Origin of the sequence: Nonomuraea sp. NPDC050536, assembly GCF_044457685.1 — a bacterium.
Taxonomy (GTDB): Bacteria; Actinomycetota; Actinomycetes; order Streptosporangiales; family Streptosporangiaceae; genus Nonomuraea.
Window position 1 is genome coordinate 56065 of the sequence record NZ_JBITHD010000006.1, and the last position, 56010, is coordinate 112074.

Consider the following 56010-nt stretch of genomic DNA (forward strand, 5'->3'; position numbering starts at 1 on the left):
GCCGTTGCTCTTCCCCGACGGCCGCCTGCCCTCGCGCCGCTGGCGGTTCGTCCTGTACGGCCTGCTCGCTGTGATCGTGGTCCACACGGTGGAGATGGCGCTGATGCCCAACTCACAGAAGGAGACCGAGCTTCCTCTGGCCAACCCGTTCGGCGTCGAGGCGCTGGGAGGCTTCCCGTGGTGGATGGAGCAGAACCTCGGCTGGGTGTACCTCCCGCTCTGCCTGGCGGCCATCGCCTCGGTCGGGATCAGGTACTGGAAGGGCGACCGCGTCACCAGGCGGCAGATCGCCTGGTACGTCGCCACCATGGTCGGCTACGCGGTCGTCTGGGTGCTCAGGCAGCCCCTCGACTTCGGCACGGCCGCGGTCTTCGTGCACCTGATGGTCACGGCGGGTGTCCCCATCTCCGTGGTCGCGGCCGTGCTCCGGCACCGTTTCTACGGCATCCGCGTCATCCTCGACCGGGCCCTGGTGTACGGCGCGCTCGCCACCGTCCTGACCATCCTGTACGCCGTGCTCATCTGGGCCGGGGACCGGCTGGCCGGCGACCTCGGCCCGGCCGCCGGGCTGGTGGCCGCCCTGTCGGTGGGCGGGCTCTTCCATCCCGTGCGGCTGCGCCTGCAGCGCTCCGTCGACCAGCTCCTCGGCGTCGAACGCGACCCGTACCGGGCCGCCGACAAGCTCAGCAGGAGCGTGCAGCAGGCGGACGAGCCCTCCGAGGCGCTGGCCACCGCCACGTCCCTGCTGCGCTGGGCCGTCGGCGCGCGCGGGGCGGGCGTGGAGGTGGACGGCGAGCTGTACGCCGACGGGCGGCTCGGCCGCACCCCCGAGGTGGTCACGCTCGCCTGGCACGGCGAGCCGGTGGGCCGGCTGCTGCTCAGCCGGTCCCGGCTGGCGGGCGCCAGGCGGGAGCCGCTCGCGGTGATGGCCAAGCACCTGGCCGAGCTGGCGCACGCCGTCCATCTGGCGGCGGACCTGCGGCGCTCACGCGAGCGCATCGCGGCGGCGCGCGAGGAGGAGCGGCGCCGCCTGGGCAGGGAGCTGCACGACGGGCTCGGACCCGCGCTGACCAGCGTCACCATGACCCTCGACGCGGCCCGCCGATCGCTGCCCGGCGACCCCGCGCGGGCCGCAGACCTGCTGACGCTGGTGCACGACGGGATGGGTGCGACGCTGGTGTCGGTGCGGGAGCTGGTCGACGGGCTGCGCCCGCCCGCGTTGGACAACCTGGGGCTGGCGGGCTCGCTCGTCGAGTTCGCCAAGGCGCCGGGGCCGCGGGTGGAGGTCCAGGTGAGCGAGCGGCTGGGCGAGCTGCCGGCCGCCGTCGAGCTGGCGGCCTACCGGATCGTCCAGGAGGCGCTCACCAACGTCAGGCGGCACGCGGCGGCCGACTCGGCGCGCGTCCACCTGAGCAGGACCGCCGACGCCCTGCACATCTCGATCCACGACGACGGCGCGGGCCTGCCCGCCGCCCCGAGAACCGGCGTCGGCCTCACCTCGATGCGGGAACGTGCCACGGAGGTGGGCGGCTGGTGCGACATCGCCTCACGGGCCCGCGGCGGCACCAAGGTCACGGCCCGCCTCCCCCTGTGATTCCGCGCCCCGTACGGCGGGCCAGGGGGCCATGGTGCCCGGACAACGCAGGCCCCGCCGCGGAAAGATGCGGCGGGGCCTGTTCGGGCTGGGGATCAGGCGGCGACCGTGGTCGCGACCTCAGCCGGAGCCAGTGCGAGGTCAAGCACCTCGCGGACGTCGCTGACCGGGTGGATGGTCAGCTCGTTGCGGACCTCCTCGGGCACGTCGTCCAGGTCGGGCTCGTTGCGGGCCGGGATGAGCACCGTGGTGATGCCCGCCCGGTGCGCCGCCAGGAGCTTCTGCTTGACGCCGCCGATCGGCAGCACCCGCCCGGTGAGGGAGATCTCACCGGTCATCGCCACGTCGCCGCGGACCAGCCGGCCCGACAGCAGCGAGGCGAGCGCGGTCGTCAGCGTCACGCCCGCCGAGGGGCCGTCCTTGGGCACGGCTCCCGCGGGGAAGTGGACGTGCACCGACCGGTCCTTCAGCGCGGTGACCGGCAGCTCCAGCTCCGCGCCGTGCGAGCGCAGGTAGGACAGCGCGATCCGCGCCGACTCCTTCATGACGTCGCCGAGCTGACCGGTCAGGGTCAGGCCCGTCTCGCCGGTCTCCGGGTCGGCCAGGGACGCCTCGACGTAGAGGACGTCGCCACCCGCTCCCGTGACGGCCAGGCCGGTGGCCACGCCGGGCACCGAGGTGCGCTGCTTGGACTCCGGCAGCGACGACTCCGGCACGAACCTGGGCCTGCCCAGGTAGTCCACCAGCGACTCGGCGGTGACGGTGACCGGGGTCTCGTCCTTGGCCGCGACCTTGCGGATCACCCGGCCGACCGCCCGCTCCAGCGAGCGGACCCCGGCCTCGCGGGTGTACTCGGCCGCCAGGCGGCGCAGCGCGTCGTCCTCGAACGCGATCTCCTCGGGCTCGAAGCCGGCCTGCTTGAGCTGCTTGGGCAGCAGGTGGTCGCGGGCGATCGACAGCTTCTCGTCCTCGGTGTAGCCATCGAGCGAGACGATCTCCATCCGGTCGAGCAGCGGCCCGGGGATGGCCTCGAGCACGTTGGCCGTCGCCAGGAACAGCACGTCCGACAGGTCCAGCTCGACCTCGAGGTAGTGGTCGCGGAACGTGTGGTTCTGCGCCGGGTCCAGCACCTCGAGCAGGGCGGCCGTCGGGTCGCCCCGGTAGTCGGCGCCGACCTTGTCGACCTCGTCGAGCAGCACGACCGGGTTCATCGAGCCCGCCTCGCGGATCGCGCGGACCACGCGGCCCGGCAGCGCGCCGACGTAGGTGCGCCGGTGGCCGCGGATCTCCGCCTCGTCGCGGACGCCGCCCAGGGCGACGCGGACGAACTTGCGGCCCATCGCGCGCGCCACGGACTCGCCGAGCGAGGTCTTGCCCACTCCGGGAGGTCCGGCCAGGGCGAGTACGGCGCCGCTGCGCCTGCCGCCGACCACGCCCAGGCCCTTGTCCTGGCGGCGCTTGCGCACGGCCAGGTGCTCGAGGATGCGGTCCTTGACGTCGTCGAGACCGGTGTGGTCGGAGTCCAGCACCGCGCGGGCGCCGATGATGTCGTAGTTGTCCTCGGTCCTGGTGTTCCAGGGGATGTCCAGGACGGTGTCGAGCCAGGTGCGGATCCAGCCGGTCTCGGGAGACTGGTCGGAGGTCCGCTCCAGCTTGTCGACCTCCTTCAGCGCCGCCTCACGCACCTTCTCGGGCAGGTCGGCGGCCTCCACGCGGGCGCGGTAGTCCTCCTCCTCGCTCTCGGCGGAGTCGCCGTTGAGCTCCCTGAGCTCCTTCTGGACGGCGGCGAGCTGCTGGCGCAGCAGGAACTCCCGCTGCTGCTTCTCCATGCCCTCCTGGACGTCCTTGCGGATCGTCTCGGCCACGTCCAGCTCGGCCAAGTGCTCGCGTGACCACTCGACCAGCTTGGCCAGCCGGTCGGCCGGGTCGGCGGCCTCGAGCAGCTCGACCTTCTGCGCCGTGGTCAGCCACGGGGTGTAGCCGGAGCTGTCGGCCAGGACGGACGGGTCGTCGATCTGGTTGACCTGGTCCACGACCTGCCACGCGCCGCGCTTCTGCAGGATCGTGGTGGCCAGCGACTTGTACTCCTTGGCCAGTTCCTGCGCGCGCTCGCCGGACGGCACCTGGTCGATCGTGTCGACCTCCACCCACAGCGCGGCGCCGGGGCCGGTCGTGCCTGTGCCCACCCTGGCCCGGTTGACGCCGCGGACCACGGCCGCCGGCTCGCCGCCGGGAAGCCTTCCGACCTGCTCCACCACTGCCTGCACGCCGATGGCGCCGTAACGCCCGTCGATGCGGGGAACGAGCAGGACTCGCGGCTTGTTACGCCCAGTGGCCTGTGCCGCGTCTATGGCCGCCCGCACCTCGGAGTCAGACAGGTCCAACGGCACGACCATGCCGGGCAGCACGACCTCGTCGTCCAGCGGCAGGACCGGGAGGATCAAGTTCTCACTCATGCGAACTCCAATGGGTTGAGTTATACGGACTCAAGTCATTGGAGTCCCGCATTGTTCCCAACCTTGCCGATGTTCGCTCACGGCGATCGTAATTATGTAACTGATACTCCTGGGTTAGCTCCAGGGGGTGACGTACGGGGTGCAGATTCGCCCATAGGGTGGGCAGGGTGATTTCGGCAGTGGTGAGGCCCTTCCGGCTCGCCCTGTTCGACGGCGAGGCCGACCCTCCGCGCATGCGTTCCCGGCGCTACTTCGGTGTCGCCCAGGGCGTCGACCTCGTCCTGGCCGTCGTGGCCTATGCCATTACCGCTACGCAGTCCTCCGACGGCATCAGCGAGACCATGGCATCCATGCTCGCGATCCTGGTCGCGCTGCCGATCGCGCTGCGCGACCAGTGGCCGCTGGGCGCCTGGCGGGTGAGCCTGGCGCTGCTCCCCCTGGTCGCCGTGGCTTCCGCCCTGAGCGGTAACCAGGACCCCGACCTGTTGCCCGCCGCCGCCATGTACGGGCTGGTCATGTACTCCGTGGGAGCGCGATGCGACCGGCGGATCACTATCGCCGCGGGCGTCGTCACCATGGCGGGCACCCTGGCCGCCGCCTCGTCCAGCGCGCTGATCGGATCGGCCGTGGTGGCGGTGGCGGGGCTGCTCGGTCACGGCGTCCGCGCCATGCGCAAGGATCCCTATGTCCCTCCGCCACCGGTACCGACCCTCTGGAGGTGGCCGGGCCAGCTGAAGCGCGCGACGAAGGCGGCGATCCTGCCCTTCCGGCTGGCCCTGTTCGAGGGGGACGCCGACCCGCTCCCGCCGCGCCCGCGCTGGCGGCGCGTCCCGCTGCCACGCTGGGCACCCGTCAAATCCTTCGATCCCGTCCAGGCGATCGACCTCGTGATCATGTGGGTCTTCTTCGGCACGACGCTCAGCGAGACCCTGGATTGGAATGCCGGTTCTCCGTTCCGGCAGCCGCTCGGCCTTGTCTACTTCGTCGCCGCCGCGGCCGCGCTGCCCCTCGGGCTGCGCAACCGGTGGCCGCTGGCCGCCTGGCGAACCGCGCTGGTGTTGACGCCGCTGGCCGTGTACGTGCTGGCGCAGCTCGGCGGGCCGTACATCGCGCAGATGTCGATCATGTACCTGCTGGTGGCGTACTCGGCGGCGGTCCGGTGCGACAGGAAGATCTCGATCGCCATCTGGTTCGTGACCTTCGTGGTCGCCTGGATCATCGATCCGAACTCCATGCCGATCGCCATGGTCGTGGTCGGCATCGCCCTGCTGTTCGGCTACAACGTGCGCGCCCGCCGGCTGGCCGCCGCTCGCCTGAGCGAGGAGGAGCTGAAGACCCACCAGGCCGAGGAGGCGCAGGCCGTACTGGAGGAGCGCGCCCGCATCGCGCGCGAGCTGCACGACATCGTGGCGCACCACATGTCGGTGATCGCGATCCAGGCGGAGGCCGTGCCGCTGAAGGCCGCGGGCGACGCGGCGCAGCTGGAGGCGGGGCTGGCCGAGATCAGGGGCCTGTCGCTGGACGCGATCGCGCAGCTGCGGCAGGTGCTCGGCGTGCTGCGTGACCAGGATGGCCGCGTCGACACCGCGCCGCAGCCGGGCCTCGACCGCATCCAGGAGCTGGTGGCCAACGCCCGCGCCACCGGACTGACCGTGCGCGTGGAGCAGCCGGACTCGCCGGACGGCGTGCCGCCGGCGGTGGGGCTCTCGGCCTATCGGATCGTGCAGGAGTCCTTGAGCAACGCGATGCGGCACGCGCCAGGCGCCACGGTGACCCTGCGGATCGCCCACGAGCCGGGCGAAGTACGGCTGCGCGTCGCCAACGGCCCCGGCACGCGGCCCGGCGGCCCCGAGGGGGCGGGGCAGGGCGTGGTGGGCATGCGTGAACGGGCCGCGCTGCTCGGCGGCACACTTGAGGCGGCGCCGACGCGGGACGGCGGCTTCGAGGTCCTGGCCGTCCTGCCCGTGCCGGACCAGGACGCCGACAACGGCGATCAAGACGAGATGGAGGGTACGTGACGATCCGCGTGGTGATCGCCGACGATCAGGGGATGGTCAGGACCGGTTTCACCGTGTTCCTGGCCAGCCAGGGGGGCATCGAGGTGGTCGGCGAAGCGGCCGACGGCGCCGAGGCCGTCGCGCGGGCCCGCGAGCTCAAACCTGACGTGATCCTCATGGACGTGCGGATGCCGGTCATGGATGGGCTCGAGGCGACCCGGCAGATCACCGCTTCCCCCGACATCTCGGCCAAGGTGCTGATCCTGACGACCTTCGACCTGGACGACTACGTCTACCAGGCGCTCCGGGCGGGGGCCAGCGGCTTCCTGCTCAAGGACGCCTCGGCCGCCCAGCTGGCCGAGGCCGTCAGGATCGTGGCCGCCGGCGACGCCCTGATCTCCCCTGGGATCACCAAGCGCCTCATCCACGAGTTCGCCCGCCTGGGCGCGCCGCGCACGCCCACGAGCCGGCGCCTGGCCGACCTCACCGAGCGCGAGACCGAGGTCCTCGCGCTGGTCGCGCAGGCCCTGTCCAACCAGGAGATCGCCGAGAAGCTCGTGGTGGCCGAGCAGACGGTCAAGACGCACGTCGGCCGCGTGCTGATGAAGCTGGGCCTGCGCGACCGCGCCCAGGCCATCGTCTACGCCTACGAGACGGGCCTGGTCCGCCCCGGGGAATAGAGTCGACGGGTGGACCCCGTCGAGCTCTTCCACCACGTCGCGGCGACCGTGCCGGCGTATCAGGAGTTTCTCGCCGAGCACGCGATCAAGCCCTCAGACATCACGACATTTCAGGACTTCAAGCGGCTGCCCTTCACCACGAAGGACAACTACACGCGCCGCCACCCGCTCCCCCGGCTGTGCCGTGACGGTGTGATCGGGGACGTGATCGCCGTGTCGTCCGGGTCGACCGGCGTGCCGTCGTACTGGCCGCGCTCGGCCGCCGACGAGCGGGTCATCGCCGACCGGTTCGAGGAGGTGTTCCGCGACGCCTTCCGCGCCCGCGAGCGCACCACGCTGGCCGTCGTCTGCTTCGCGCTCGGCACCTGGGTGGGCGGGTTGTTCACGCTGAACTGCCTGCGCCACCTGGCCGGGCGCGGCTACCCGATCACCGCCGTCGCCCCCGGCAGCGATCGGCGCGAGATCGCGCGGGTCCTGCCCGACCTGGCGCCGCACTTCGACCAGGTGGTGCTGCTCGGCTACCCGCCCTTCCTCAAGGACGTGATCGACTCCTGCGACCTGCCGTGGGCCGAGTGGGACGTCAAGCTCGTCACCGCGGGCGAGGTCTTCAGCGAGGAGTGGCGAGCGCTGATGGCCGAGCGCACCGGCATGGCCGACCCCGTCCGCGGCACGGCCTCGCTGTACGGCACGGCCGACGCGGGCGTGCTGGGCAACGAGACGCCGCTGTCGATCGAGATTCGCAGGTTCCTGGCGGGCAGCCCCGGCACGGCGCGCGAACTGTTCGGCGAGTCCCGGCTGCCGACCCTGGTGCAGTACGACCCGGACGTGCGCTTCTTCGAGGAGCACCAGGGCACCCTGCTGTTCTCGGGCGACAACGGAGTCCCGCTGATCCGCTACCACATCGCCGACGAGGGCGGCCTGATCGAGCACGGCCGGATGCTGGAGTTCGTGCGCGGGCACGGCTTCGAGCCGGACTCGACCGGCCCCGAGCGGCCCTTCGCCTACGTCTTCGGCCGCAGCCACTTCACCGTGTCCTACTACGGCGCCAACGTGTATCCGGAGAACATCGCGATCGGCCTGGAGCAGCCCGAGGTGGCGGCCGCGGTGACCGGCAAGTTCGTGCTCGAGGTGGTGGAGGACGCCGAGCGCGCCCGGCACCTGACCGTCACGGTCGAGCTGCGGCCCGGCCTGGCAGGCGACGAGGACGACCTGCCGGCGGGCGTCCCGTCCGACAGCGGGCTCGCCGGTCTCATCGCCGGCGCGATCATGCTCCAGCTCCAGCGGATCAACAGCGAGTTCGCCGCCTACGTGCCGATCGAGCGGCAGCTCCCCGTCGTCAGGCTGCGCGCCGCGGGCGACCCCGGCTACTTCCCGCCCGGCGCCAAGCACCGCTACACGCGATCATCCTAAGGAGCTACCCGGCGAGATCACTCCTGCTGGTGACGCCGGATACGGGGCGCCGTTCGTAGCGTCGCCGCCATGCTCAGGAACTTCGTCATGACGGCGGCCACCCTCGCGTGCCTGACCTCGTCCATCCCCCAGCCGCCCGGTGAGCGGCTGGTGCGGGTGTACGGGGATCTAGCCACGGCGGACCACGTGGCGGTCTACGTGCCCGGGTCCGACACCACCGTCGCGACGTTCGACGACAGCTTCCGCCGTCCCGGCGGTGCCGCCCGCGCGCTGCTGGCGGAGGCGGCCCGGCTGGCGCCCGGGGCCCGCGTCGCGGTGGTGGCGTGGCTGGGCTACGACAGCCCGAAGATGCTGAGCCTGGCCGCCACGAATGACGGCGCGGCCGTGGACGGCGCCGCCGCGCTGCGCCGGACCGTGGCGGACCTGCGCGGGCGTACCCGGGCCCCGATCACCCTGCTGTGCCACAGCTACGGCTCGGTGGTGTGCGGCGAGGCGGCGCCCGGGTTACCGGTCAGCCAGGTGGCGGTGTTCGGCAGCCCCGGGCTGGGGGTGGCCGGCCGTACCGGGTTCTGGGTAGGGCGGGGGGCGCAGGACCTGGTGAAGTACGTCCCCCACGTCAAGCTCGGACCCTTCGGGTTCGGCGCGGACCCGATGGAGACGGAGTCGCGGATCTTCGACGCGGGACCCGGCGGCCACAGCGACTACTTCAGGCCGGGCGGCGTTTCGCTGCGCAACCTGACACTGATCACGCTGGGCAGGACGGACGAGGTGACCCGTGGCTGAGCTCGGGTTCGCCCAGCGGATCGACGCGGCCACGCCGGCCGGGCGCGACCGCGGGATCGACGCGCTGCGCGCGGTGGCCATCGTGTGCATCGTGCTGGGCCACTGGCTGGGCACCGCCTGGGAGCTGAACCCGTATTTGGTGATCTCCAGCCCGCTCGCCTACCTGCCCGGCCTGGCGCCGGCCACCTGGGTCTTCCAGCTTCTGGCAGTGTTCTTCCTGGTCGGCGGTTACGTGGCCGCCAGGAAGGCGCGGCCGCTGACGGCCCGGCTGCGCAAGCTGCTGCTGCCCGTCGTGCCGCTGCTGCTGGCCTGGGCGGTGCTGGCCGTGCTGCTGGTCGAGCTGAACGGCCAGCCGCTGCGGGCCGTGCGGGTCGTGGCGATGCCCGCGCTCGGTCCGCTGTGGTTCCTCGCGGTCTACGCGGCGCTCACCGTGGCGACGCCGCTGCTGGTCAGGGCCGGGTACGGGCTGGTGATCGCGGCCCTGTGCACGGTGGCCGCCGTCGACGCGGGCAGGTTCTGGCTCGGCGGGCCGCAGTGGCTGGGCTGGGTCAACGTGCTGGCCGCGTGGGCCGTGCCGTACCAGCTGGGGGTGATCTGGGGGCGCGGCGGGCTGCGCGGGCGCGGGACGGCGTTCGCGCTGCTGGGGGGCGGCTTCTGCGCGGCGGTGGCGCTGGTCGTCTGGGCGGGCTATCCGGCGAGCATGGTCGGCGTGACCGGCGCGCCGGTGTCGAACCTGTCGCCGCCCACGCTGGCCGCGACCTGCTTCGCGGTCGGCCAGGTGGGGCTGGCGCTGCTGCTGAAGGATCCGCTGGCCCGGCTGATGCGGCGACCGCGGCTGTGGGCGGCCACGGCGCTGGTCAACCTGGAGGCCATGTGGATCTTCCTGTGGCACCAGACGGCGCTCGTGCTGGTCGTGGTGGTGGCCTTCCAGCAGTTCGGCAGGCCGGACTCGGCCGGATGGATCCTGCAGCGGCTGGGATTGATTCCCGTGTTCGCGGGCACGCTAGGTTTGATGACATGGTGTCGTCATCGGTTTGACGAGAGGGCCCTGGTTTGTGACACTGTGTCATGAAAGGGGTGTGTGGTGACGTCGTTCTCTGAGACCTTGAAGAGTGCCACCTGGGGTGACCACGAGTCGGCCGAGTCCGAGAGCTATCTCACGGAGCTGATGGCCGGACGGCTGGCGCCGCAGGAGTACGGCGAGATGGTGGCCCAGCACTACTTCGCCTACGTGGCCCTCGACGGCGCCGCCAGGGGGCTGGCCGGTCACCCGATGGCGGGCCGGTTCGTCTTCCCCGAGCTCTATCGCGAACAGGCCCTGGAGCGGGATCTGCACGCCGTCTACGGGCCCGCGTGGCGCGACCGGATCGCCCCGTCTCCCGCCACGCGGACGCTGGTGGCCAGGATCGACCAGGTGGCGAACTGGCCGGGCGGTTACATCGCCCACCACTACACGCGCTACATGGGCGACCTGTCGGGCGGCCAGTTCATCCGGCAGGAGCTGCAGAAGATCTACGGTTACACCAAGGGCGGCGGAGGCGTCGACTTCTACGTCTTCGACGAGGTCGGCAGCCTGCCCCGCTTCAAGAACGAGTACCGCGCCCGCCTGGACGCCCTCGACCTGGACGAGCGCGAGCGGCAGCGGATCATCCGCGAGGTGCGTCTGGCCTACCAGCTCAACACCGAGGTGCTGGCCGAGCTACTGGACGTGGTCAAGGCCGCGGCGTAGCCGCTGCGGCTCTCCGCAGGCCAGCAGGTCGAGCAGGAGCCCGCGCAGCAGCGCCAGCGTGCGCGTCGCCCGGGCCTCGGCGACGTCTGGGGCCTCGGCGGGCTGCGCCTCGCGCAGCAGGCGCAGCCAGTCGCGCACCGACTGGTGGGCGAAGTCCCGCCAGGGTCCTGGATCATCCGACAGCGAGGCCACGTACGCCTCGAAGAACAGCTTGACCGTGCCACGCCGCTCGGCGGCCGAGATGTGCTCCCACAGCCGCTCGACCACCTCGTCGAAGGGCGCGCCGCGCAGCGAGTCGAGCAGCGTGAGCTGGTCCTGCCGCCCGCGCGCCAGGATCTCGCCCACCAGCTCGTCCTTGGAGCCGAACAGGTAGAGCAGCACCCGTGGGCTGGTGCCCGTGGCCCTGGCCAGCGGCCGCAGCGACATGCCCGCCAGGCCGTGCTCGAGCGCGTAGGCGTAGGCCGCGTCGAGCAGCTCCGATCGACGGGTCATCGTCACGGATCCGTATCCCTCCGTCACAGAAACGAGTGCGAGTGGAGGTTATACCGAACCGCCCTGGTCAGGGGTGCAGGACGGCGAGGCAGGGGTGGATGGCGACCTTGTGAAATACCATGGGGCCTATGCCCCGGATCTCCGCCGCCACGATCGGCGAGCACCGCGCCCAGACCCAGGACAAGATCCTGCAGGCCGTCGCGCGGTTGTCGCGCGTGCAGGGGATCGACGGCATCTCGATGACCGACGTGGCCAACGAGGCGGGCATCACCCGTACCGTCCTGTACAACTACTACCCGGACAAGGCCGCGCTGCTGCTGGCCTTCACCGAGCGGGTCACGCACTACTTCATCGACAGCTACGAGCGCGACCTGCGGGAGGGCGCCTCCCCCGCCGAGCGGCTGCGCGCTTTCGTCCGCCTGCAGCTGGCAGGGCTGCTGGCGCACCCGCACCCCGGCGCCGCCGACCTCAGCGCGGCCCTGGGGCCCGACGCCTACCAGCAGCTGGCCGAGCACGTCGCCCCGATGCAGCGGATCCTGGTGGACATCCTCGACAGCGGCGTCGAGTCGGGTGACTTCCAGGTGGCGGAGGTGGCGGCGACCGCCCGGATGATCCTCGCGGTGATCGGCGCGGAGCGGCTGCCGCTCATCAGCGGCGCCGTGACCGTCGAGTCCGCTGCCGAACTGGTGTCCGGATTCGTGCTCCGAGCACTGGGCTCCGCCTGACAAGATTGCCCTTATGGACAACGGCCACATCGTGCTCAAATCCGCCCAAGGGCGGTGGATCCTCGGTGCGACCGTGCTCGGCTCGGGGCTCACCATGCTCGACAGCACGGTGGTGAACGTCGCCCTGCCCTTCCTCGGCAAGGACCTGGACGCCGGCATGGCCGGCCTGCAGTGGACGATCAACGCCTACACGCTGACCCTCGCCGGGCTGATCCTGCTGGGCGGCTCGCTGGGCGACCGGTACGGCAGGCGCAAGGTCTTCCTCATCGGCACGGTCTGGTTCGCGCTGGCCTCGGCCATGTGCGGCCTGTCACCGAACATCGAATTCCTGGTCGCGGCCCGCGCGTTGCAGGGCATCGGCGGCGCGCTGCTCACTCCGGGCTCGCTGGCGATCATCCAGGCGTCCTTCGCCAAGGCCGACCGGCCGCGCGCCGTCGGCGCCTGGTCAGGGCTGGGCGGCGTGTCGGCCGCCATCGGCCCGCTGCTCGGCGGCTTGATGGTGCAGACGGTGGGCTGGCGCTGGGCGTTCCTGATCAATCTGCCGTTCGCGGCGATCGTGGTGCTCGTCACGCTGCGGCACGTGCCGGAGACCCGGGACGAGCAGGCGGCGGGCAAGTTCGACGTGCTCGGCTCGGTGCTGGCCGCGCTGGCGCTGGCCGGGATCACCTACGGCCTGACCGAGAAGGGCGCCGCCATCCCGCTGATCGCGGGCCTGGTGCTGGGCGCGGTGTTCGTCGTGGTCGAGATCCGCAGGTCGCCGGACGCGCTGGTGCCCGTGGCGATGTTCCGCAACCACGTCTTCGCCGCGGTGAACGTGGTCACGCTGATCATGTACGCGGCCATGGGCGTGGTGTTCTTCCTGCTGGTGGTGCAGTTGCAGGTGGTCTCGGGCTTCAGCCCGACCCAGGCGGGGCTGGCGATGCTGCCGACCACGATCCTGATGCTGCTGCTGTCGGCCAGGGCGGGCGAGATCGCCAAGCGGATCGGGCCGCGCCTGCCGATGACGGGCGGGATCCTGGTGGCCGGGCTCGGCTTCGTCTGGATGAGCACGATCGGCCCAGATGCCAGCTATCTGCTGCAGGTCATGCCGGCCGTGACGGTTTTCGGCCTGGGCCTGTCGTTCGCGGTCGCCCCGCTCACGGCCACCGTCCTGGCCACGGCCGACGAGCGCTACGCCGGTACGGCCAGCGGCGTGAACAACGCGTTGGCCCGCACCGGCAGTCTGCTGGCCGTGGCCGCGATCCCGCCGTTCGTCGGCTTGGTGGGCGACGCGTTCCAGGACCCGGCCCAGTTCAACGCCGGCTTCCACCGCGCGATGGTGATCAGCGCGGTGATGATGGCCGTGGCGTCACTGATCACGTTCTTCACGATCAGGACGAACGTCCTCGACCCTCAGAACGTGAAGGCCTGACTGCGGACGCTGTTGTCGAAGTTCGACAGCAGCAGCTCCGGCTCGCCGACCGAGCGGATGCCGGGCAGGCGAGTCAGCAGCTCCCTGAACATCGTCCGCATCTCCTGCCTGGCCAGGTTGGCGCCCAGGCAGAAGTGCGGGCCCGGGCCGCCGAAGCCGACGTGCGGCTTGGTCTCGCGGGTGATGTCGAAGCTGTCGGGGTCGGGGAAGACGCTCTCGTCGCGGTTGGCCGAGCCGTAGAAGAGCACGACCTTGTCGCCCTCCTTCAGCTCCAGCCCGCGCAGCGAGTAGTCCTGGGTCAGCGTCCGGCGGAACTGCATGATCGGGGAGACGTAGCGGACCATCTCCTCGATCGCGTTGTTGATCCGGCCGTCGAAGTCCTCCATCAGCAGCTCGCGCTGGGCCGGGTTCTCCGTCAGCAGCCTGATGCCGTGCGCCATCGTGTTGCGCGCGGTCTCGTTGCCCGCCACCAGCAGCAGCGCGAAGAACGAGCCGAGCTCCTTGTCGGTGAGCTTCTCCCCGTCGGGGTTGGCGTTGACCAGCAGCGAGACCAGGTCTCCTGTGGGCTCGGCGATCCGCTCGTGGCCCAGCCTGATGACCATGCGCTGCAGGGCGAGCAGCGCGAGCATGTTCTGCCCGGCCATCTGCACACTGCGCGCCAGGCTCGGCCGCACGCCGGTGTAGGCGGTGGAGATGTCGACATGCTGGTGGACCTTCTCCCGCATCTCCTGGGGGATGCCCATCATGTCGCAGATGACGTGGATGGGCAGGCGGGCGGCGACCTGGGACACGAAGTCGCGCGGGCCCTGGGCGACGACGTCGTCGACGATCGCGGCGCAGGCCTGCTCGATGTCGTTCTGCAGCCCGGCCAGCAGCTTCGGGCTGAAGGAGCGGGTCACGATGCGGCGCAGCTTGGCGTGGCGAGGGTCGTCCATGTTGACCATGGACTCGCCGAACACCTGCTTCACCCAGCCGGGCGGCTCGGGGTTGGTGACGGCGGGCTCGCTGGAGAACACCTTCGCGTTACGGCTGGCCTCGACGACATCGGCGTGCCGGACCAGGGCGTAGAAGCCCTTGCCGGAGCGCAGCAGCGGCACCTTCTTCTCGGGGAAGAACACCGGGTGCTCCAGCTGGCGGAGCCGGGCGAACGCCTCGTGCCGTCCCTTGAGGGGTTTGCGCCAGAAGTCCAGGTCCGCGAGGTCGATGTGCACCCGTCTATCCTGGCACGTTCCCGCGCCGTTAAGGCCGGGTTGGCATGCGTTGGACATCAATGCAGCATGAAGGTTCTGCTGGCCGCCTGCCTGGTCATCCCGCTGGCCGCCACCCCCTCGCACGCCGCCGCCCGCTCCTGTGGCGGCTTCCCCTCCGACTTCGACGGCGACGGGCGCGCCGACCTCGCGGTGGCCGCCCCCTACGACAACGCGCGGGCCGGATCGGTGACCGTCATGTACGGCGACGGGCGCTCGGACAAGCTGGCGCAGGGCTCCCCTGGCGACTCGTTCGGGTCCGCGCTGGCGGTGGGCGACTTCGACGGTGACGGATGCGCCGACCTGGCCGTGGGCGTCTCGGAGGAGGTCGCGGGCAAGCGGCAGCCGGGCGCCGACGGGCACGGCGCGGTGCGGATCTACCACGGCTCGGTGGGCGGGCTGCGTCCCGGTTCGCGGCTGGCGCTGCCCGGGGTCCACGGTGACCGGTTCGGCGCGGCGCTGGCCGCCGGAGACTTCGACGGCGATCACCGGGATGAGCTGGCCGTGGGCGCGCCGGGTCTCGCTCGCGGCGGCGGTGTCACGATTTATTGGCTTAAGGGGCGCAAGCCGTACACGATCACTCAGAAGACCCGCTGGGTGGGGCAGCACGCGAACGTCACCGACCAGTGGGGCGCGACGCTCGCGACCGGCGACTTCGACGGCGACGGGTTCGACGAGCTCGCGGTCGGGGCGCCCACCGACACCGTCACGCTGGACGGGCAGGGCTCGGTCACGCTGCTCGACCCGCATCGCCGGAAGGCCAGGCAGCTGACGCAGAGCACGCCCGGCATCACGGGCAAGTCCGAGAAGTGGGACTCCTTCGGTGCGGCGCTCACCAGCGGCGACTTCAACGGCGACGGCCGCGCCGACCTGGCCGTCGGCGTGCCCGGCGAGGGGCTCAGCGCCAACCAGCGGGAGATGGACTACGGCGACGGCACGGTCGACGTGCTGTACGGCACGCGGCACGGGCTGAGCGCCGCCCGCAGCGAGGCGTGGTCGCAGCGGACGCTGAAGGGCGTGCCCCGCTACTACGACCGGTTCGGCGCGGCGCTGGCGGCGGCGGACCTCAACGGCGACGGGTTCGACGAGCTGGCCGCGGGCGTGCCCGGCGAGCGTGGCGTCCAGGTGCTGGCGGGTGCGAAGTCGGGCGGCCTGACCCGGGCGGGCAACCTGCTGATCAAGGGCAAGGGGCGGGACTTCGGCGCGTCCCTGGGCACGCTGCCGGCCACGGGCGGCCGCTACCGACTGCTCTCCACGGGACCTTCGGTGTACGGGCTGGTGGTGGCGGCGCCGGACAACGGCATGGTCTCCTACCTGCCGCTTCGGCGCTCCCCTGGGTTGCGCGTGGGCAAGCTGCGGCCGCTGGGCACCGGGCTCGGGCTGTTCGGCTACGCGCTCAGCTGATCCGCTCAGGCTTGATCACGAAGATCACGCGTTGCTGGTCCCGCCCGCCGTACCAGGGGTAGGGCTTGCCCAGGTACTTGCGGGACAGCCGCTCGATGTGGTCGGCCGCGCCTTCGGTGGTGATCTCGACCACCACGCCGCGCACCTGGAAGTAGCGCGAGGGCCTGTCGGGATCGGAGATCGCCAGCGCCACGCGCGGGTCCCGCTCCAGGTTGCGGGTCTTGACGTGGGTGCGGACGCTGTTGATCAGCACGTGCTCGCCGTCGGTGTCGACCCACGTCTGCGTCACCTGGGGCGAACCGTCCGGCATCGACGTGGCCAGGAAACAGAGGCTGGGCTGGTGCAGCAGCGCGAGCTGCTCTTCACTGAATCTCACAACGGTTCCCACCTTACTCAGGAGCATCGGTATGGCCGGAGTCAGGGACGATTTCCTCGCCACGGCCCGGGCGGCCGTATGCCTGCTGCGCGATCCCGCGGTCACGGCCGCGTGGGACAGGCCGAGCGCGCTGCCGGAGTTCAGCGTGCGCGGGCTGGCCGGGCACCTGGCCTACCAGGTCCTGGCGGTCTCCCAGGCGCTGGCCGGGCCCGTGCCCGCCGAGCCGGTCGTCCCGCTGCTCGAGCACTACGCGCGGGTGGCGTGGATCGGGGCCGACCTCTCCGACGACATCAACGTCCGCATCCGCGACGGCGGCGAGGCGCTCGCGGCCGACGGCCCCTCCGCCCTGGCCGCGCGGGTGGACTCCGTCGTCTCCGAGCTGGCGTACGGCCTGGCCGACGCGGGCGGCGGGCCGGTGCGGATCCCGCTGTGGGGGCCGTGGTCGCTCACGCTGGACGATCTGCTGGTCACGCGGATGATGGAGCTCGTCGTCCACGCCGACGATTTGGCGGTCTCGGTGGGCGTCCCCGCGCCCGCGGTGCCGACTTCGGCCATGGAGACGGTGATCGACCTGCTGACCCGGCTCGCCGTACGCCGCCACGGGGCGACCGGGGTCCTGCGCGCGCTCAGCCGCGCCGAACGCGCCCCGGCCACGATCGCCGCCTTCTGAGCCTTGCCCCGCCGGGCGTCGTGCGGGTGGTGTGCGAGGCTGGTGCGCGTGATGTTCGAATCGCTTACCACCGCGCACCTGGCTGACGCGTGCATCCGCGCCCAGGTGCCCGTCCGCACCTTCTCGCTGCGGGCCGTGACGCCGGGCGACCGGGTGGCGGGCCGCGTACGGCCTGCCAGGCACGTCGGCAGCGTCGACGTCTTCCTGGAGGCCTACGAGCTGGCCGAGCCGGGAGACGTGCTGGTGGTCGACAACGGCGGGCGGCTGGACGAGGCCTGCGTCGGCGACCTGGCGGTCCTGGAGGCCAAGGGTGCCGGGCTGGCCGGCGTGGTGATCTGGGGCCTGCACCGCGACACGGCCGACATCCGCGCCATCGGCCTGCCGGTGTTCAGCCTCGGCTCGATCCCGACCGGGCCGCTGAGCCTCGGCGAGCGCCCGAAGGACGCCCTCGAGTCAGCCATCGTCGGCCCCTGGACCGTCACGTCCGACGACCTGGTCGTGGCCGACGACGACGGCGTCGTCTTCCTCCCCGCCTCCCGCGCCGAAGAGCTGCGGACCCTGGCGGAATCGATCCGCGACACCGAATGCCACCAGGCGGACCGCATCCGGTCCGGGGAGTCCCTGCGCAACCAGGTCCGCTTCACCGACTTCCTCGCAGCCAGAGAACACAACCCATCCCTCACCTTCCGCCACCACCTCCGCACCATCGGCGGCGCCATCGAGGAATAGCCCCCGGTCGTGTGGCTGGGGTCGGTTAGGCGGTGGGGAGGGTTATGCGGAAGAGGGCGCCGTGGCCGGGGGTGGTGGCGGCGGTGATGGTGCCGGCGTGGGCTTCTATGAGGGTGGCGGCGATCGACAGGCCGAGGCCTGAGCCGCCGGGGCTGCGGGCGGGGTCGGCGCGGTAGAAGCGTTCGAAGACCCGCTCCGCTACCTCTCCCGAGAAGCCGGGGCCTTCGTCGGCGACTTCCACGACTGCCTGGCCGTCGAAGATGCCGACGCCGACCGTGAAAGGCGTGCCGGGCGGGGTGTGGGTGAGGGCGTTGGTGACGAGGTTGTTGAGGACCTGGGCCAGGCGCGGCTCGTCGCCCGTGACCACGACGGGGCCTTCGCCGCCGTCCAGGCGCAGCAGGTCGATCGTGCGGTCGGGCGCCAGCGTCTGTGCGTCGATGACCGCGCTCGCGGCCAGGCTCAGCAGGTCCACGGGCTGTGGGGCGTGGGGACGCCGCTGGTCGAGGCGGGCCAGCAGGAGCATGTCCTCCACCAGCAGGCCCATCCGCGCCGCCTGGTCCTCGATGCGCCGCAGCAGCCGTACCGCCTCCGCCAGGTCCTGCTCGCCGCTCAGCCGGTAGAGCTCGGCGAAACCACGGATCGAGGTGAGCGGCGTGCGCAGCTCGTGCGAGGCGTCGGCCATGAAGCGCCGCATCAGCTCCTCGGAGCGCCGCGCCTGGGTGGCCGACTCACGCGCCGACACGGCCGCCGCCTCGCGCTCGCGGACGGCCTCCTCGATGCGGCCCAGCATGTGGTTGAGGGTACGGCCGAGCCGCCCCACCTCCGTGGTCGCCGGCCACAGCGGGACCCGGCGGGTCAGGTCGCCGTCGGAGATGTGGCGGGCGGTGCGCTCGATGGTGCCCAGGGGGCGCAGGCTCCGCCGTACCAGCCAGAAGCAGGCGAAACCCAGCACGGCGAGTGTCGTGCCGCCGCCCACCGCCACGATGAGGCCGAGCTGGGAGACCGTGGCGTCGACCTCGCCCAGGCTGACCGCGATGACCCGGGTGCCCTCGGGCACGGAGAAGGCGATGACCCGCCAGCCTGGCCCGCTCTGGGAGTCGACGGTGAACGGCCGCTCGGCGCGGCGGGCGACGTCGGCGGCGGTCAGCCTGGGCAGGCGCGGGGTGCTCTCCTCGGTCGACTCGGCGTCGGTCCTGATCAGGGAGCCGTCGGGGGCCAGCACCGAGGAGTGGAACAGCCCGGGGAACCTTCGCGGCTTGGGATCGGGGCGGAGTTCGAGCTTGGGCGGTCGCGGCGAGTGCCACGGGATCGTGGCGGCGTGCAGTTGCTGGTCGACCCGCTCGACCAGGTATCCGCGCAGCAGCCGGACGGCGAACAGCCCGGTCAGCGTGATCGCCAGCGTCACCAGCAGCAGGGTCGCGGTCACCAGCCGCAGCCAGATGGGCGCCCGCGCCAGATACCTGCGGACCCCGGCCAGCCGCCTCACGACACCCGCCACCCCAGCCCGCCGGCCTCCACGCCCACCGGACAAGACCACGACCCCACCAGAGGCCGCCCCGGAAAGCGAGGTGAGGGCGCCCGAAGGCGAGCACGTAGCACCGGAACGAGGGACGGGCCCGCCGGGCGACGCAGTAAGCGCGCCGGAAGACGCCGTGGGGGTGCCGGAGAGCGTGGTGGAAGAAGGGGGTGGCAGAGCGCTGGGAGGGGTGGCGGGCTCGGAGAATGGCGAAGTGGTCGCGATGGAAGGCGGGGGCACGGCAGAGGGTGGGGTGGTTGGCGCGGTCGGATGGGAGACGGACTCGCCGGGCGACGTAGTGAGCTCGCTGGGGTGTGGGTGTGGGTGTGGGGGCGCGGTGGGGGGCCGCCGGGCGGCGCGGGGCGCGGCGGGGGTGGGCGGGTGGCCGTTGGGGGGTGGGGCGGCGGGGTCGGGGGACGGGGCCGCGGGGTGGGTGGAGTTGGTGGTCATTCGCGTGGGGGACGGAGGATGTAGCCCACGCCGCGAAGGGTGTGGAGGATGCGAGGCTCCTCAGTGTCGATCTTGCGGCGCAGGTAGGACACGTACGATTCGACCAGTCCGACGTCCGTCCGGTCGTCCGCGTTCCACACGTGCTCGAGGATCTGCGTTTTCGACAGCACCCGCCCGGCGTTGAGCATGAAGTAGTGGAGCAGCCTGAACTCCGTGGGCGACAGCCTGACCTGCGCTCCTGCCCGCCACACCTCGTGGGTCTCCTCGTCCAGCTCAAGATCGGCCAGGCGCAGACGGTTGGGCGGCGGCGCGCCGCGGCGGGTCCTGCGCAGCACGGCGCGGATCCTGGCGATGACCTCCTCCAGGCTGAACGGCTTGGTCACGTAGTCCTCGCCGAGCCCGAGCCCGGCGATGCGGTCCTCGGGCAGGTCCTTGGCGGTCACGAAGAGCACGGGGACGCGCCGCCCGCCCGAACGGAGGCGCCCGGCGACGGCCAGGCCGTCCAGGTCCGGCAGCATGATGTCGAGCATGACCAGGTCGGGCGCGCTCTGCTCGGCCACCCGCAGCGCCTGCCTGCCGTCGGCGGCCGTCAGCACATCGAACCCGGCCATCCGCAGGCTGGCGGAGAACAGCTCCCTGATGTTGGGCTCGTCGTCCACGACCAGCAGCCTGGCCTCGGGTACGGTCACCTCCCGCCTCCTCCCTGGCTGATCGACACGGCCGAGACGGAGCCGTCGGCCGCCTTCTGCCCGCGGACCACGACGGTGCCGCCGGTCTTCAGGTCGGACAGCTTGCCGGGCCGGGCGATCTCGATCGTGGTCGCGCCGGTGGTGGTGACCTTGACCGTGGAGCCGTCCATGGTCCTCAGGTATACCTGTTCGCCCGATATCTTCTCGACCGTTCCCACGGTGCCCCCGCCGAAGCCCTGCCGCAGGCCGCCGGAAGACTGCCCGCCGAAAGACCGGCCGGCGTAACCGGAGGGCTGCCCGCCGTACCCGGGAAAGCCCTGACCGCCGAAACGCTGAGCGCCGGTGGAGGGAAGGGCGGACGAGCCGAAGGCCTTCTGCGCCTGGATGCCGATCAGCACCCCGGCCACCAGCACCACCGCCGCGGCCAGGGCGAGCGTCAGCTTGGACGGCCCGCGGCGCGGCGGCGCGACGGGCAGGTCGTCGGGGAAGGGCGAGGCGTCCAGCTGGGCCATGGGTGGGTCTCCTTATTCGTGGCGCAGGGCCTGGATGGGCCGGAGCTTGGCGGCCCGGTTGGCGGGGTAGCTGCCGAAGAACAGCCCGATGGCCACCGACACGCCCAGTGCCAGCGCGACCGACGAGGGGACGAGCACCGGCTGGATGCCCGCGACGGTGAACCGGGTGCCGGCGAAGGCGACCAGCACGCCTGACAGCCCGCCGACCAGGCTCAGCAGCGTGGCCTCGAGCAGGAACTGCCCGAGGATCGCGGCGCGCGGCGCCCCGATGGCCTTGCGGATGCCGATCTCCCTGGTCCGCTCGGTGACGGTGACGAGCATGATGTTGGTGATCCCGATGCCGCCCACCAGCAGCGAGATGGCCGCGACCGCGGCGAGCAGCACGGTGAACGTGCCGGTGGCGGCGCTGACGGTCTCCTGCAGCGTGGCCTGGTTGAGTATCCGGTAGTCGGCGGTGGAGTCGGCGGTGATCCCGTGCCGCTGGTCCAGGATCGCGGTGACCTCCGACTGCGCCGAGGTGGTCGCGCCGGACCCGGTGGCCTGCACGACGATCGAGTTCAGCGAGGAGAACCCGGTCAGGCTCTGCTGTACGGCGGGCAGCGGCGCGATGGCGACGTCGTCGGCGTCCTGCATGCCGCTGGACCCGGCCTCCTTCAGCACGCCGACGACCGTGAACGGCACGCCGGAGATCGTGACCTGCCTGCCGACCGGGTCGAGCGTGCCGAACAGGTCCTCGACCACGGTCTGCCCGAGCACGACGACCTTGCGGGCGGCCGTCACGTCGTCGTTGAAGAAGTACGTGCCGCGGGTGACGGGCTTGTTGGTGGCCTCGAAGTAGCTGGGGTAGGTGCCGACGAGCTGGGCGATCGTGTGCGAGGCGCCCTGGTAGGCGGCGGCCGCCGAGGAGTCGTTCACCACCGGGGAGACGGTCCTGACCGACGGCGCCAGCGTCCTGTCAGTCATCGCCCTGGCGTCGGCCAGGGTCAGCTGCCTGGCCTGGGAGCGGGGACCGGTGTTCTCGCCGCCGCCCTGCCTGCCGCCTCCGCCGTTGAACGACGGCGAGATCGTCAGCGTGTTCGCGCCGAGGCGCTGGATGTTCTGCTGGATGCTCCGGGAGGAGCCCTCGCCGACGGCCACCAGCATGATGACCGCGGCCACGCCGATGAGGATGCCCAGGGTGGTCAGGGCGCTGCGCAGCTTGTTGGCGGCCAGGCCGCGCAGCGCGAAGCGCAGGACGTCGATCGGGTTCACCGGCCCGCCTCCGCCAGCCGCGGCGGCGGGCCGTCGACCGGCGCCTGCCTGTGGTCTTCGACGATCTCGCCGTCCACGAGCCGGATGACGCGCTTGGCGTGCGCGGCCACGTCGTGCTCGTGGGTGATCAGCACGATCGTGCGTCCTGAGTCGCTCAGCCTGTCCATGATCTCCAGCACGTCGGCGGTCGAGGCGGTGTCGAGGTTGCCCGTGGGCTCGTCGGCCAGCAGCAGCGCGGGCGCCGTCACCAGAGCCCTGGCCACGGCGACGCGTTGCTGCTGGCCGCCGGACAGCTGGTTGGGCTCGTGGTGGGTCCTGTCGCCCAGTCCCACCTGCTCCAGCGCCTCCAGTGCCCGCCTGCGGCGCTCGGCGACGCCCAGCCCGCCGTACACGAGCGGGAGCTCCACGTTGGCCAGGGCCGTCATCCGCGGGATGAGGTTGAAGGACTGGAAGACGAACCCGACGCGGCGGTTGCGCAGCACCGCCAGCTGGTGCTCGTCGAGGCTGCCGACGTCGGCGCCGTCGATCAGGTAGCGGCCCGAGGTGGGCACGTCGAGGCAGCCGAGGATGTTCATCAGCGTGGACTTGCCGGAGCCGGAGGCGCCCATGATGGCCAGGTAGTCGCCGCGCTCGACGTCCAGGTCGATGCCGCGCAGGGCCTGGACCTTGGCGTCGCCCTCGCCGTACTCCTTGACCAGCTCGCGCACGCGCAGGACGGGGCCGCTCATCGCCCGCCTCCCGGGCCGGGCCCGCCGCCGCCGGGGAAGAAGCGGAACCCGTTGCCGCCGGTGGTCGTGGTGGCGGGCGGGACGAGCTGGTCGCCCTCCTGCACGCCGGACTTGATCTCGGTCAGTGACGTGCCCTTGACGCCCACCTCCACCGGGGTCCGCACCTGCTGGCCGCCCCGCAGCAGAGTGACCGTAGTCTGGCCGCCGGTGGTGCTGACCGCGGTGGAGGGGACTGCGATGACGTTCTCCGCCCGGCCCGTTTCCACCTCGACGGTGGCGGTCTGGCCGAGGCGCACCTGGTTGGGCACCTTGGTGAAGGAGATCGTCACCGGGTACTGGACGACGTTGTTGCTCGTCGACGCCGTCGGGTCGATCTGGGTGATCCTGCCGGTGGCGGTGACGCCGGGCAGCGCGTCGAAGGTGACGGTGGCCTGCCTGCCGACCTTGAGCCCGGCCACGTCGGATTCGGTGAAGGAGCCGACGAGCTGCAGCCTGCGGGTGTCGGCCAGGTCGATGAAGCCCGACGCCTGTGCGGACTGGCTCGAGGCCTGGTTCGAAGACTGGCCCGAAGACTGGCCGGAGGACTGGCCCGAAGACTGCGCGGACTGTCCGGACGAGGACCCGCCGACGCTGCCGTTGACCGCGGTGACCGTGCCGCTGAAGGGCGCCCGCAGCACCGTGCCCGCGACCGCGCGCTCGGCCTCCCTGTAGCCGTTGCGGGCCTTGACGAAGGCCGCGTACAGCTGGGCGGTCGAGGTCCCGTCGTCCTGCGCGCTCTGATAGGAGGCCTGGGCGGCCGACAGGTTCTCCCTGGTCGCGGCGTCGTCCACGGTGGCCAGGATGTCGCCCTTGGAGACGGTGTCCCCGGCCTTGACGTAGATCTTCTCGACGGTCCCCGACGTGGCGAAGTTCAGCGAGCGGCTGCGGGAGCTCGCGATCGCGCCCGACGCGGACACCGCGGCCACGACCGTGCCGCGGGTGGCGGTCACGGTCCGCACGTTCGTCTGGCCGGCCGCGCCTCCCGTGCCGAGCTGGGCGTAGGCGAGCGCGAGGCCGCCCAGCAGGAGCACGCCCAGCGCCCCGTTGGTCATCAGCGCTCTGCGCCTGGTCGACACCTTCACAGGCGGTGACCCTGGCACACCAGACTGGTGCGCAGCCGGGAGTCGGCTGAAGGTTCGCTGACAACGCCGCCCGCCCCGCGCCGCCCACAGGCAACTCTGAGGTCGCTCGCAGCCCGCCTCGATGCCGGCCCGGCATGCTGGACGCCCATGAAGCTGATTACGGGCGGGCTCGCGCTGGCGGTCCTGGCGGCCGGGTCGGGCCTGGCGTTCGCGATGCGTGACGACTCGCCGCCGCCCGTCCAGGTACGGCTGGCCGCCGCGCAGCGCGGCACGGTCACCTCCACGGTCACCGCCGCGGGGAACACGGTCGACGGGTCCCGCCGCGACCTGGCCTTCGGCACGCCCGGCACGGTCACCAAGGTCTACGTCAAGGTGGGCGGGCACGTGCGCAAGGGCCAGCTGCTCGCCCGTACCGACAGCCGCGCGGCCCGCGAGTCCTACACGGCCGCGCAGGCCGACGTCAGCGCCGCCCAGGAGGCGCTCGACAACGCCTCCACCACCTCCTGCGCCGCGAGCTCCGGTACGGCCGGCGGCGCCCTGGGCCCGTCGTACCCGCCGCCGACGGAGTCCCCCACTGCTGCCCCCACTGTCGCCCCCACTGGCGAGCCGGAGCCGGAACCGCAGCCCACGGTCACCGTCACCGTGACCGCCACGGAAACCGTCACCGCGACCGTCACAGCCACCCCGAAGCCCACGTCGAAACCCTCCGGAACAGCTCGCCCCTCGGGGAGGCCGACCCCATCGGGCAAGCCCACTCCCTCGGCGAAGCCGAGCGCCCGCCCCTCAAGCCGGCCCAGCGGATGCGCCAAGGGCGCTCTCACCCAGGACCAGGCCCAGGCCAACCTCGACCGCGCCCAGTCCGTTCTGAAGCAGGCCGCCGACCAGGTCCGCGGCGCCAGGATCGTGGCTCCCGCGTCAGGCACGGTCCTGTCGCTGGCCGCCGCCGCGGGCGACGCCTCGGGCAACGGCACCTTCGTCAGCCTCGGCAACCTCAACGAGCTGCAGGTCGATGCCATGGTCACCGAGTCGGACGTGAACCGGCTCAAGCTCGGCCAGCGCGCCCAGGTCACCCTGGCCACCAGCCCGGCGGACGGCCACCGGGCCACGGTCACCCGGATCGCCCCGACCGCCACGGTCGCCGACCAGCTCGTCCGCTACGCGGTGACGCTCTCCTTCGACGCGCCGCCGAAGGGCCTGATGCTGGGCCAGACCGCCTCGGTGTCGATCACCACGGGCACCGCCGAGGGCGCGATCTACGTGCCTGCCCAGGCCGTCCGCCCCCGCCAGGACGGCACGTCGGTCGTCACCGTGCGGGCCGCCGGGCGTGACACGGCCAAGGCGGTGCGCACCGGGGTCCGCTCCGACCAGTACGTGCAGATCACCGACGGGCTCGCCGACGGCGACCAGGTCGTGCTGCAGAGCGGCACGTCAGGGGAGTTCCCCGACGGCTCCTGGCCGGATTGAGCGGATCTTCAGTGACCTCACAGGCGGCTCTCAGACTTGTTCCGCCGGGATCACCACGGTCTTGGCGGTCCTGGCGGGCGCGCCGCGGCGCGAGATGTAGTCCAGGGTCCTGAAGTCCACCGAGACCTCGGACGCGGTGAGCCTGCCGTACAGGTAGCCGCGCCGCTGGTCGATGAAGGAGATGTGCGGGTTCTCCGCCAGCGCCTCGGCGATCCACGTCCTGTCCCGGTAGCCGTCGCCGTCGCTGGCGATCGACGTGGTGACCAGCTCCTTGGCCACCACGGGCGAGTCGGGGTCGTCGAAGTCGGTCTTCAGGTCGGCCAGGTGGTGCATGTGCGCGTCACCGGTCAGCACGATCGGGTTGGACGTGGCCGCCAGGTGGCCGAGCACCCGGGTCCGCTCGGCGGCGTACCCGTCCCACGAGTCGAGGTTGACCTCGCGGCCGGGTCCCACCTTGTAGTCGCGCTGCGCCATGAGGATCTGCTGGCCCAGCAGGTTCCACCGGGCGTCGGACCCGCGCAGCCCCTGCTCCAGCCAGCGCCACTGGTCGGCGCCGAGCAGCGTCCGCTTGGCCGACAGCCGGTCGTCGCACCCGGCCCGCACCCCGTCCATGCAGGCCTGGTCGTCGCGGAACTGCCGGGTGTCTAGCAGGTGGAAACGCGCCAGCGTCCCCCACGAGATCCGCCTGTTCACCCTGAGCACCGCTCCCTGCAGCGCGGTACGGCGCAGCGGCATGTTCTCGTAGTAGGCGCGGAACGCCTCGGCCCTGCGCTGCTTGAAGTCGGGGGCGAAGGTGCTGGAGTGGCTACCGGCCCAGTTGTTCTCCACCTCGTGGTCGTCGAAGGCGACCAGCCAGGGCGCGACGGCGTGGGCGTGCTGCAGGTCGTGGTCGCTCTTGTACTGCGCGTGCCGCAGCCGGTAGTCGGCCAGCGTCATGCACTTGCCGGGTGTGTGGGTGCGCACCCGCCCGGCCAGCGCGGTGTAGCCGCTCGGCCCGTACTCGTACATGTAGTCGCCGAGGAAGACGACCAGGTCGGGCTCCTGCTCGGCCAGACGCCGGTAGGCGGTGTAGTAGCCGTGCTCGTAGTGCGCGCACGCCGCCACGGCGAACGCCAGCGGCGAGGCCCCGCTCGGCGCCGTCCTGGTACGGCCGGCGGGCGAGAGCCGTCCCTCGGTCTTGAACCGGTAGAAGTAGTCGCGCCCCGGCTGCAGCCCCGCCACCTCGACGTGCACGCTGTGCGCGTCGGCCGCCCTGGCGGTGGCCGTGCCGGACTTGACGATCGTGGCGAAGCGCTCGTCGGCGGCGACCTGCCAGTCGACGTCGAGGTCGCGCGCGGGCATGCCGCCGCGGCCGTCGCCGGCCAGCGGCTGGAGGGCCAGGCGGGTCCACAGCACGAACCCGTCGGTGGACGGGTCGCCCGAGGCGACGCCGAGCGTGAACGGGTCCGCGCTCAGCGCCCTGGTCTTGGGGGTCGGCAGGAGGAGGAGGGACGCGGCTGCGAGGAAGGATCTGCGGTCCACGCTCCAGGTATGTCCGTCTCCGCTGACACGGTCATGACCCCCGAGTCAAAGATGGATGAACAACGCCAGTCGGGTCATCTGACGTCAGCCTTCCTGCCGCTCGATCCACTCCCTGGCCACCTGCTCGTCGTGGGCCAGCGCGGCGAGGTCCTCCTCGGCGGCCTGCTCTCCGGCGGCGGCCAGCGCGGCCCTGGCCCGGTCGTAGGCCGCCATGATCTCCTGGCCGTCGTCGGTGGCGTAGTAGACCGACTTGGCGTGCCTGGCCAGCGCCCGCGCGGCGGCGAGCGGGTCGCCCTCGGCGTCGAACAGCCGCGCGGCCCGGTCGAAGGCCTCGGCCGCCTCCTCGTCGCGATCCAGATCGCTGAGCAGCTCGGCCGCCTCCAGCAGCGCGCCGCCCTCCGCCAGCTCGGTGTAGACGGCGACCGCGCCGTCGTGGTCCCCGATCTCGCGCAGCGCCCTGGCCTGGCGCCAGGGTTCCTCCGGATCGCCGCCGGGGTCGCGGCGGGCGCGGGGCACCAGCGGCAGGTACTCGGCCAGCGGCTCGGCGGCCAGCGTCCGCTCCAGCCTGGCGGTGTGCACCACGCCGTTGTTGCGGGCGTCGAACCTGGCGGCGATGGCGCGCGCCCCGGACTCCAGCTCCGCGCGCAGCTCGGGCACGGGCACGTCGCGGTCGGCCCGCCGTACGGTCAGGTCCGCGTGGCCCGTCTCCTCCAGGCGGCGCAGCACCAGCGCGGCGCCCGACATGAAGCGGAGCGCCGCCGCCGGCGACGGCGCGCGCTCGAGCAGCGGCAGCTCGCGCTGCAGCAGTTCAAGGCCGCGCGCGTGGTTGCCGGTCAGCGCGAGGAACTCCAGGTGATCGCCGAAGTCGTCGAGGTAGCCGGCCTTGCCCTGCACGAGCCGGTAGGCCCTGCGGTGCCCGGCCGCGGCCTCCTCCAGGCGGCCCGCGCGGACGTAGGGCAGGAGCAGCGTGCACAGCACACCCTGCGGCTGGGAGCTGCAGGTGATCTCGCCGGCCAGGACGGGCCCCGCGGCCTCGACCGCCTCGGCGTCCCTGCCCAGACCCGACAGCACGTAGGCGCGCCCGCTCAGGTCGCACGCCTCGCAGTCGGACAGGTCGTCGCGCGGCGTCGTCTCCCAGCGGCGCAGCCACGCCCGGGTCTCGTCCTCCTCGCCCAGGTGCCAGGCGATCAGGCAGCGCTGGGCGTGCACGGCGTGCAGGGTGCCGCCCGCGATCCGGTAGCGGCGTTCCATGTCGTCGAGGGCGTCCAGGGCTCGCCGCAGCGGGATCTCCGGGAACTTCCGCATGTCGCTCATGATCCACTTGAACTGCCAGAGCAGTCGCCAGGCGTGCCACTCGCTGAACCAGCCGGGGTTCGAATCGTGGGCGGCCACGTTACGGGAGAACGTGGCGAACGACTTACCCGGCTCCCCGCCGTGCTGGTAGGCGGCCGTCAGGTCGAACCGCGCCTGGATGATCAGCTTCGGGTCGCGCCCGGCCTCCGCCTCCTTCAGCGCCCGCTCCACCAGGATCGTCCTGGCCTCCCCATACGGCATGCTCCCCGCCCGGGCGAGCAGCGCCTCGACGTCCTCAGCCACGCGTCTCACCCCCGACCGCCCAGTCGAGCAGGCCCAGGAAGGACCTGTTGAGCGCCGCCGAGTCGGCGGGACGCAGCGGATGGTGCCCGTGCAGCAGCGCCATCCCATACAGCGCCTGCACGGCCGTGGCGGCCAGCGACAGCTCCGGCAGGCCTGTGACCCGGCGGACCAGCGGGTTGCGGTGGTTGAGCACCAGGCGGGGCCTGTCGGCGGCCATGGTGCGCTCCAGCGCGCCGAGCACGTCCGCCCACAGCTCGTCGCCGGCGTCCCTGGCCTCGCGCAGCTCCGCGTGGTGCTCGGCGGCGCGGCTGGTCAGGTAGAGGGCGGGCAGCGAGGCGGGATCGAAGTCGCGCAGCACCACCTCGCACCCGAGCGGGTCGAGCGCCCTGGCCGCCGCCTCGAGGAACGGCCGGGCGGCCAGCTCCTCGCGCGGGTCCACCGGGCCCAGGTGGGTGGCCAGGTCGGCCGGGTCGAGGGGTTCGAGCCGGGCGTCGGGATCGATCCTGGTCAGGCGCTGCAGGATCTCGCTGTCGTAGACGTAGCCGCCGTTGACCAGGCCGACGCCCTGCGCGCCGGACACCGCGGAGAGTTGGCGGAACTCGTCGACGCTCGCGGTGTAGCGGCCGCCGGGGTGGCTGGTGCGGAACTGGGCCAGCGTCATCGGGCCCGCGCTGGTCTCGAACTCCAGCCAGCGGTCCACCAGCCTGAGCATGTCGTCGTCGTGCAGGGCCAGCGCCTTGACGCCCAGGTGGTGCAGGCGCAGGAAGTCGCGCAGGCCGTCGGGGTCGGTCTCGGCCAGCCGTACCAGCCACAGCCGCAGCGCGCGGCCCAGCTCCTCGCGGGTGTGGTCGAGCAGGTCGTCCTCGTAGAGTGCCTCGCGGCTGGCGGTGGGGCGCAGCTCGGCGGCGTCGACCACGCAGCGGGCGAAGAACGCCCAGTCGGGCAGCAGGCCGTCGGCGCGCTCGGTGAGCAGCATGCGCTTGAGGTAGACGCGGTGGGCGCCGCGCACGGCCGGGTTGGCCGGGCTCGGCAGGATGAACGCGACGCCGGTCAGTCCCGACTCCTTGACGTGCAGGTCCACGAAGTCGAGCGGGCGGAAGCCGAACAGCCGCTCGCCGTACTCCAGCAGGGCGTCCCGCCTGGCGTCGGGCGTGGCGTGCCGCTCCGTCCACGGCAGCGCGTCGAGGGTGGTGCGGCGGCCGTTCACCGTGACGTCGATGGGCAGCAAAGAGCCATACAGCCCCGCCAGCTCGGTGACCGTCCGCGCGGACACCCACTCGCCGGCGTCCTCCCTGGCCCGCAGCGTGACCGTGGTGCCCGGCTCGTCGCGCTCCGCCCGTCCGACCTCGTAGCGGCCGTCGGAGCGGCCGGTCCACAGGACGGCGGGGCCTCCCTTGGCCGAGCGGGTCTCCACCTGGAGCTCGTCGGCCACCAGGAATCCGGACAGCAGGCCAATGCCGAACTGCCCGAGGAACTCGTGGCGGGCGAAGCCCAGCTCGTCGCGCTTGGAGGAGCGGCCGATCGTGGCCAGCAGCGTGTGCACCTCGTCCTCGGTCAGGCCGATCCCGGTATCGCGCACCTGGATCTCGCCGTCGCCGACGCGGATCTCCACCCTGGCCTCGGCGCCGGGCTCCTGGTTGCGCCTGGCCGTGATCGCGTCGGCGGCGTTCTGCAGGAGCTCTCGGACGTAGACGCGGGGGCTCGAGTACAGGTGCCTGCTCAGCAGGTCGACGACGCCGCGTAGGTCGACTTGGAACGCATTCTCCACCTGCGTCACCATAAATCACATAACCGACACTCTGCCCCTGGTTTCCCCCGTGCCACGTCGATCGGGCGCCGTTGCGGCGGGTGAGCGTCCTCGACTCGCCGCGAGCGCCGGTCGCGGGCCCTCAGCCGGAGTACGGCGGGCGGCCGGTTGCGCGGCCCGCCGTACAGCCGCCTAGAGGGAGAGCGCCGCGCGGAGAGAGGCGGCGTCGGTGAAGTGGTGGGTGGTGAGGCCGGCGCGCTCGGCGCCCTCGATGTTGTCCTTGCGGTCGTCGATGAAGACGATGTCGCCGGGGGCGGCGCCGAGGCCCTCGGCGAGGGCGGCGTAGATCTCGAGGTCGGGCTTCACCATGCCCATGCGCGCGCTGTAGAAGCGGTGCTCGATGGCGGCGATCCAGGGCAGGCGGTCCAAGCCGTCGGCGACACTCGCGGGGGCGTTGGACAGCAGGGCCACGTCCGCGCCGCGGGCGAGCAGCGCGTCGAGGATCGCCAGCGTGCCCTGGTCGGGGTGCGACCAGCTGGCGACGTCCATCTCGTCGAGCCTGGCCACCTCGGCGGCGGTCGCGGGCCTGCCGAGCACCGTGCTCCAGTACGTCTCGGGCGTCAGCGTGGCACGGTCGAAGTCGAGGCGATGATCCCAGTAGCCGCGCTTGAACGTCTCCGGGTCGGCGCCCACGGCCTCGGCCATCGCGTCGGCGTCGGACTCGGGCTGCGGCAGCGACAGGACACCGCCGTAGTCGAACACGGTCCAGGTCATGCAGGCTCCCCTTCGCATCTGTAGGGCCCAGGCGGCGCTCGCTTCGGCCGAGTGGACCCAGAGGCCCATGATCTCATCGACGCTACGCGCTCCTGGGGTGGGATTAGACGAGGAAGGGTTGGAGGTGGGGGGTCAGGGCGGGGCAGCCGAGGTACTTCTCGGCCGTGTGGAAGTCGATCCAGTCGAGGTTGACGAGTTCCTCGACGTCGATGCCGTCGAAGCTGTCCCGCAGGTCCGCCGGGATGGCGGCGATGTCGTCCTTGTCGGCGATGTTGACCCAGCGGGCCACGCCCTTGGGACGCTCCCCCCGGCCGTTGATGGGGGCCGGCAGGAGGTGCTCGAAGACGACGTTGCGCATGCCGAGCGGGCTGCCCAGGGTGATGAGGAGGTCGACCTGGATGTCCGGATTCGCCCAGAGGGTCTCGTAAGTGACGACGCTGCCGAGTGAGTGGGCTATGACGACCCTGGGCTGGTTCCGCCGGATCACCTCGGCCACGACTTTCTGGGACTTCTCGCGCTTTGCCTGGTTGGTCAGGTAGGCGGCCACCTCGGGCGCGAAGAGCTTGGCGAACGCGGCCGACCTGGTGTCGAGCTTGGTCAGCAGCCAGCCGGTGAACGCCTTGAGCGACCGCGTCAGGTCCTCGCCGAGGCCCAGGTGCTTGGCCCAGTCGATGAGGACCTGGTGGGCGGGCGCGTCCATGGCCGCGAACCCCAGGGCCTGTCCGCCCTCGGGGCCGTCGTGCAGGACGTGGGCATAGTAGGCGACCTCGCTGAAGTAGTCCTTGACCTCGCCCCCCACGGAGACGTGGAGATAGTGGTTCCACTTCTGGCGCATCGCCTCCGCGGCGCCTGGAACCGATTTACCCGCTGCCTCGTAGTACTTGTACTTGCCGATCCCGTGCACGCCGACGATCCCCGCCATTACGGCCTCCCCACCTCGCTCCGTAATTTCACGCGATAGTGACATACGCCACTTGCATCCCGGCGTCAACCCGCCTGCGGAGCTTTAGGCTTGCCTAAAGGTTTAGATAGAGCTAAAGTCGAGGCATCGAGAGCTGACCGGCGAGAGCGAGCCCGCTATGGCCTTCCGTCGTACCACCCAGGATGTCGACACGGGCAGGCCCGGAGGCCTCGCCACGGACGTGGTCGACGAGATCACCTGGTACATGCGCGAACACAAGATCACGCGCGCGGATCTGGCGGCGTCGATGCGCGTGTCGCCGGGGCGGGTCAGCCAAATACTCTCGGGGGACGAAAACCTCACCCTCAAGACGCTCAACGCCGTCATCACCGCCCTCGGCGCCCGCCTCGACCTCACCCTCACCACCGCCGAGCCCCCCGACCTCGCATAACCGACCGCCGCCTCGCGCAGCTTCGGGCACCACCACCGGCACGAGCACCATCACGAGCACGGCGACACACACGGGTTGAGCAAGCCTGCCATGCGAGAGACCACGAAGAAGCCCGGGACGGACCGGGAACGCAGAACCATGGCACCCCGCCACCGAAACCCCGGGGCCGACCCGGGAAACACGAGACCGCAGCACCCGCCCACCGCAACCCCAAGGCGGACCGGGAAGCGCAGAACCGCGGCACCCGGCGACCGAAACGCCGTGGCGAACCGGGGAACGCGAGACCGTGCCCGGCCACCGAAACCCCGTAGCAGACCCGGGAACGCGAGACCGGGGTGCCCGGCTATCGGAGCGCCGTGGCGGCGGGCAAGGGTCCCCGACTCGCCGGAAGCGCCGGTCGCGGGTCCTCAGCCGAAGTACGGACGGCGGCCGGTGGCGGCGGCTCGCCGTACAAGAGCAATCTCCCAACCCCAGAGAACTCGCCGTACAAGAGCAACCTGGCAACACCAGAGAACTCGCCCTACAAGAGCAACCCCAGGCCCGTACAGGAGCAACCTCGCAACACGACAGAACTCGCCGCACAAGAGGCGCGCAAGACATGAAGCCGCTACGGGTGGGGGCGGTCGGTGGTGAGGGTGGCTCGGGCTGGGGGGACGAAGACGGGGAGGGAGCGGTAGCCGGCGCGGAAGGCGATCGCGAGTAGGCGCAGGAGCTCGTTCTCCGCGTCGTGGCGGAGGATGCCGTGCATGCGCGTCAGGTCGTTGAGGTAGCGCTCGTAGCGGGGCGTCTTGGTGTGGCGCGACCCGCGCAGGGCCGTGACGACCTTGGATCTGGGCGCGCCGTCCTCGATGAGGGCGGCAACGTCGAGGCGGCGTTCGATGGCGTCGAGCCGGGCGTGGACGCGGGCACGGCGGCGTTCCTCGGGCGTGAGGCGCTCCCTGATGCGCTCGTGGTAGCGGAAGGCGGCCAGGCTGAGCTCGTAGATGCTCCAGGAGTCGTCGACCCGCCGCTCGCACCACACCAGCTGGTCCTCCGCCATCGCCTGGTCCAGCCGGGCCAGCAGCGTCACCAGCCAGAACGTGGCCGCCTCCCTGGCCAGCGACCGCCGGTCCTCCTCCCGCGCCCGTACCTGGCTCAGCCAGAGCCCGCTGGGCGCGATCACCCCCAGGGCCGTGGACAGGTACTGGTTGAGCAGGAACCCGCCGGCCAGCGCCACGACCGCCGATGCGCACCCCGTCAGCAGGACCACGGCTAAGGCCAGCCACCGAGCCTGGGGTCCGAACGGCCGGCCACGACTCTGGCACCTCAGCAGCAGGAACGCCACGGCCGACAGGATCGCCAGCCCCACGGTCAACCCGACCTGCCCCGGAGTGACCTGCATGGAATCCGCCTCTCCCCCGGGGTGTTGCCTCCATAGTCGCAGCGGCGACGGATGTTGAAAATCCCGTTGCCGTCGGCATATGTCCCCCAGATACGGTGAAACCCTTCACTAAGGAGTTCATGCCATGCCTGGCCCGCTGATCGTCAACGACTCGGTCGTCATCCCCGACGCCGAGCTCGTCTGGCGTTTCTCGCGTTCGTCGGGCCCCGGCGGCCAGGGCGTCAACACGACCGACAGCCGGGTCGAGCTCACCTTCGACGTGGCGGCGACGACGGCGCTGCCCGACGATCTCAAGGCCCGCGCCCTGTCGCGCCTGCCTGGCCCCATGATCACGATCGCCGCCTCGGAGTACCGTTCGCAGCTGCGCAATCGCGAGGCCGCCGCGCAGCGTCTGGCGCAGCGCCTGCGCGAGGCGATCGCCCCGCCGCCCAAGCGCCGCCGCGCCACCAAGCCCACCCGCGGCTCGGTCGAACGCCGCATCGCCACCAAGAAGCAGCGCTCCGACGTCAAGCGCCTCCGCCGCGCCCCCTAGCCGCCGCTCCCGCCCCGCCTTCACTGGAAGCACGCCGCACCAGATCTGACCCGCCGCCTTCACTGGAAGCACGCCGCACCGGGTCTGTCCCGTCGCCTTCACTGGGGCGCGCCGCGGTGCTGTCGCCGCGTCGGGTCTCCCCAGCAGCCATGCCGTACGGCTGCCGCCGCCCCCACCCGCCACCCGCCGCCGTGCGCGGGCGCCTGTCCTTCACGCCACTCCGGTGAGGACGCGTCCCGCCATTACGCCGTCACCGAAACCACCTCCTGGGACCGCCGCGGACTCGTGGCACCGCAATACAATCCACAACTGTGTTGTATTGAAACAACCTGAGAGGAAGGTGGCCCCACGTGGCGACCGATGACGAGGACCGGCCCAGGGTGGCCGTGTGCCTGGCGGGCTCCTTGGACGGCCGTATCTGGCATCCCGCCCAGCAGGTGCTGGGCAGCCGCCGCGACCGCCTGGTCCTCGAGCGGCTGCGGTCCCAGGCCGACCTGCTGCTCTACGGCGCGGGGACCGCCCGCGCCGACCGCCGGGAGATCCGCTTCACGTATCCGGGCCTGCGGGCGGAGGTGCCCCCGATCGCCGTCGTGGCCACGCGGGCGGACTTCGACTGGCAGAACCCGTTCTGGTCCACCAAATCCCGAAAAATCCTGGTACTGCCGAAGAAGGCCGAGGTCCCACCCGGCATCGAGGTGCTCGAGGTGGACGACACCCAGGACCTGGCGGGCGTGATCGAGCGGCTCGGGTTCCGCCGGGTGCTGTGTGAGGGCGGCGGGCGGATGTTCGCGTCGCTGGCCCGCCAGGACCTGGTGGACGAGCTCTTCTACACCGTCACCCCGTGGCTGCTCGGCGGCGAGGCCACCCCCGCCGCCGCGACAGGCCTCGCGCCCCATCGCTACACCCTGGTCGAGGCGACCGTCGCCGACCAGGAGATCTTTCTCCGCTACCGAAGCCCCCACGGCCGTGCCTGGCCGATCGAGGAGGACCCCCTGTCATGACCGTGACCACTCAGCCCTACACCGACGACTTCTACGACGTGCCCGCCCAGCTGCCCGCCGTGGGCATCGCGATCGACCGGGTGGGCGTGCACGGCCAGCGCGCCAGGGTGAACGCGGCCGACGAGCTGTTCGGCGGCCCGCTCGACCTGCTGTGTGACGTGAACGCCGAGGTCAGCCTGGGTTCCGACCAGCGAGGCATCCACATGTCCCGCATCGAGCGCGCCATCGCCGGCGCCCCGGCCGGCCTGTCGCTGCCCGCCGCGGCGCTGGCCATCGCCCGCGAGGTGCGCGACGGCCAGGCGCAGGACTCGGCCCGCGTCACGCTCGCGGCCACGGTCCCGCTGTCCACCCGCACGCCGGTCACCGGCCAGCTCTCCCCCGACACGGCCGACGTCTCGGCGCTGGCCGTCGCGGGCCCCGACCCGCTGGTGGAGCTGGCCTTGTCGGCGACCAACATCACCGCCTGCCCCTGCATGCAGGGCTACGCCCTCACCGAGCTCGTCACCGAGCTCGGCCTCTCACCCGAGGACGGCCGCGCGCTGCTCGGCCGCGTCCCGATCGCCACCCACAGCCAGAAGGGCCGGGTACGGCTGGCCGTCCGCGCCCGGGTGCCGGAGCTGCTCCCCGGCTACGCCCTCCTCTACCGGACACTGGCGGAGGCCACGGCGCTGACGCAGGAGCTGCTGAAGCGCCCCGACGAGTACGAGCTGGTCAGGCGCTCCCACCTGCGGCCCCAGTTCGTCGAGGACGTGGTCCGCACCGCCACGCTCACCCTGGCCCGCGCCCTGGCGGACGCCCCCGTGCACAGCGTGGAGCTCGACGTCTCGGCCGAAAGCCACGAATCCATCCACGGCCACGACATCCACGCCACCCTCCGCCTCCCCCTGTCCACGGCCCTCACCCACCTGAACCCCACCACTTAGGACGAAGCGGTATCCACGCCGGGGTCAACACGAAGCCCCAAAGACGGGCACCAGTCCCGAGCCGGGGTCGGCGAGACGTGGTGCGGCGGAGGTCCGGCGCCTCGTACGGCGGGCCAGGGGGACCGTGGCGCCCGGGCATGAAGCGCCGTGGCGGCGGGCGACCGTCGCCGACTCGCCAGTAGCGCCGGTCACGGGCCGCCCGCCAAAGTACGGCGGGCGGCGGGTCCCCACGGCCTGCCGTACAGGAAGGAGAATCAGCGACCGTAAGCCGCGATGACGGCCCCAGCAGGCGTGGTGTAGGACTCGGTCCCTCCTCCCCTATCGGCACAAAGGCGTAGAAGATCGGCCGCGGGCTGTGGTGAGGTGGACGGCATGACGAGCGTTGTGGTGATCGGAGCGGGTGTCAGCGGGCTGACGACGGCGATCTGCCTGGCCGAGGCCGGGGCCGAGGTGCGGGTGTGGGCCGAGCGCCCGCCGCTCGAGACGACGTCGGCGCTGGCCGGCGCGATGTGGGGACCGTCGTTCCAGCAGCCGATGGACAAGACGCTGGCCTGGACCGAGCAGTCGCTGCGCGACTTCCGCGCGCTGGCCGAGGTGCCGGGCAGCGGCGTGCGGATGGCGCCGGTGCTGACCGTCGGCGAGCTGCCCCCGGTCGAGCACCTGCCACCGCAGGCGACCATGATCCCCGACCTGCAGGCCTGTACGGCGGGCGAGCTGCCCGACGGCTACCCGGCGGGCTTCCGCGGCACGATGCCGGTGATCGACATGCCCGTCTACCTGCGCTACCTGACCGGCAGGCTGGCGGAGGCCGGCGTGGAGATCGAGATCAGGCGGGCGTCCACGCCGGCGGAGGCGGGGCCCGTCGTGGTCAACTGCGCCGGGCTGGGCTCCAGGGAGCTGGCGGGCGACGACAGCGTCCGTCCCATGCTCGGGCAGCTGGTCGCCGTGGCGAACCCGGGGCTCGACGAGGTGTTCCTCGAGCTGGCCGCCTCCGCGGAGACCACCCACTACGTGCCGCACCACGACCGCGTGCTGTGCGGCGGCATCGCGGTGGCGGACATGTGGGACACCACTCCAGACCCCGGCGTGACCGAGCGCATCCTGGAGCGCTGCGGCCGGGTCGAGCCGCTGCTGCGCGAGGCGAAGGTGCTCGATGTCTGGGTGGGCCTGCGTCCCGACCGGCCCGCCGTGAGGGTGGAGGCCGAGGGCGGCGTGGTGCACAACTACGGGCACGGCGGCAACGGCGTCAGCCTGTCGTGGGGCTGCGCGCGGGAGGCGGCGGCGCTGGCCCTGCGAGGGTGATCACATGAGATACCCACGACCGGCTCGGGTTGTCAATACCTCTCAGGTCAGATCTCGTCTGGACCTGGCGGAGACGCGGCCCGCGGATCGGGGCCGGAATCGTTGGCGTCATGCGACTCCAACGAATGCAGATCTCGGCGCTGGTCGTTCTCGCGCTCGTCGCGGTACTCGCGCTCGTACCGCTGCCGACGCTCCCTTACACCACGGGCTTCGCCCCGGACTGGGTAACCGTCGTGGCCGCCCTGGTGGGCGCGGTCTTCGTGGTGCGGCCGAACCCTGCGGGGTTGCTGCCCGCCGTGCTGCTGCTGTGGTCGGCGGGCGGCATCGTGCTCGACGTGTTTCGCGCGTTCTTCGCCGTCACAGGGATCCCCGCGGGAGAGTTCGCGCGGGTCGACTGGCCGGGGATGGCGCTGCGCGGGCTCAGCCTGGCGGGCTGCGCGCTGCTGGGAGCGCTGCTGCTGCGTCACATCCGGGTGCCGGAAGGGGCGTGGCTGGGATACAGCGCGTTCGCCCTCGGGTTCATCTATCCGATGGCCAAGCTGTACTGGTCTCTCGGCGGCACGCTGCTGCGTCCCGTGGGCTATGACGAGGGCCTGCCGTACGGTGAGCTGATCATGCTGCTCATCGGGGCGGTGGGCTCGCTGGCGCTGGTCCAGCGGTGGGGGCGGTGGCTGCCGCGGCGGCTGGTGCTGGCAGGCGGTTGGACGGGCGCCGCCATGTTGACCACTATGGGGACCATGTCCGTTTTCGGCACGCTGTCGCAGCTGGTCGGCCTCACCCGGGGGCCCGTGCCGCTGTCCGATCCCGCGGCGGTGGTGACGGTCGGGCTGGTGTACGGGAGCTGGCTGCTGTTCGGGCTGGCGGTCGGCGGGGCCACACTGGCATACCAGCGGGCGACGGCGCGGTGATGCCGCGGCGCGCGGACGTGGTGCTGGCCTTCGTCGTCGGGGTGCCGCTGTTCGCGCTGTCTGTGGTGGTGGCGGTGCTGTCGGTGCCGGGAGTCCGTGCGGGGCTGCTCGTGGGCGCCTGCCTGGTGGCGCACGCGGCCGTCGCGTACCGGCGGGACGGCTGGGCGTTCTTCGTAGTCGCCGCTGCCTTCGCCGTGCAGGTCGCCGTGACCGGGCTGTTCCTTGTGCTGCCGTCGGCTGCGCTGTTCCCGCTGGCGGTCTACTCCTGTGCCGCGTACGGCCGGCGGTACCCTCCGCTGGTCGTGGGCCTGGCGGGAGCCGGGGTGGCGGCGGCCAGGTTCGCGACCGACTCCAGCGTGGCCGCCGCGGACCTGGGGCCGAACCCGTGGCTGCTGTTCGGGCTGCTGGCCGCGGTGGCGGTCGCGGCGTGGGTGTTCGGCCTGTACCGGCGGACCCAGCTCGCCTACATCGAGCTGCTGCGGGAGCGGGCCCGCGACGCCGCCGCGCAGGCGACCGCGGCGGAGCGTGCCAGGATCGCCAGGGAGATGCACGACGTGGTCGCGCACGCGCTGGCGGTCATCGTCGCCCAGGCAAGAGGGGGCCGGTTCGCCCCGGCGCGCGCGGAGGAGATCCTGGCCACGATCGAGGACACCGGGCGCACGGCGCTCACGGACATGCGGGCCGCCGTCGGCGTGCTGCGCGCCGGCCCCGACGGGGTGGAGCCGTTGCCCGGCCTGGCCGACCTTCCGGGACTGCTGGAGCGGACCAGGAGCGCGGGGCTTCCCGTGGCGGAGATCGTGCGGGGTACGGCCCGCCCCCTCGGGCCGGGCACGGAGCTCGTCGCCTATCGGGTGGTGCAGGAGGCGCTCACCAACACGCTCAAGCACGCGGGCCCCGGTGCCGGCGGCACGGTCCTGCTGGAGTGGGCGGAGGATGCCCTGCACCTCACCGTCAGCGACGACGGCAAGGCCACGAGCGTGCCGGGAACGGGGAATGGATTGGCGGGAATGCGGGAGCGGGTGGGCGCCGTGGGCGGGGCCGTGGAGGTTCGGATGGAGGATGCGGGCGGGTTCGTCGTGGAGGCGCGCCTGCCGTACCGGACATGATGATTCGGGTCTATGTCGTCGACGATCAGGATCTGGTGCGTACCGGCACGGCGATGGTGATCGACGCGCAGGACGACATGCGCGTGGTGGGCCAGGCGCGCGACGGGGTGGAGGCGCTGGCCGAGCTGCGCACGGTGGCGGCGGACGTGGTGCTCATGGACGTGCGGATGCCGCGCATGGACGGGGTCGAGGCGATCAGGCGGCTCCTCATGGCGGGTAACGGGCCGAAGGTGATCGTTCTGACCACCTTCGACCTGGACGAGTACGCCTTCGCGGCGCTGCGGGCGGGGGCGTCGGGGTTCCTGCTCAAGGACGCCCCCGCCGACGAGCTGCTGTCCGCGGTGCGGACCGTACACCGCGGGGACGCGGTGATCGCGCCGTCCACGACGCGGCGCCTGCTCGACCACATCGCGCCGCGCCTGCCGCACGTCGCTCCGGATCCGCTGACCGAGCGTGAGCGTGAGGTGCTGCGGCACATCGCCTGGGGCGAGACGAACGCCGAGATAGCGCGATCGCTTTTTCTGTCCGAGGGGACCGTCAAGACTCATGTCGGCCGCATCCTGGGCAAGCTCGGGCTGCGTGACCGAGTCCAGGCGGTCATCTGGGCCTACGAACACGGCCTGAACGACCGCCGCAAGTGAGGGTGGGCTACGTCCTGGGACGGCGGAAGATGACGACCAGGACGCGCAGCACCAGGATGGCGGCGATGACCAGCAGGTTGTAGCCGATCAGCTGGAAGAGGGTCGTGCCCGCGGTCGTGAGGACGGGGCCGCCCTGGATGCCGAGCAGGAGTACGCCCATCAGGCCGGAGGTCGCGCCGAGCACCGTCAGCAGCACCTGGTGCACCAGTCCGGTGACGTATCCGCGGTCCCGCTCGTCGGCCAGCAGGCGGACGTTCATGGAGAAGCGGCCGTGCTCCGCCGCGCTGGCGATGCGCTCGACCCGGCGCGGCAGGCGGCGCAGCATCGGCAGCAGCGCCGCCACCTCCTGCGACATCGCCTCCTTGACCCCGCCGGCGGCCGTGAGCTGCTCGGTCAGTGCCCGCTCGCCGAACGCCCTGGCCTCGCCGATCAGGTTGAAGCCGGGCGAGAGCGTCACCAGCGTGCCCTCCAGCGTGGCCAGCGCCCGGAAGACGGCCGCGACCTCGGGCGGGATCGACAGCCCGTACTCCGAGACGATCCTGAACAGGTCGGTGAACGTCTGCACGCTGTCGGTGCCCGGCGCCAGGTGCTTGGCCATGAACTGTCCCAGGGCCCGTTCCAGCGCAGCCTCGTCGATCTCCTCGGGCCTGGGCACGACCTCGAGCAGCGCGTCCGTCACGGCGAGCGGATCCTGGCGGTTCATCGCCATCAGGAAGCGCTGCAGCGCCGAGCGGACCGAGGCGTCCAGGCGCCCGACCGAGCCGAAGTCGAGCAGTCCGAGCGTGCCGTCATGAAGCAGCAGCAGGTTGCCCGGGTGCGGGTCGGCGTGGAAGACGCCCTCGAGCAGGATCTGCCGCAGCAGGCAGTCGAGCAGGTCGCGGGCCAGGCCAGGCCCCTGCTCGCGGGAGGCGTTGGTGACCGGCGTGCCCGACAGCCGGGTCATCACCAGCACGCGTTCGGTGCACAGGGCGGCGACCGGCGAGGGGTAGGTGACGGCGCCCGCGCCCGAGGCGGAGACAGCCGCCATGTTGCCCGACTCCACCCGGAAGTCCAGCTCCTCCCTGATGGCCACCGCGAAGCCCTCGGCCAGGTCGCGCATGCCCAGCGTGCTGCCCCAGCGGGTGCGCGCCTCCAGGGTCGCCGCCAGGCGGCGCACGATGTCGAGGTCCTTGGCCACGACCCGGCCGATGCCGGGCCGCTGGACCTTGACGACGACCTCCTCGCCCGAGTGCAGCCGGGCCGTGTGCACCTGCGCGATCGAGGCGGCCGCCAGCGGCGTGCGGTCGACGGAGGCGAAGGCGTCGGCGCCCAGCTCCCGCTGCAGCACCGCCTCGATCTCCTGCCACGGCACGGGCGCCACCTGGTCCTGCAGCTTGCCGAGTTCCTCCACGAACTCCTGCGGCAGCAGGTCGCGCCGGGTGGACAGCACCTGGCCGAGCTTGACGAAGGTCACGCCGCCGTCGTCCAGCGCCTCACGCAGGGATGCGGCCAGCCGTACCTTGCCTGAGCGGTCGTCGACCCGGTCGCCGCGGCCGCGCAGGTAGGGGCCGAGGCCGTGGCGGAAGGCGATCCTGGTGATCTGCGAGTAGCGCCTGGCCCGGGAGATCCGGCCGCGCAGCGACCGAAGGAACTCCACGGGCCCGGGGATGGAGCCGGGCGGGATCAGCGCCTCGGCGATCACCAGGATGATCATCGGGATCAGCACCACGCACATGACCCCGAGCACCAGCACCCACATGGCGCCGATGCCCGGCGCCTCGGTGGTGTCCGGCTCGCCGAACAGGGAGAAGATCGGCGTCAGCACCGGCTGGGAGATCGAGAACGCCAGCAGCGCGGCCAGGAAGGTCCTGATCGCGCCGAAGCGCACTCCGAGCAGGCGCTGCGCCGCGACGGCCAGCGCGATAATCGTGAGGAGTGCGAAGAAAGAGACGATCAGACCCATGGGTCCGAATCATCCCATGCGGGCGCGGCGCTCTTCCCTTCGTGCGACGAACCGGGCGGCCGTCGTCTCGGTCTTCTCCAGGAACGCGGCCAGTTCCTCGCGGGCCTGCTCCCCCTCGGCGTCCAGGCCGGTCTTGTCGAACACCGACCACTGCCGCAGCACCGGCATGAGCACGTCGTCCAGGTGCAGGCGCAGGTCGTAGATGCCCTCGTTGGCGATGATCATGGCCTTGCGGGTGAAGCCCTCGATGGTGGAGCCCGGCATCTGGAACGTCTTGACCACGTCGGTCACCGCCCGCATGGTCTGGTTGGGCTCGAGCTCGAAGGCCGCCTTGAGCAGGTTGCGGTAGAAGAGCATGTGCAGGTTCTCGTCGGCGGCGATCCTGGCCAGCAGCCGCTCGCAGCCCTCCTCGCCGGAGGCCCGGCCGGTGTTGCGGTGGGCGATACGGGTGGCCAGCTCCTGGAAGGAGACGTAGGCCAGCTGCCCCAGCATCGTGGTGTAGTCGCTCTGGAAGCCGCCCTCCATGTGGACCATGCGGGCGCGCTCGAGGGCGACGGGGTCCACCGCGCGGGTCACGGTGAGGTAGTCGCGGATGGCCACGCCGTGCCGGTTCTCCTCCGCCGTCCAGCGGTGCACCCAGGTGCCCCACGCGCCGTCGCGGCCGAACGTGGTGGCGATCTCGTGGTGGTAGCTGGGCAGGTTGTCCTCGGTCAGCAGGTTCACGATGAGCGAGATGCGGGCGGCCTCGGGGAGCTTGGAATCGCCCTCCTCCCAGGCCTTGCCGCCGTAGGGGCCGTCGAAGTCGCGGCCCTCGCTCCAGGGGACGTACTCGTGCGGGAACCACTCCTTGGCCACCCGGTGATGGCGATCGAGCTCGCCGGCCACGACCGGCTCGAGCTCGTGCAGCAGTTCCGTCTGAGTCATCGCCATGAAGATCGTCTCCCTGTGAGGTTACGGCGCCGTAGGTTAGGGTACCCTACGGACATTATGCGACCCAGTGTCCGAGGTGTCCTACTTGATCGTGACGAGCAGCTGATCATCTTCAGGCGCCTCGTCCCCGGCCGCGAGATCTATTGGTCGATTCCCGGCGGCCACGTCGAACCCGGTGACGACTCGCTGGAGCATACTTTGCGCCGCGAGCTGCTGGAGGAGCTCGGCGCCACCGTCACCGGCGTGACCCCGCTGACCACGCTCACCTACCCCTGGGACGGCGGGGTAAAGACCCAGCACGTGTACGGCTGCCGCCTGGCCACCCTGGATCCGGCGCTGCGCCACGGCCCCGAGTTCGAGGACCCCGCGCGCGGCGTCTACGAGGTCGTCCGTATCCCGCTGCGACCGGCGGAGATCACCTCGCGCCACCTGATCCCCGAGCCGGTCGCGGCCTACCTGGCGGGCGCCATCGCGTCGTTACCGCAGCTGATCGGGGCCTAGACCGACTTGTCCTCGATCTCCCACAGATGGTCGATGACGTGCCAGGCGGTACGGCGCAGCGCGTAGGGCACCGGCCAGCCGATCTCGCCGGGCGGGCTCAGGAAGGCCCGCACGAGCTCGGCCCGCATGGCGTCGCGGTCGGCGACCGACTTGTACGGCTTGTAGCGGACGCCGAGCTTGCGGGCGTAGGCGCGCTCCGCCTCCGTGACGTGGTCGACGATCTTGTCGCGGTCGCGCCCGCCGCCCCGCGGCCCCTTGCGCAGCTCGGCCGGAGCCGCGGCGGCCACCTCGTCGAACAGTTCCCAGGCCGCGCGCAGCAGGGCGACCCCCTGCTCGGCGGCCTGCGGCGACAGCGGCTCTCGGTCGAGGTCGGGCACCGCGAAGGGGGCGCCGAAGTCGGTCATCTGGCTGCCGGGCACGCGCTCGACCACGACCGGGTCGCCGGGCTCGAAGGGCACCCCGGCGCGGGCGGCGATCAGCGCGTAGCGGGGCACGTAGTCCATGAGCGTGTCGAGCGCCGGCTCCTCGGCCTTGTCGATCCTGCACCAGCCGGGCCAGTCCACCGAGCAGGCGAACACCTTCTTGGGGCCGAGTTCCAGGTACACGCGGTTCATGGGCTCAGCCTGCCAGCCATACCTGTCAGGGAGTGTCAGATCAGGTCGATGAGATCGGCCACCGACTCCACCACCAGCGACGGCCGGTAGGGGAAGCGGTCGACCTGGTCGCGCTGGGTGACGCCCGACAGCACCAGGATCGTGTAGAGGCCGGCCTCCATGCCGGACACGATGTCGGTGTCCATCCGGTCGCCGATCATCGCGGTCGTCTCGCTGTGGCCCTCGATGGCGTTGAGCGCGGAGCGCATCATGCGCGGGTTCGGCTTACCGACGAAGTACGGCTCGACCCCGGACGCCTTGGTGATCATGGCGGCGACGGCGCCGCAGGCCGGCAGGGAGCCCTCGGTCGAGGGGCCCACCGGGTCGGGGTTGGTGGCGATGAAGCGGGCGCCGCCCTCGATGAGCCGGATGGCGCGGGTGATCTGGGTGAAGCTGTAGGTCCTGGTCTCGCCGAGCACGACGTAGTCGGGGTCGAGGTCGGTCAGTACGTAGCCGACCTCGTGCAGCGCGGTCGTCAGCCCGGCCTCTCCGATCACGTAGGCCGAGCCGCCCGGCCGCTGGTCGTCCAGGAACTGGGCGGTGGCCAGGGCGGAGGTCCAGATCGACTCGGGCGGGACCTCCAGGCCCGCCTGGCCCAGCCGCACCGACAGGTCGCGCGGGGTGTAGATCGAGTTGTTGGTCAGCACGCGGAACTTCTTGCCCGACTCGCTGAGCCGCTTGATGAACTCCTCGGCGCCGGGCACCGGCCGCCCCTCGTGTACCAGGACGCCGTCCATGTCGGACAGCCAGGAGTCGATCCGCTTACGCTCGGTCACCCGCCCATCGTAGCGAGGATCACATATCGACATTACGACCGGCACATGAAGAATGTCCTTCATGTCGTTCACTGAATCCGCGCAGGACCTGCGGGACGAGCTCGTCCAGCTGCGCCACTCGCTGCACACCACACCGGAACTCGGGCTGCAGCTCCCGCTGACCCAGGAGAAGGTGCTCGCGGCGCTCGACGGGCTCCCGCTGGAGATCACCACGGGCACGGCGCTGAGCTCGGTCACGGCGGTGCTCCGGGGCGGTGGGAAGGGGCCCGCCGTACTCCTGCGTGGCGACATGGACGCGCTGCCGGTCACCGAACGTAACGACCTGTCCTTCATCTCCCGGCACGAGGGGCGGATGCACGCCTGCGGGCACGACCTGCACACCGCGATGCTGGTCGGCGCGGCCAAGCTGCTCAGCGCGCGGCGCGCGGAGCTGGCCGGGGACGTGGTGTTCATGTTCCAGCCGGGCGAGGAGGGCCACGAGGGCGCCAGGCACATGATCGAGGAGGGCGTGCTCGACGCCGCCGGCGAGCGGGTCGTCGCGGCGTACGGCATGCACGTGGTGTCCTCGATGCTGCCGCCGAGCCTGTTCGCCACCCGGCCGGGGCCGGTCATGGCGGCGGCCGACGTGTTCGAGGTCACGGTGAAGGGACGCGGCGGCCACGGTTCGAGCCCGCACCGGGCGCTGGACCCGATCCAGGCGGGCTGCGAGATGGTGGGCGCGCTGCAGACGATGGTGACCAGGACGTTCGACGCGTTCGACCCGGTCGTGGTGACGGTCGGCAGCTTCCACGGCGGCACCGCCGACAACGTCATCCCCGACGAGGCCCGCTTCGAGGCGACCGTGCGCACCTTCTCCAAGGAGAACCGGGCCCTGGTCAAGCGGCGCCTGGTGGAGGTCGTGGAGGGCATCGCGGCCGCGCACGGGCTGGGCGTGGAGGCCTCGTTCGGCATGGGCTACCCGGTGACGGTGAACGACGCAGGGGAGGCCGGCTTCGTGGCCAACACGGTCGGCGAGCTGTTCGGTCCCGGCCGGTTCCTCGTCACGCCGAACCCGGTGATGGGTTCGGAGGACTTCTCGTACGTGCTGGAGAACGTGCCGGGGGCCTTCCTGTTCCTGGGCGCGTGCCCGCCCGACAGGGACCCGGCGACGGCCCCCTACAACCACTCCCCCGAGGCCAGGTTCGACGACGGCGTGCTGCCCGACGGCGCCGCGCTGTACGCCGCACTGGCGGCGGGCAGGCTGGGCAGGGGCTGAGTACCCCCTACTCATGACGGTGGCCCGGCCTGCGCCGACCATCGGGGCATGGCATTCGAAGACGAGTACGCCTCTAGGCTGGCGGACGCCGGGATCAGCGTGGACCCGGCGTCGCTGCCCGAAGAGGAGACGGTGAGGCAGTCGCTCGACGCCTGCTTCACCTGGTTCTTCGCACTGGATCCCGCGCTGCGGGAGGGGTTCGACGAGGGCACGGTGGAGTTCGCACTGTGCCACGTGCTCGCCGAGCCGGACCTGAACGTCGCGCCGGCCCTGGCGGGCCTGTTCGACGCCTTCGACCAGGTCTCCGGCAAGTCGCTGTCGGAACTGCTGCAGATCGCGAACGACGCGATCCCGTCCGGGGTGGGGTGAGGACGTGGCCGTCCAGGAATTCGGCGAGTGCTACGCCATGCGCGTCGGCACCACCGTCGACGCGATCATCGACGACCTCAACCGGGCGGGCGCCGACGGCATCAAGCGCTTCCTGGCGTGGTGGCGCGGCCTCAGCGACGCCGATCGCGCGCTGGTCACGCTCCTGGCGGGGATCGCGACGAGCGTGCTGCTGAAGGTGCTGACCAAGGCCGTCTCACAGGTGCTCGGGATGTGCATCCTGGGCCTGCTGGGGGGCGCCTCGTGGGCGCTGCTGATCAAGTCAGCGGTGGACTGCGAGCCCAAGCTGGACATCTAGCTCTTGGCGAAGCGCTCCAGCGCCTCGCCGTCCAGGCGGCACGGGACCCACTCGGGCAGCTCACGGGCGCCGATGGCGCGGTAGAAGTCGCGCGAGGGCGAGTTCCAGTCCAGGACCTGCCACTCGAAGCGGCCGTAGCCGCGCTCGACCGCCATCGCCGCCAGCGCCTTCAGCAGGCCCCTGCCGAAGCCGGAGCCGCGCTGCTCGGGACGCACGAACAGGTCCTCGAGGAACAGCGTGCGCAGCCCGGTCCAGGTGGAGAACGTGACGTACCAGAGCGCGAACCCGGCCACGCGCCTGTCCTCGGCCTCGGCCAGGTGGCAGCCGGCCACCGGCTGCGGCCCGAACAGCGCCTCGGCCAGCTGCTCCTCGGTGACCCGCACCTGGTGCGCCTCGCGCTCGTAGGCGGCCAGGTCGGTGATCAGGCCACGGATCGCGGGCACATCATCGGGCATTGCGGGACGAATCATGCCTACCAGGACACCCGGCCCGCCCGTCCGGCGTCAAACTGGAGACATGATCGATCGTGTCGCCATCGACGGACGGCCCGCCGGCGCCGCCGACCTGGGCCTGGCCGTGGCGGGCCGCTGGGGCCACTTCACCGCCATGCAGGTACGGCAGAGCCGGGTACGCGGCCTGGACCTGCACCTGGCCCGGCTGGAATCCGCCAACCTGGAACTGTTCGGCGAGCCCCTGGACACCGAGCTGGTGCTGGAGTCCGTCAGGCAGGTGCTGGCGCCCGACGCCAGCGTCCGCGTCTACGTCGTGGACCGGGGCGGCCCGCACGTGGTGGCCACCGCGCAGCCGCCGCGCGCCTGGCCGGGCGGGCCGCTGACCACCACGACCTACCGCTACCAGCGCTTCGTCCCGCACATCAAGCACGCCAGCGGCTTCGCGCAGGCCTACATCGCCCGCCAGGTCCCCGGTGCCGACGAGGTGATCCTCGCCGGTCCGGACGGGCGTATCTCGGAGGGCACGATCTCCAACCTGGGCTGCTTCGACGGGGAGCGGATCGTCTGGCCGGACGCGCCGATGCTGCGCGGGATCACCATGCAGATCCTCGAGCGCAGCTCCCTGGAATGCGTCCACCGGCCGCTGACCGCCGCCGACCTGCCGGACTTCCCGGCCGTCTTCTTGACCAACTCCTGGGGCGTCGTGGCGGTGGGCAGGGTTGACGATCTCGCGCTGAAGGTGGACGAAGGAGCCATGGCACGAGTGATCGACGCGTTCGACAGCACGCCGTGGGATCCGATCTGATGCGCGCCTGGGTCGTCTCCGGCGACGGCAGGCTGCTGGAACTCCTCGAGCGCCCGGTACCGGAGCCGGATCCCGGCGAGGTGCTCATCCGGGTGGAGGCGTGCGCGGTCTGCCGCACCGACCTGCATCTGGCCGAGGGTGACCTGCCCGCCAGGAAGCCGCAGACGGCCCCCGGCCACGAGGTGGTCGGGCGGGTGGTCTCCGGCCCGCGGCAGGGCGAGCGGGTGGGCGTGGCCTGGCTCAGGTCCACCTGCGGCAGGTGCCGCTACTGCCTGCGCGGCCACGAGAACCTCTGCCCCGGCTCCACCTACACCGGCTGGGACGCCGACGGCGGGTACGCCGAGTACCTGACCGCCAGGCCCGACTACGTCTACCCGCTGCCGGAGGACGTGCCGGCCGAGCGGCTGGCGCCGCTGCTGTGCGCGGGCATCATCGGCTATCGGGCGCTGCTGCGCTGCGACCTGTCCGAGGGCGGCAGGCTGGGCATCTACGGTTTCGGGGCCTCGGCCCACCTGACCGCGCAGGCGGCCATCGCGCAGGGCGCCACCGTGCACGTGGTGACCCGCGCGGCCGCGGCCCGCAAGCTGGCCCTGGAGCTGGGTGCCGCCTCGGCCACCGCGGACGCGCCACCCGAGCCGCTGGACGCCGCGATCCTCTTCGCCCCCGTCGGCACCCTGGTGCCGCCCGCGCTGGAGGCACTGGACCGCGGAGGCACCCTGGCCGTGGCCGGGATCCACCTGACCGACATCCCGGTGCTGAACTACGAGCGGCACCTGTTCCAGGAGCGGACGCTACGCAGCGTGACCGCCAACACGCGGGCCGACGGCCGCGCCTACCTGCGCCAGGCGATCGCCCATCCGCCCGAGGTGACCACGACGCCCTACCCGTTCGAAGCCGCCGACCGCGCCCTGGCCGACCTGGCCGCCGACCGCGTCCGCGGCGCCGCCGTACTGCTGCTGTCGTGACATGCCGGGACGTCTATGAAGGAAAGTTACATTCACCTCACAACATCTGGAGATTATTGACGCACTTGTTGCGTGACCATAGGGTCCGGGTCATCCCCAGGAACTAAACCCCCGGAGCCGTACAAGATGAAGCGACTAGCAGCGGTAGTGGCGTTGCTGGGCATGGCCACCGCAACGGCGGCGTGCAGCGGTGGATCCACCGGCAAGTCCCCCTCTGGCGGCGGTGGCGGGCTCTTCACCGCGATCGACGTGAACCGGCCTGGCATCGACGCCAGCGCCCCGGCGAACCCGTACAACCCCAAGGGCAACTCGTTCTTCGGTTACAACGGCTGGAAACTCGCCTGGTACAAGAACGACCTGGTCAACCCGAACGTGTTCTACCCGGGTGCGGCGGCCAGCTGGGACATCGCTCCGGACAACTCCTCGGTCACGATCCACCTGCAGCCGGGCGGCAAGTGGTCCGACGGCAAGCCGGTCACCGCCGAGGACGTCAAGATGTCCATCGGCATCGCCTACACCCAGGGCAGCACCGCCTTCTCGATCACGCCGGGCGCCGCCGGCGCGGCGGCCGACGTGCAGGTCGTGGACGACCACACGGTCAAGGTCACCCAGGACATGAAGAACCCGAGCGTGAAGTTCGCCCGGGGCGTGCTCGACATCTGGGTCCTGCCGCAGCACGTGTGGGGCAGCCAGCTGCCCGCCGACTTCTGGGACAAGCTCACGGCCGCCCGCGGCACCGGCGCCGACGCCGACAAGGCGCGCGAGGAGATCCAGGGCCTGGCCGAGAAGATCATCGCCTTCAACCCCGGCAAGGACGTCACCGCCGGCCCGTTCGTGCTGGAGCGGGTCAACCCCGGCGAGGCGCTGCTGGTCAAGAACAAGAGCTTCTACAACGCCGCGAACGTGGCGCCCGACCAGGTCAAGATGCTCAACTATTCGGGCAACGAGCAGATCTGGAACTACCTGATCGCCGGCAAGCTCGACCACGTGGGCTTCACCGCCGCGCCCGCCGACGTGATGAACCGGATCAAGCAGGCGCCCGGCAGCCAGCTCATCAAGGGCTTCTCCCCCGTGTCGGTCGGCTTGGCCTTCAACCAGTCCAAGAAGCCCTACGACAACGTGCACGTACGGCGCGGCCTGGCCTACCTGATCGACCGCGACCAGGTCACCAAGGTGGCCTCGCCCGAGGGCGGCACCCCGGCCGCCACCACCTCCGGCATCCACCAGAAGCCGGCCCAGGCCTGGCTGGACGGCGAGCTGTCCAAGCTGAACCCCTACCAGCACGACCAGGCCAAGGCCGAGGAGGAGTTCAAGGCCGCCGGCCTGCAGAAGAAGGACGGCAAGTGGGCGCTGGCCGACGGCACGCCGTGGAAGTTCTCGATGACCGCGCCCAACGGCTTCTCCGACTGGATCTCCGCCGAGGACAACATCAAGAGCCAGCTGATCGCGGCCGGCGTCGACGCCGAGGTCAAGACGGTCGCCGACTACCCGCTCTACCTGCAGGAGATCGCGGCGGGCAAGTACGACGCCGGCTTCTGGCTGATCGCCCTGGGCCCCGCGCCGTATGACATCTTCGCCCGCCTCTTCGGCGCCTCCAACGGCTGGACCAACGTGGCAGGCAAGATCGAGCACAGCCCGCCGGGCAAGGGCGGCAACTGGATGGGCGGCCAGGAGACGGTCGACGTCGACGGAGTCGGCAAGGTCAACCCCGGTGAGCTCACCGGCAAGCTGAACAACGTCACCGCCGAGCAGGCCAAGCCGATCATGCTTCAGCTGGCCAAGGCCGCCAACCAGGACCTGCCGGTCATCCAGCTCTGGGACTACGTCAACACCCAGTTCACCAACACCAGCCGCTTCATCGGATGGCCCGAGCAGGACAGCGACCTCCTCCGCACCCCTGCGGGCGTCTGGATCGCGCTCGGGATGATCAAGAAGAAGCAGTAGTTCATGACGGTTCTCATCAGGCGACTCGCGGGCCATCTGGCCCGCGGGGTCGTCATGATCCTCGTAGTGGCGACGATCAGCTTCTTCATCGTCAGGAACATCCCCGGTGACCCGATCGCCGCCCACTTCCAGAAGCTGGTCGAGCAGGGCATGTCGCCGGAGGCGGCCAAGCAGGCCACCGCCGTGATGTACGGGTTCCTGCCCGACGGGAGCATCTGGCAGCAGTACCGCGACTTCATCTCCGGCCTGTTCAGGCTGGATCTCGGCGTGTCGGTCACCCACCCCGGCCAGCCGGTCACCGCGGTGCTGGCCGAGGCCACCAAGTGGACCGTTCTACCGGTGCTGGCGGGAACGCTGCTGAGCTTCCTGGTCGGCATCATCATGGGCGTCTACGCCGCGATCAAGCGCACCGGCAAGCTGGGCGACGCGCTGTCCATCTCCGGCTCGCTGCTGCACGGCGTCCCGCAGTACGTCATCGCGCTGGTGCTGAGCGCCGTCTTCGCCACGCTGATCCCGATCCTGCCCGCCGACGGCCCGGTCGACATCCTCTACGAGCCCGGGTTCAACGCCGGATACATCGGCTCGCTGGCCCAGCACGCCGTCCTGCCGGTCTGCACCTATGCGCTGGCGGCCTACGGCGGCTGGATCCTGGCCATGAAGTCCAGCGTCGTCACCGTGCTCGGCGACGACTTCATCCTGGCCGCCGAGCTGCGCGGGATGAAGCGGTCGATCATCTTCCGCTACGTGGCGCGCAACGCGATCCTGCCGCTGTTCACGATCCTGGCGCTGTCGCTCGGGCTGCTGCTGGGCGGCGCGGTGTTCATCGAGCGGATCTTCAACTACCCGGGGCTGGGACAGCTGCTCCTCGAGAGCATGAGCAACCGCGACTACGCCCTGATGGGCGGCGCGTTCCTGCTGATCACGGTGGCCATCATCGTGGCCAACATCGTGGCCGACCTGTTCTACTCCGTCATCGACCCGCGGGTCCGCTCCAGCGAGGAGGTGACCTCATGAGCGTTCTCCTGGAGAGCTCGACGACGACCTCGACGCTGCGGCGCAACTTCTGGGCCGGCGTCTGGCGGGTGATGAGGCGCAAGCCCAGCCGCATGGTGGGCGTGGTCATCCTGATCGGCTTCGTGTTCATGGGCGTGTTCGGGCCGATGTTCTACCCCGACCACCTGCCGGGAAATCCCGACCAGATCACCAGGCCGCCCAGCGCCGAGCACTGGCTCGGCACCGACGACCAGGGCAGGGACGTCATCGCCCTGGTCATCACCGGCTCCCGCTACGTGCTGACCGCCGCGCTGGTGACCGCGCTCATCACGGTCGTGCTCGGCACCGCGATCGGGCTGTTCTCCGGCTTCAAGCGCGGCCGGTGGGACAGCGTGCTCATGCGGCTGACCGACATGAAGCTCACCATCCCCGGCCTGCCGCTGCTGCTGGTGCTGTCCACGGTGTGGAAGTTCGGCAACGCCGTCACCATGGGACTGCTGCTCGGACTGCTCAGCTGGGGCGGCGTGGCGCGAGCCGTACGGTCGCAGACGCTGTCGCTGCGCGAGCGCGGCTTCATCGAGGCGGCGCGCGGGCTGGGCCTGTCGACCGGCCACATCGTGGGCAAGGAGCTGCTGCCGAGCATGGCGCCCTACATCGCGATGAACATGCTCATCGCGGTCACCGGCGGCGTCTACTCCCAGGTCGGCCTGTTCTTCCTGGGCGTGCTGCCCTACGAGTCGAACAACTGGGGCCAGATGCTCAACACCGCGGTCTTCCGCTCAGGCGCGCTGACCACCCCGCAGGGGCTGGGCTTCCTGCTCGGGCCGCTGCTGGCGATCCTGCTGCTGACGCTCGGGATCGTGCTCGTGGTCGACGCCATGGACGAGATCTTCAACCCCCGGCTGCGTGAGGAGTAGCCGTGACCGAGCGTAGCGAGGGCACCATCAAAAGCAGCACACTTGGCCGTGAGAACGCCGAAGGCGGTCTCACGGCACAGCAAGCACCGGGAGTGCGGATCAGTGGCCTGACGGTCACCTACAACGACCTGCCCGCCGTCCGCGACGTCAGCCTGACGCTGGAGCCCGGCTCGATCACCGGCATCGTCGGCGAGTCGGGCTCCGGCAAGTCCACGCTGGCGCTGTCGCTGCTGAACGCCGTGCAGCCGCCCGGCAAGATCGCGGCGGGCAGCGTAGAGATCGACGGGCTCGGCAATGTGGTCGAGTTCCAGGGCGAGCAGCTGCGCAAGGCCAGAGGCGCCAAGATCGGCTACGTCTTCCAGGCGGCGCAGAACTCCCTCAACCCGCTCAAGACGGTCGGCAAGCAGCTACTCGATCTGGGCCGCTCGCACAGCGTGGAGGACCTGCGCGGCCTGGTCAGGGAGGCCAAGGAGCTGCTGGCCAGGATGGGCCTGGACGGCGCCCGCGTCCTGGACTCCCACCAGCACGAGCTGTCGGGCGGCATGCGCCAGCGCGTGGGCATCATGCTGGCGCTCGTCCTCAACGCCCACCTGGTCGTGCTGGACGAGCCGACGACCGCGCTCGACATGATCACGCAGGCCAACATCCTGAAGATCGTCCGCGAGGTGCACGCCGAGCGCGGCCTGACCACGCTCGTCATCACTCACGACATCGGCGTCGTCGCCGAGGTCGCCGACAGGCTCGCGGTCATGTACGGCGGGCGGCTGGTGGAGCAGGGACCCACCCGCGACGTGCTGGCCAAGCCCAGCCACCCCTACACCACGGGCCTGATCCGCGCCATCCCGCGCCTGGTCGGCGACCTGGACGAGGCCAGGGCGCTGCCCGGCAGGCCGCCCACGCTGGCCACGGTGCCCAAGCAGGGCTGTGTGTTCAGGGAGCGCTGCGCGCTGCGGATGGACGTGTGCGACACCGTCGACCCCGAGGCCGTGGCGCACGGGTCGCGGATCGTGGCCTGCCACGCCGTCGACTGGGCCGCGACCATGAAGGAGCACGCGTGATCACCGGCGAAGGCATCGTCAAGACGTTCAAGCAGCGCGGCAAGGTGCTCGGCGCCCGCGAGGTGCGGGCACTGCGCGGCGTCGACTTCGCCATCCCCAAGGGCGGCGCCGCCTCGTTCATCGGCGAGTCCGGCTGCGGCAAGACCACGCTCGGCCGGATCATCGCCGGGCTGGAGACCTACGACGGCGGCGAGATCACCATCGACGGCACCGCGATGTCGCCGCTGAAGCTCAAGCGGCGCCAGCCGCACTTCCGCAAGATCCAGCTGATCCACCAGGACCCGTACTCGGCGCTGAACCCGACGCGGACCATCCACCAGACGCTGCACGCGCCGCTGAAGCTGCGCGCCCGGCAGACCGGGCGGGACGCCCGCTGGATGGACGAGCGGGCCGCCGAGGTGCTGTCGCTGGTCGGGCTGGACCCCGGCACGGTGCTGTCGCGCTACCCGCACCAGCTGTCGGGCGGCATGCGTCAGCGCGTGGTCATCGCCCGCGCGCTGACGGTCGACCCGGAGATGCTCGTGGCCGACGAGGCGGTCTCCATGATCGACGTCTCGCTGCGGCTCGGCATCCTGGCGCTGCTGAAGGATCTGCGGGAGCGGCTCGGCGTGAGCGTGCTGTTCATCACCCACGACGTGGCCACCGCCCGCTACATCGGCGACGACGGCGAGCTGTACGTCATCTACCGCGGCCAGGTCGTCGAGCGCGGCCCCGTCGACACGGTGATCGCCGACCCGGTGCACCCCTACACGCAGTCGCTGCTGTCGGCCATCCCGGTGCTGCACGGGCTGGAGCGGCCGGGTTCGCAGCTGGTCACGCCGGTCGAGGCGCTGGACGCCGACCAGGAGCCGGCCGGGTGCCTGTTCGCCCGCCGCTGCCCCTTCGGCACCGACCGGTGCTCGTCGGAGGAGCCGCTCCTGCGGATCACCGACGGGTACCCGCAGCAGCACGCCTGCTTCTACCCCGAGCGCCGCGACGTGATCGCCCGTCCGATGAGCGAGGTGTGAGGCCGTTGACCGGTATCGGGGAGGCGGATCTCGCGTCCGCCGCCGAGATCGCGGGCGCGGCGCTCGGCTTCGACGCCGACTCGGCCGCCGCCCTGCCCCGGCGGCTGGCCGCCCCGCCGGAAGGGCGGCGCTGGACCTCGGTCGTCACCGGCGCGGGCGTGGTGTTCGCGTCGGTCTCCGGCCGCGATCCCGGGGTCGGGTACCTCGATCTGCTCGCCGTACATCCTGATCAGCAGGGCAAGGGGCACGGGCGGGAGCTGGTGCGCGCGGCCGAGGAGTGGCTGCGCGCGCAGCAGGTCACCGAGGTGCGCCTGGCCGGCAATCCGCCGTGCTACGCGTGGCCGGGGATCGACGTGCGCTACACCGCCGCCGCCTGCCTGGCCGAGAGCCTGGGCTACGAGCGCTACCACGTCGCCTGGAACATGACCGCCGACCTGAGCGCGGACCTGTCCGTCGAGGAGGACCTGGTACGGCTGGCCGGGCAGGGCGTGACGGTGGGCAGCGGGGAACGCGAGCGCGTGGCCGCGTTCGCCCGCGAGCACTGGAACGACAACTGGGCCTGGGAGGCCGCCAACGCGGCCGGGCTGCACCACGCCGAGCGGGACGGGAAGATCCTGGCGTTCGCCGCGTGGGGGGCGCGCCCCGCGTGGTTCGGGCCGATGGGCACCGCGCCCGAGGCCCGCGGGCTGGGCCTGGGCGGCGTGCTGCTCAGGCGGTGCCTGGCCGAGCAGCGCGCCGCCGGGCAGGCCCACGCCGAGATCGGCTGGGTGGGGCCGCTGCGGTTCTACTCGCGCGCCGTGGGCGCGCGAGCCGAACGCGTCTTCTGGCTCTACCGGCGCGAACTGGCGTGATGTCAGTAGAGGAGCAGTCCATCGGGGTGGGAGGGCGGCGGGCACAGGTCCCGTGGGT

General features: G+C 71.5%; 55 protein-coding genes (2 of these 55 cut by a window edge). 33 read left to right on the forward strand and 22 right to left on the reverse strand.

The window, feature by feature from the left end; genetic code table 11:
- Window positions 1–1594, forward strand: the 3' portion of a protein-coding gene (locus ACIBHX_RS18870) for a histidine kinase (RefSeq protein ID WP_397068394.1). Its footprint begins 1295 nt before the window's first position; only the last 1594 of its 2889 coding nucleotides appear in the window; its start codon lies beyond the left edge, outside the window; its stop codon occupies window positions 1592–1594.
- Window positions 1595–1689: 95 nt separating this feature from the next.
- Here ACIBHX_RS18870 and lon read toward each other — a convergent pair whose 3' ends face one another.
- The gene (gene lon, locus ACIBHX_RS18875) at window positions 1690–4050 is read right to left on the reverse strand and encodes an endopeptidase La (protein ID WP_397068395.1); all 2361 of its coding nucleotides are present in this window, start codon (window positions 4048–4050) and stop codon (window positions 1690–1692) included.
- A 167-nt stretch (window positions 4051–4217) separates the two neighbouring features.
- On the opposite strand from lon, the gene ACIBHX_RS18880 reads away from it, so the two are divergent.
- The 6 genes from ACIBHX_RS18880 to ACIBHX_RS18905 all read left to right on the forward strand — a co-directional run bounded on the left by ACIBHX_RS18880 (window position 4218) and on the right by ACIBHX_RS18905 (window position 10649).
- Entirely contained in the window at window positions 4218–6068 is a 1851-nt protein-coding gene (locus ACIBHX_RS18880; protein WP_397068396.1) for a sensor histidine kinase, read from the forward strand.
- The gene (locus tag ACIBHX_RS18885; protein WP_397068397.1) at window positions 6065–6727 is read left to right on the forward strand and encodes a response regulator; all 663 of its coding nucleotides are present in this window, start codon (window positions 6065–6067) and stop codon (window positions 6725–6727) included. Before ACIBHX_RS18880 ends, ACIBHX_RS18885 begins: the two co-directional genes overlap by 4 nt.
- A 9-nt stretch (window positions 6728–6736) precedes the next feature.
- Window positions 6737–8137, forward strand: a complete 1401-nt coding sequence (locus ACIBHX_RS18890; RefSeq protein WP_397068398.1) for a phenylacetate--CoA ligase family protein — start codon at window positions 6737–6739, stop codon at window positions 8135–8137.
- Window positions 8138–8206: 69 nt separating this feature from the next.
- Complete coding sequence (locus ACIBHX_RS18895; protein ID WP_397068399.1) at window positions 8207–8920, forward strand: alpha/beta hydrolase; 714 nt, start codon at window positions 8207–8209, stop codon at window positions 8918–8920.
- Complete coding sequence (locus ACIBHX_RS18900; RefSeq protein WP_397068400.1) at window positions 8913–9992, forward strand: acyltransferase; 1080 nt, start codon at window positions 8913–8915, stop codon at window positions 9990–9992. The genes ACIBHX_RS18895 and ACIBHX_RS18900 overlap by 8 nt, the downstream gene beginning before the upstream one ends.
- A 9-nt stretch (window positions 9993–10001) precedes the next feature.
- Window positions 10002–10649, forward strand: coding sequence for a heme oxygenase (biliverdin-producing) (locus ACIBHX_RS18905; protein ID WP_397068401.1), 648 nt, complete (start codon window positions 10002–10004; stop codon window positions 10647–10649).
- On the opposite strand, the gene ACIBHX_RS18910 is transcribed toward ACIBHX_RS18905, so the two are convergent.
- On the reverse strand, window positions 10620–11141 hold the full coding sequence (locus tag ACIBHX_RS18910; RefSeq protein ID WP_397068402.1) for a TetR/AcrR family transcriptional regulator: 522 nt from the start codon (window positions 11139–11141) through the stop codon (window positions 10620–10622). The genes ACIBHX_RS18905 and ACIBHX_RS18910 overlap by 30 nt on opposite strands.
- Window positions 11142–11269: 128 nt before the next feature.
- On the opposite strand from ACIBHX_RS18910, the gene ACIBHX_RS18915 reads away from it, so the two are divergent.
- A complete protein-coding gene (locus ACIBHX_RS18915; protein ID WP_397068403.1) occupies window positions 11270–11866 on the forward strand; it encodes a TetR/AcrR family transcriptional regulator in 597 nt (198 codons plus the stop codon).
- Window positions 11867–11879: 13 nt separating this feature from the next.
- Window positions 11880–13277, forward strand: a complete 1398-nt coding sequence (locus ACIBHX_RS18920) for an MFS transporter (protein WP_397068404.1) — start codon at window positions 11880–11882, stop codon at window positions 13275–13277.
- Here the strand turns inward: ACIBHX_RS18920 and ACIBHX_RS18925 are convergent.
- Complete coding sequence (locus ACIBHX_RS18925; protein WP_397068405.1) at window positions 13259–14488, reverse strand: cytochrome P450; 1230 nt, start codon at window positions 14486–14488, stop codon at window positions 13259–13261. The two genes, ACIBHX_RS18920 and ACIBHX_RS18925, sit on opposite strands and share 19 nt — an antisense overlap.
- Window positions 14489–14554: 66 nt before the next feature.
- On the opposite strand from ACIBHX_RS18925, the gene ACIBHX_RS18930 reads away from it, so the two are divergent.
- Window positions 14555–15928 carry an FG-GAP and VCBS repeat-containing protein gene (locus tag ACIBHX_RS18930; protein WP_397068406.1) on the forward strand — a complete coding sequence of 458 codons (1374 nt, stop codon included), beginning with the start codon at window positions 14555–14557 and terminating at the stop codon, window positions 15926–15928.
- Here ACIBHX_RS18930 and ACIBHX_RS18935 read toward each other — a convergent pair.
- Entirely contained in the window at window positions 15921–16304 is a 384-nt protein-coding gene (locus tag ACIBHX_RS18935) for a PPOX class F420-dependent oxidoreductase (RefSeq protein ID WP_397068407.1), read from the reverse strand. The genes ACIBHX_RS18930 and ACIBHX_RS18935 overlap by 8 nt on opposite strands.
- Before the next feature lie 31 nt (window positions 16305–16335).
- On the opposite strand from ACIBHX_RS18935, the gene ACIBHX_RS18940 reads away from it, so the two are divergent.
- Both ACIBHX_RS18940 and ACIBHX_RS18945 read left to right on the forward strand, forming a co-directional pair.
- Window positions 16336–16974, forward strand: coding sequence for a maleylpyruvate isomerase N-terminal domain-containing protein (locus tag ACIBHX_RS18940; RefSeq protein WP_397068408.1), 639 nt, complete (start codon window positions 16336–16338; stop codon window positions 16972–16974).
- 51 nt (window positions 16975–17025) lie between these two features.
- The gene (locus tag ACIBHX_RS18945) at window positions 17026–17703 is read left to right on the forward strand and encodes an RraA family protein (RefSeq protein ID WP_397068409.1); all 678 of its coding nucleotides are present in this window, start codon (window positions 17026–17028) and stop codon (window positions 17701–17703) included.
- Window positions 17704–17728: 25 nt separating this feature from the next.
- Here ACIBHX_RS18945 and ACIBHX_RS18950 read toward each other — a convergent pair whose 3' ends face one another.
- The 6 genes from ACIBHX_RS18950 to ACIBHX_RS18975 all read right to left on the reverse strand — a co-directional run bounded on the left by ACIBHX_RS18950 (window position 17729) and on the right by ACIBHX_RS18975 (window position 23970).
- Entirely contained in the window at window positions 17729–19201 is a 1473-nt protein-coding gene (locus ACIBHX_RS18950) for a sensor histidine kinase (RefSeq protein ID WP_397068410.1), read from the reverse strand.
- Window positions 19202–19665: 464 nt separating this feature from the next.
- Window positions 19666–20358, reverse strand: a complete 693-nt coding sequence (locus tag ACIBHX_RS18955; RefSeq protein ID WP_397068411.1) for a response regulator transcription factor — start codon at window positions 20356–20358, stop codon at window positions 19666–19668.
- Window positions 20355–20870 carry a hypothetical protein gene (locus ACIBHX_RS18960; RefSeq protein ID WP_397068412.1) on the reverse strand — a complete coding sequence of 172 codons (516 nt, stop codon included), beginning with the start codon at window positions 20868–20870 and terminating at the stop codon, window positions 20355–20357. Before ACIBHX_RS18960 ends, ACIBHX_RS18955 begins: the two co-directional genes overlap by 4 nt.
- A gap of 12 nt (window positions 20871–20882) precedes the next feature.
- Window positions 20883–22121: an ABC transporter permease gene (locus tag ACIBHX_RS18965; protein ID WP_397068413.1), complete on the reverse strand. Its 1239-nt coding sequence runs from the start codon at window positions 22119–22121 to the stop codon at window positions 20883–20885.
- On the reverse strand, window positions 22118–22849 hold the full coding sequence (locus tag ACIBHX_RS18970) for an ABC transporter ATP-binding protein (protein ID WP_397068414.1): 732 nt from the start codon (window positions 22847–22849) through the stop codon (window positions 22118–22120). The genes ACIBHX_RS18965 and ACIBHX_RS18970 overlap by 4 nt, the downstream gene beginning before the upstream one ends.
- Window positions 22846–23970 carry an efflux RND transporter periplasmic adaptor subunit gene (locus ACIBHX_RS18975; RefSeq protein WP_397068415.1) on the reverse strand — a complete coding sequence of 375 codons (1125 nt, stop codon included), beginning with the start codon at window positions 23968–23970 and terminating at the stop codon, window positions 22846–22848. The genes ACIBHX_RS18970 and ACIBHX_RS18975 overlap by 4 nt, the downstream gene beginning before the upstream one ends.
- 147 nt (window positions 23971–24117) lie before the next feature.
- Between ACIBHX_RS18975 and ACIBHX_RS18980 the strand changes: the two genes are divergently transcribed.
- A complete protein-coding gene (locus ACIBHX_RS18980) occupies window positions 24118–25434 on the forward strand; it encodes an efflux RND transporter periplasmic adaptor subunit (RefSeq protein WP_397068416.1) in 1317 nt (438 codons plus the stop codon).
- A 30-nt stretch (window positions 25435–25464) separates the two neighbouring features.
- Here the strand turns inward: ACIBHX_RS18980 and ACIBHX_RS18985 are convergent, their stop codons facing one another.
- The 5 genes from ACIBHX_RS18985 to ACIBHX_RS19005 form a co-directional block, all read right to left on the reverse strand.
- Complete coding sequence (locus ACIBHX_RS18985; protein ID WP_397068417.1) at window positions 25465–26955, reverse strand: alkaline phosphatase D family protein; 1491 nt, start codon at window positions 26953–26955, stop codon at window positions 25465–25467.
- Between the two features lie 84 nt (window positions 26956–27039).
- Window positions 27040–28551: a hypothetical protein gene (locus ACIBHX_RS18990; protein ID WP_397068418.1), complete on the reverse strand. Its 1512-nt coding sequence runs from the start codon at window positions 28549–28551 to the stop codon at window positions 27040–27042.
- The gene (locus ACIBHX_RS18995) at window positions 28544–30319 is read right to left on the reverse strand and encodes an HSP90 family protein (RefSeq protein ID WP_397068419.1); all 1776 of its coding nucleotides are present in this window, start codon (window positions 30317–30319) and stop codon (window positions 28544–28546) included. Before ACIBHX_RS18995 ends, ACIBHX_RS18990 begins: the two co-directional genes overlap by 8 nt.
- Window positions 30320–30490: 171 nt before the next feature.
- Window positions 30491–31072: an HAD family hydrolase gene (locus tag ACIBHX_RS19000; RefSeq protein ID WP_397068420.1), complete on the reverse strand. Its 582-nt coding sequence runs from the start codon at window positions 31070–31072 to the stop codon at window positions 30491–30493.
- A 103-nt stretch (window positions 31073–31175) separates the two neighbouring features.
- Complete coding sequence (locus ACIBHX_RS19005; protein WP_397068421.1) at window positions 31176–31994, reverse strand: hypothetical protein; 819 nt, start codon at window positions 31992–31994, stop codon at window positions 31176–31178.
- 157 nt (window positions 31995–32151) lie between these two features.
- On the opposite strand from ACIBHX_RS19005, the gene ACIBHX_RS19010 reads away from it, so the two are divergent.
- The gene (locus tag ACIBHX_RS19010; protein WP_397068422.1) at window positions 32152–32424 is read left to right on the forward strand and encodes a helix-turn-helix domain-containing protein; all 273 of its coding nucleotides are present in this window, start codon (window positions 32152–32154) and stop codon (window positions 32422–32424) included.
- A gap of 607 nt (window positions 32425–33031) precedes the next feature.
- On the opposite strand, the gene ACIBHX_RS19015 is transcribed toward ACIBHX_RS19010, so the two are convergent.
- On the reverse strand, window positions 33032–33805 hold the full coding sequence (locus ACIBHX_RS19015; protein ID WP_397068423.1) for a hypothetical protein: 774 nt from the start codon (window positions 33803–33805) through the stop codon (window positions 33032–33034).
- Between the two features lie 124 nt (window positions 33806–33929).
- Between ACIBHX_RS19015 and arfB the strand changes: the two genes are divergently transcribed.
- The 7 genes from arfB to ACIBHX_RS19050 all read left to right on the forward strand — a co-directional run bounded on the left by arfB (window position 33930) and on the right by ACIBHX_RS19050 (window position 40218).
- On the forward strand, window positions 33930–34337 hold the full coding sequence (gene arfB / locus ACIBHX_RS19020; protein WP_397068424.1) for an alternative ribosome rescue aminoacyl-tRNA hydrolase ArfB: 408 nt from the start codon (window positions 33930–33932) through the stop codon (window positions 34335–34337).
- Window positions 34338–34687: 350 nt separating this feature from the next.
- Window positions 34688–35338: a RibD family protein gene (locus ACIBHX_RS19025; protein WP_397068425.1), complete on the forward strand. Its 651-nt coding sequence runs from the start codon at window positions 34688–34690 to the stop codon at window positions 35336–35338.
- Window positions 35335–36261, forward strand: coding sequence for a GTP cyclohydrolase, FolE2/MptA family (locus ACIBHX_RS19030; protein WP_397068426.1), 927 nt, complete (start codon window positions 35335–35337; stop codon window positions 36259–36261). Before ACIBHX_RS19025 ends, ACIBHX_RS19030 begins: the two co-directional genes overlap by 4 nt.
- A 372-nt stretch (window positions 36262–36633) precedes the next feature.
- Window positions 36634–37563, forward strand: coding sequence for an FAD-dependent oxidoreductase (locus ACIBHX_RS19035; protein ID WP_397068427.1), 930 nt, complete (start codon window positions 36634–36636; stop codon window positions 37561–37563).
- A gap of 110 nt (window positions 37564–37673) precedes the next feature.
- Window positions 37674–38471 carry a hypothetical protein gene (locus tag ACIBHX_RS19040; protein WP_397068428.1) on the forward strand — a complete coding sequence of 266 codons (798 nt, stop codon included), beginning with the start codon at window positions 37674–37676 and terminating at the stop codon, window positions 38469–38471.
- A complete protein-coding gene (locus ACIBHX_RS19045) occupies window positions 38471–39577 on the forward strand; it encodes a sensor histidine kinase (protein ID WP_397068429.1) in 1107 nt (368 codons plus the stop codon). Before ACIBHX_RS19040 ends, ACIBHX_RS19045 begins: the two co-directional genes overlap by 1 nt.
- The gene (locus tag ACIBHX_RS19050; RefSeq protein WP_397068771.1) at window positions 39577–40218 is read left to right on the forward strand and encodes a response regulator; all 642 of its coding nucleotides are present in this window, start codon (window positions 39577–39579) and stop codon (window positions 40216–40218) included. Before ACIBHX_RS19045 ends, ACIBHX_RS19050 begins: the two co-directional genes overlap by 1 nt.
- Before the next feature lie 7 nt (window positions 40219–40225).
- Here ACIBHX_RS19050 and ACIBHX_RS19055 read toward each other — a convergent pair whose 3' ends face one another.
- Together ACIBHX_RS19055 and ACIBHX_RS19060 are read right to left on the reverse strand one after the other, a co-directional pair.
- Entirely contained in the window at window positions 40226–42160 is a 1935-nt protein-coding gene (locus ACIBHX_RS19055; RefSeq protein WP_397068430.1) for an ABC1 kinase family protein, read from the reverse strand.
- Between the two features lie 9 nt (window positions 42161–42169).
- Window positions 42170–43090, reverse strand: a complete 921-nt coding sequence (locus ACIBHX_RS19060; RefSeq protein ID WP_397068431.1) for an acyl-ACP desaturase — start codon at window positions 43088–43090, stop codon at window positions 42170–42172.
- 57 nt (window positions 43091–43147) lie between these two features.
- Here ACIBHX_RS19060 and ACIBHX_RS19065 point away from each other — a divergent pair, with 57 nt between their 5' ends.
- Complete coding sequence (locus ACIBHX_RS19065) at window positions 43148–43591, forward strand: NUDIX domain-containing protein (RefSeq protein ID WP_397068432.1); 444 nt, start codon at window positions 43148–43150, stop codon at window positions 43589–43591.
- On the opposite strand, the gene ACIBHX_RS19070 is transcribed toward ACIBHX_RS19065, so the two are convergent.
- Window positions 43588–44205 (reverse strand): hypothetical protein, encoded by a 618-nt coding sequence (locus ACIBHX_RS19070; protein WP_397068433.1) that lies wholly within the window; start codon window positions 44203–44205, stop codon window positions 43588–43590. The genes ACIBHX_RS19065 and ACIBHX_RS19070 overlap by 4 nt on opposite strands.
- 35 nt (window positions 44206–44240) lie before the next feature.
- Window positions 44241–45020: an HAD-IIA family hydrolase gene (locus ACIBHX_RS19075; RefSeq protein ID WP_397068434.1), complete on the reverse strand. Its 780-nt coding sequence runs from the start codon at window positions 45018–45020 to the stop codon at window positions 44241–44243.
- A 61-nt stretch (window positions 45021–45081) separates the two neighbouring features.
- Between ACIBHX_RS19075 and ACIBHX_RS19080 the strand changes: the two genes are divergently transcribed.
- The 3 genes from ACIBHX_RS19080 to ACIBHX_RS19090 are packed head-to-tail and all read left to right on the forward strand — an operon-like array spanning window position 45082 to window position 46960.
- The gene (locus ACIBHX_RS19080) at window positions 45082–46275 is read left to right on the forward strand and encodes a M20 family metallopeptidase (protein WP_397068435.1); all 1194 of its coding nucleotides are present in this window, start codon (window positions 45082–45084) and stop codon (window positions 46273–46275) included.
- Window positions 46276–46323: 48 nt separating this feature from the next.
- Window positions 46324–46644, forward strand: coding sequence for a hypothetical protein (locus ACIBHX_RS19085; RefSeq protein WP_397068436.1), 321 nt, complete (start codon window positions 46324–46326; stop codon window positions 46642–46644).
- 4 nt (window positions 46645–46648) lie between these two features.
- On the forward strand, window positions 46649–46960 hold the full coding sequence (locus ACIBHX_RS19090) for a hypothetical protein (protein ID WP_397068437.1): 312 nt from the start codon (window positions 46649–46651) through the stop codon (window positions 46958–46960).
- On the opposite strand, the gene ACIBHX_RS19095 is transcribed toward ACIBHX_RS19090, so the two are convergent.
- The gene (locus ACIBHX_RS19095; protein ID WP_397068438.1) at window positions 46957–47430 is read right to left on the reverse strand and encodes a GNAT family N-acetyltransferase; all 474 of its coding nucleotides are present in this window, start codon (window positions 47428–47430) and stop codon (window positions 46957–46959) included. The genes ACIBHX_RS19090 and ACIBHX_RS19095 overlap by 4 nt on opposite strands.
- Before the next feature lie 46 nt (window positions 47431–47476).
- Between ACIBHX_RS19095 and ACIBHX_RS19100 the strand changes: the two genes are divergently transcribed.
- From ACIBHX_RS19100 to ACIBHX_RS19135, 8 genes are all read left to right on the forward strand, one after another.
- Window positions 47477–48217 carry an aminotransferase class IV gene (locus ACIBHX_RS19100; RefSeq protein ID WP_397068439.1) on the forward strand — a complete coding sequence of 247 codons (741 nt, stop codon included), beginning with the start codon at window positions 47477–47479 and terminating at the stop codon, window positions 48215–48217.
- Window positions 48217–49182 carry a zinc-binding alcohol dehydrogenase family protein gene (locus ACIBHX_RS19105; protein ID WP_397068440.1) on the forward strand — a complete coding sequence of 322 codons (966 nt, stop codon included), beginning with the start codon at window positions 48217–48219 and terminating at the stop codon, window positions 49180–49182. The genes ACIBHX_RS19100 and ACIBHX_RS19105 overlap by 1 nt, the downstream gene beginning before the upstream one ends.
- A gap of 126 nt (window positions 49183–49308) precedes the next feature.
- Window positions 49309–51126, forward strand: a complete 1818-nt coding sequence (locus tag ACIBHX_RS19110) for an ABC transporter substrate-binding protein (RefSeq protein ID WP_397068441.1) — start codon at window positions 49309–49311, stop codon at window positions 51124–51126.
- 3 nt (window positions 51127–51129) lie between these two features.
- Window positions 51130–52140, forward strand: a complete 1011-nt coding sequence (locus ACIBHX_RS19115; protein WP_397068442.1) for an ABC transporter permease — start codon at window positions 51130–51132, stop codon at window positions 52138–52140.
- Window positions 52137–53036 (forward strand): ABC transporter permease, encoded by a 900-nt coding sequence (locus ACIBHX_RS19120; protein ID WP_397068443.1) that lies wholly within the window; start codon window positions 52137–52139, stop codon window positions 53034–53036. Before ACIBHX_RS19115 ends, ACIBHX_RS19120 begins: the two co-directional genes overlap by 4 nt.
- Before the next feature lie 2 nt (window positions 53037–53038).
- Window positions 53039–54094 (forward strand): ABC transporter ATP-binding protein, encoded by a 1056-nt coding sequence (locus ACIBHX_RS19125; RefSeq protein ID WP_397068444.1) that lies wholly within the window; start codon window positions 53039–53041, stop codon window positions 54092–54094.
- A complete protein-coding gene (locus ACIBHX_RS19130) occupies window positions 54091–55101 on the forward strand; it encodes an ABC transporter ATP-binding protein (protein WP_397068445.1) in 1011 nt (336 codons plus the stop codon). Before ACIBHX_RS19125 ends, ACIBHX_RS19130 begins: the two co-directional genes overlap by 4 nt.
- Window positions 55098–55952, forward strand: coding sequence for a GNAT family N-acetyltransferase (locus ACIBHX_RS19135; protein ID WP_397068446.1), 855 nt, complete (start codon window positions 55098–55100; stop codon window positions 55950–55952). The genes ACIBHX_RS19130 and ACIBHX_RS19135 overlap by 4 nt, the downstream gene beginning before the upstream one ends.
- Window positions 55953–55954: 2 nt before the next feature.
- Here ACIBHX_RS19135 and ACIBHX_RS19140 read toward each other — a convergent pair whose 3' ends face one another.
- A protein-coding gene (locus tag ACIBHX_RS19140; protein WP_397068447.1) for an exo-beta-N-acetylmuramidase NamZ domain-containing protein crosses the window boundary here: on the reverse strand, window positions 55955–56010 show its end. The gene runs 1045 nt beyond the window's last position; only the last 56 of its 1101 coding nucleotides appear in the window; its start codon lies off the right edge, out of view; the stop codon is at window positions 55955–55957.

Bases quoted from the DNA above. Each gene is read 5' to 3' on its own strand.
- ACIBHX_RS19040 (WP_397068428.1), top strand. From the start codon at position 37,674: ATGCGACTCCAACGAATGCAGATCTCGGCGCTGGTCGTTCTCGCGCTC.
- ACIBHX_RS19065 (WP_397068432.1), top strand. From the start codon at position 43,148: ATGCGACCCAGTGTCCGAGGTGTCCTACTTGATCGTGACGAGCAGCTG.
- ACIBHX_RS19115 (WP_397068442.1), top strand. From the start codon at position 51,130: ATGACGGTTCTCATCAGGCGACTCGCGGGCCATCTGGCCCGCGGGGTC.
- ACIBHX_RS18915 (WP_397068403.1), top strand. From the start codon at position 11,270: ATGCCCCGGATCTCCGCCGCCACGATCGGCGAGCACCGCGCCCAGACC.
- ACIBHX_RS19055 (WP_397068430.1), bottom strand. From the start codon at position 42,160: ATGGGTCTGATCGTCTCTTTCTTCGCACTCCTCACGATTATCGCGCTG.
- ACIBHX_RS19050 (WP_397068771.1), top strand. From the start codon at position 39,577: ATGATTCGGGTCTATGTCGTCGACGATCAGGATCTGGTGCGTACCGGC.
- ACIBHX_RS18930 (WP_397068406.1), top strand. From the start codon at position 14,555: ATGAAGGTTCTGCTGGCCGCCTGCCTGGTCATCCCGCTGGCCGCCACC.
- ACIBHX_RS18920 (WP_397068404.1), top strand. From the start codon at position 11,880: ATGGACAACGGCCACATCGTGCTCAAATCCGCCCAAGGGCGGTGGATC.
- ACIBHX_RS19030 (WP_397068426.1), top strand. From the start codon at position 35,335: ATGACCGTGACCACTCAGCCCTACACCGACGACTTCTACGACGTGCCC.
- ACIBHX_RS19010 (WP_397068422.1), top strand. From the start codon at position 32,152: ATGGCCTTCCGTCGTACCACCCAGGATGTCGACACGGGCAGGCCCGGA.
- ACIBHX_RS18960 (WP_397068412.1), bottom strand. From the start codon at position 20,870: ATGGCCCAGCTGGACGCCTCGCCCTTCCCCGACGACCTGCCCGTCGCG.
- ACIBHX_RS19060 (WP_397068431.1), bottom strand. From the start codon at position 43,090: ATGGCGATGACTCAGACGGAACTGCTGCACGAGCTCGAGCCGGTCGTG.
- ACIBHX_RS19045 (WP_397068429.1), top strand. From the start codon at position 38,471: ATGCCGCGGCGCGCGGACGTGGTGCTGGCCTTCGTCGTCGGGGTGCCG.
- ACIBHX_RS19080 (WP_397068435.1), top strand. From the start codon at position 45,082: ATGTCGTTCACTGAATCCGCGCAGGACCTGCGGGACGAGCTCGTCCAG.
- ACIBHX_RS19110 (WP_397068441.1), top strand. From the start codon at position 49,309: ATGAAGCGACTAGCAGCGGTAGTGGCGTTGCTGGGCATGGCCACCGCA.
- ACIBHX_RS18980 (WP_397068416.1), top strand. From the start codon at position 24,118: ATGAAGCTGATTACGGGCGGGCTCGCGCTGGCGGTCCTGGCGGCCGGG.
- ACIBHX_RS19120 (WP_397068443.1), top strand. From the start codon at position 52,137: ATGAGCGTTCTCCTGGAGAGCTCGACGACGACCTCGACGCTGCGGCGC.
- ACIBHX_RS19015 (WP_397068423.1), bottom strand. From the start codon at position 33,805: ATGCAGGTCACTCCGGGGCAGGTCGGGTTGACCGTGGGGCTGGCGATC.
- ACIBHX_RS18910 (WP_397068402.1), bottom strand. From the start codon at position 11,141: ATGACCCGTCGATCGGAGCTGCTCGACGCGGCCTACGCCTACGCGCTC.
- ACIBHX_RS19005 (WP_397068421.1), bottom strand. From the start codon at position 31,994: ATGGCGGGGATCGTCGGCGTGCACGGGATCGGCAAGTACAAGTACTAC.
- ACIBHX_RS18970 (WP_397068414.1), bottom strand. From the start codon at position 22,849: ATGAGCGGCCCCGTCCTGCGCGTGCGCGAGCTGGTCAAGGAGTACGGC.
- ACIBHX_RS18895 (WP_397068399.1), top strand. From the start codon at position 8,207: ATGCTCAGGAACTTCGTCATGACGGCGGCCACCCTCGCGTGCCTGACC.
- ACIBHX_RS19000 (WP_397068420.1), bottom strand. From the start codon at position 31,072: ATGACCTGGACCGTGTTCGACTACGGCGGTGTCCTGTCGCTGCCGCAG.
- ACIBHX_RS18940 (WP_397068408.1), top strand. From the start codon at position 16,336: ATGGCCGGAGTCAGGGACGATTTCCTCGCCACGGCCCGGGCGGCCGTA.
- lon (WP_397068395.1), bottom strand. From the start codon at position 4,050: ATGAGTGAGAACTTGATCCTCCCGGTCCTGCCGCTGGACGACGAGGTC.
- ACIBHX_RS19105 (WP_397068440.1), top strand. From the start codon at position 48,217: ATGCGCGCCTGGGTCGTCTCCGGCGACGGCAGGCTGCTGGAACTCCTC.
- ACIBHX_RS19070 (WP_397068433.1), bottom strand. From the start codon at position 44,205: ATGAACCGCGTGTACCTGGAACTCGGCCCCAAGAAGGTGTTCGCCTGC.
- ACIBHX_RS19095 (WP_397068438.1), bottom strand. From the start codon at position 47,430: ATGATTCGTCCCGCAATGCCCGATGATGTGCCCGCGATCCGTGGCCTG.
- ACIBHX_RS19085 (WP_397068436.1), top strand. From the start codon at position 46,324: ATGGCATTCGAAGACGAGTACGCCTCTAGGCTGGCGGACGCCGGGATC.
- arfB (WP_397068424.1), top strand. From the start codon at position 33,930: ATGCCTGGCCCGCTGATCGTCAACGACTCGGTCGTCATCCCCGACGCC.
- ACIBHX_RS18945 (WP_397068409.1), top strand. From the start codon at position 17,026: ATGTTCGAATCGCTTACCACCGCGCACCTGGCTGACGCGTGCATCCGC.
- ACIBHX_RS19035 (WP_397068427.1), top strand. From the start codon at position 36,634: ATGACGAGCGTTGTGGTGATCGGAGCGGGTGTCAGCGGGCTGACGACG.
- ACIBHX_RS19100 (WP_397068439.1), top strand. From the start codon at position 47,477: ATGATCGATCGTGTCGCCATCGACGGACGGCCCGCCGGCGCCGCCGAC.